The following is a 54,722-nucleotide window of genomic DNA, read 5'->3' on the forward strand; positions in this document are numbered from 1 at the left end:
AAATACCCGTCCTCGTCCATCACGCCCACGTCGCCGGTGTGCAGCCAGCCGTCGGCGTCGATGGTCTCGGCCGTCTTCTCCGGCAGGTTGAGGTAGCCCATGAACACATTGGGGCCGCGCACCAGGATCTCGCCGGTGGACGGGTCGACGCGCACCTCGTTGTAACTGGTGGCCGGCCCGATCGAGCCCGGCTTGATGCGCGCGGCCGGCACGGCGGTGGAGGCGCCGCAGGATTCGGTCATGCCCCACACCTCCAGCATCGGCACGCCCAGCGCCAGGTACCACTTCACCAGCTCCGGCGAGATGGGCGCCGCGCCCGTCACCAGGAAGCGCGAGCGGTGGATGCCGATGAGCTTGCGCGCGTTGTCCAGCGCGAGCGCGCGCGCCAGCCTGAACTTGAGCTTCAGCGCTGCCCCCACGGGCCGGCCGGCCAGCACGCGATCGGCGATCTCCCCGCCCACCCCGATGCTCCACTTGTAGGCCGCCTGCTGCAGCGGGCCGGCCTCCTTCAGCGCGATCATCACGCCCGAATAGAACTTCTCCCAAACGCGCGGCACCGCCGTGAACACGGTGGGCGCGATCTCGCGCACGTTCTCGGGCACCGTCTCCGGGTTCTCGACGAAGTTGAGGATCGAGCCGGTGTACATCGCGAAATACTCGCCGCCCATGCGCTCGGCAATGTGGCACAGCGGCAGGAAGCACATGCGCTCGTCCTTGTCGTCCTGCGCCACCAGCGTGTTGTAGCCGCGCGCCGTGTACACCAGCCCCGCGTGGCTGTGCATCGCGCCCTTGGGCTTGCCGGTGGTGCCCGAGGTGTAGACGAGGATGGCCAGGTCCTCCGGGCGGCAGGCCGCGACCGTGCGCTCCACCGCCTGCGGGTCGGCGGCCAGGCGCTCGCGGCCGAGGGCGCGCAGCGCGTCGAGGCTCATCACGCCCGCGTCGTCGAGCTCGCGCAGGCCCTCCATGTCGAATACGATCACGCGGCGCAGCCCGGGCAGGCCGGCGCGCACCTCGAGCGCCTTGTCGAGCTGCTCGTCGTCCTCCACGAAGAGCACGGTGGTGCGAGAGTCCTCGCACAGGTAGTGCACCTGAGAGGCCGCGTCGGTCGGGTAGATGCCGTTGGAGACGCCGCCGCAGCTGAGCACCGCCAGGTCGGCGAGCACCCATTCGATGACGGTGTTCGACAGGATCGACGCGCACTCCCCCGGCGCGAAGCCGATGGCCTGCAGCCCCGCCGCGATCTCGCGCACCGCGTCGGCCGTCTGGTGCCAGCTCCAGCTGCGCCAGATGCCGAGCTTCTTCTGCCGCATCCAGGTGTTGTCGCCGCGTTGCTTCACCGCGTTCCAGAACATCGCGGGGATGGTGTCGCCGGGCACGACCACGTCGAGCTTGGGCGCGAAGGTGTTCAGGTCCCAGAGTCCTTGCTGCATGGCTGCTACCTCCAGGTCTTCTTCTTTTTCCAGCGCCGCTCGCCGCGCACGCCGTCGTCCTTCATGCCGAGGTAGAACTCCTTGATGTCCTCCTTCTCCCTCAGGCGTTCGCAGGAGTCTTCCATCACGATGCGGCCGTTCTCCAGCACGTAGCCGTGGTCGGCCGCGTTGAGCGCCATGTTGGCGTTCTGCTCCACCAGCAGGATCGTGGGGCCGCGCTCGCGGTTGATGCGCACCACGATCTCGAAGATCTCCTTCGTCAGCTTCGGACTCAGGCCGAGGCTGGGCTCGTCCAGCAGGATGAGATGCGGCGCCGCCATGATCGCGCGCGAGATCGCCAGCATCTGCTGCTGCCCGCCCGACAGCAGGCCCGCGTCCTGCGCAGCCCGCTCGCGCAGGATCGGGAAGTAGCCGTAGACCGTCTCGATGTCGCGCGCCACGCCGTCGCGGTCCTTGCGGGTGTAGGAGCCCATCAGGAGGTTGTCCTTCACAGACAGCAGCGGGAACACCTCGCGCCCTTCGGGCACGTGGCTCAGGCCCTGCTGCACGATGTAGGCCGGGTCCTTAGCGGTGATGTCCGCACCCTGGAATTCGATGCTGCCCTTGCGCGGATCGATGATCCCGGAGATGGTCTTGAGGATCGTCGTCTTGCCCGCACCGTTCGAGCCGAGCACCGTCACGATCTCGCCCTTGCGGACCTTCAGGCTCACGCCCCTGATGGCCTTGATCGGCCCATAGGCGCTCTCGACGTTCATCAGCTGGAGAACGATGTCGCTCATGCCGCCACCCTCCTCAGGCTGCTCACGTCGTCCACCGTGCCGAGGTAGGCCTCGACAACACGAGGATCGGCCTGCACTTCCCCCGGAGAGCCAGTAGCAAGCACCTCGCCCTGGTTCATGGCGAGCACCCGGTCCGACACCTTCGACACGAGCGACATATCGTGCTCGACCATCAGCACCGACACACCCAGCTCATGCTGGATGTCCTGGATCCAGAACGCCATGTCCGCCGTCTCCTCCACATTGAGGCCGGAGGAAGGCTCGTCGAGCAGCAGCAGCTTGGGCTCGGTGCACAGCGCGCGCGCCAGCTCCACCACCTTGCGCACGCCGTAGGGCAGGCCCGCCACCATCGAGTCGCGATGGTGCTGAAGGTCCAGCAGGTCGATCACCTGCTCGGCCTTCTCGCGCGCCGCGATCTCCGCACGCCGCGTGGCCGGCGTGAAGAACACCTCGCTCCAGAAGCCCGTCTGCCGATGCGTGTGGCGACCGATCAGCAGGTTGTGCAGCACCGTCGCATGCTCGAACAGCTCGATGTTCTGGAAGGTGCGCGCAATGCCCAGCGCCGCGATGGCGTGCGGCGCCTGCTGCGTCAGCGCGAGTGGCCCGCCCGGCTCGCCATGCCACTCGATCGCGCCGGTGGTCGGCGTGTAGATGCGGCTGATGAGGTTGAACACCGTCGTCTTGCCCGCGCCGTTCGGCCCGATCAGCGTGAACACCTCGCCGCGGCGCACGTCGAAGCTCACTTTGTTGACCGCGAGCACGCCGCCGAAGCGCACGCTCAGCTCCTTGGCCGAAAGAAGAATGTCGCCGCCACTCATCTCAGCCGATCCGACTTGGTGAAGGACTTCTGCCGCTTGAAAAGGCCCTTGCGGTAGAACGGGAAGAGTTGCAGCCAGGTGCGGATCTTCAGCCAGCGCCCGTACAGCCCCAGCGGCTCGAACAGCACGAAGGCGATCAGCACCAGCCCGTACACCAGCCCCTGCAGGCCTGGCGCCTGTCCGATGGCTTCGGGCAGCCAGTCCTTGCCGATGGAGATCAGCTGGGGCATCGCGATCAGGAAGATCGCGCCCAGGAACGCGCCGTGCACCGAGCCCAGCCCGCCGATCACCACCATCAGCAGCAGGTCGATGGACTGCAGGATGCTGAACTGGTCCGGCGAGATGAAGCTCAGCTTGTGCGCATAGAGCGCGCCGCCCAGCCCGGCGAGCGCGGCCGAGATCGCGAAGGACATCGTCTTGTAGCGCGCCAGGTGGATGCCCATGCTCTGCGCCGAGATCTCCGAATCGCGGATGGCGACGAAGGCACGCCCGGTCGGCGAACGCAGCAGGTTCAGGATGCCCAGCGTCGCCAGCACCGCCACCACCAGGCACAGGAAGTAGAAGCCCTCCCCCGAGCCCAGCGACCAGCCGAAGAGCTGCGGCGACTTCACGTGCAGGCCGGCGTTGCCGCCCGTCATGCTCTCCCAGCGCGCGAACACTTCCTCGACGATGAAGCCGAAGGACAGCGTCGCGATGCCCAGGTAGATGCCCTTCACCCGCAGCGCCGGCAACGCCACGACCACGCCCACCGCCGCCGACAGCGCAGCGGCCGCGACAAGCGCCAGCGGAAACGGCACGCCGACGTTCGTCAGCACGCCCTGCGTGTACGCACCCGCGCCGAGAAAGGCCGCGTGCCCGATGGAGAACTGCCCCGTGAAGCCCGCCAGCAGCATCAGCCCGAGGCCGACGATGCCGTAGATCAGCACGAAGGTCAGCTGCGCGAGCCAGTACTCGTCGATGATCCAAGGCGCGGCGAGCAGGAAGGCCACCAGCAGGCCGTACCAGAACACATGGCCGCCGTGGCGGGCGAGGCGGATGTCCTGGTCGTAGCTGGTCTTGAAGATGAAGCGCATATGGGATTCAAACCTTCTTGCGCAGCTTCTCGCCGAACAATCCGTTCGGCTTGATCATCAACATCAGCAGCACCACGATGTACGGCGCCGTGTCCTTGAAGCCGTCGGGCAGATAGAACCCGGCGAACGACTCGACGATGCCGATCACCAGCCCGCCGACGATCGCGCCCGGCAGGCTGCCGAAGCCCCCCACCACCGCCGCCGGAAAGGCCTTCAGCCCGATGAAGCCCATGTTCGCGTGCACGAAGGTGATGGGTGCCAGCAGCATGCCCGCGATGGCCGCCACCGCCGCCGCGAGCCCCCACACCAGCCCGTTGAGGCGCTTCACCGGAATGCCCATGTAGTAGGCCGCGAGCTGGTTCTGCGACGAGGCCTGCATCGCGATGCCCAGCTTGCTGTAGCGGAACATCGCGAACAGCAGGCCGCACAGGATGGCGGTGGCCACGATGATCACGAACTGCTCCAGGTTCACCACCAGCTCGCCCAGCTTCCAGATCTGGTCCTTGTAGGGCACGGCCAGCGTGTGCGTCTCGGTGCCGATGCCCGGCACCATGGTGACGAGCCCGCGCGCCACGTAGGCGATGCCGATGGTCAGCATCACGATGGAAAACTGCGGCTGCCCGAGGATGGGCCGTATCACCACCAGCTCCAGCAGCACGCCGAAGGCCGCCATCGCCACCACCGCGAGGATGGCCGCGAGCCAGAACGGCATGCCGAACAGCGACATGCCCGCGAACGCGCCGAAGGCACCGAGCATCATCAGGTCGCCCTGCGCGAAGCTCACCGTCTCGGTGGCCTTGTAGATGAGCACGAAGCCCAGCGCGATCAGGCCGTAGATGCAGCCTTGCGCAATGCCCGACAGCAGCAGCTGGAGAATCTGCATGGACTCTGTTCCGCCGCGTTCATTGCCGGGTGAAGCCGCCGCTGCCGCCGGCCGCGTCGTGCAGCACGAGGCGGCGCGAGCCGGCCACGATGTCGCTGGGCTTGAGGCCGTAGACCTGGCGGATCGAATGGCTGAAGTGCGTGGAGTCGGGGTAGCCGGTGTCGAGCGCGATGTCGGTCAGCGTGCTGCTCTGGCGCACGTAGCGCAGCAGGCTGCGCGCGCGCTTCCAGGCCCGGAAGGCGCGGAAGGCCATGCCGGTCTCCTGCTTGAACAGGTGCAGGAAACGCGAGAACGACAGGTGCACCGAAGCCGCCCACTCCTCCGCGGAGGCCGGCGAGGCCGGGTCGGCGTTGATGGCGTCGGCCACCTTGCGGATGCGCGCGTCGAGCGCGCGCTGCGCGAGCGGCTCGCCGAAGAACATGGTGTCGAAGTCGAAGCCCTCGAAGTTCATGCCGCGCGCCGAGGCCGCGAGCAGGTTCGCATGGGCATCGCGCACGCGCTGCACGAAGGCCGGCGCCTCCACCGGGCCGCAGTGCTGCAGGAAAGCCGGCATGCGCGCGGGGTCGACCGATTCCGACTCGATCAGCAGATTGAAGATCAGCGGATGCGCGGTCTCCACCTCGTGCGGCACGTGCGGCGGCACCACGATGAACTCGCCGCTCATCCAGGCCCCGCCGCCGATGCGGATGCGCGTGGGCGGCGCGCCAGCGGGCGACACGTACACGCCGTGCCCGCCCATCGTGCGCTCGGCAGCGGCACCGAGCAAGCCGGCGTAGAACACGCGATGCGGCGTGAGCCACATCAGGCGTTCGCCTTGCCTCTCGGCACCGCGCGCGGGCGGCGGCGTCGTCCTCGTTCGCTGCATGGTGCTTGTCTCCTGCATCGGTGGACTGCCGCTTCGTGGCGGCGTCCTTTGTTGGCTGGATCGTAGCGGCGCGGGCCGCCTGCGCGATATGGGTTTGCGCCGATTTGCGCGGGGACTTTCCCCTATGCCGCCGCGAACGCGCGGCGCAGTTCTGCGGCGCACAGCGCGACCGCTGCATTGGCTTCGTCGAGCACCTTGCCCATCGGCACGAAGCCGTGGATCTGGCGCTCGAAGCACACGTACACGGCGCTGTTGCCGGCGGCCGTGAGCGCCTCGGCATACGCGGCGCCTTCGTCGCGCAGCGGGTCGTAGCCGGCGGTGAGCACCAATGCCGGAGGCAGCGTCGAGAGATCGGGGTGCAGCAGCGGCGAAGCGCGCCAGTCGAGGTCGTGCTTCGGGTCGGTGATGTAGTGGTCGTGGAAGTAGCGGATGGTGTCCGCCGTCAACAGGTAGCCCTGCCCGTTGGCCTGGTGCGATGCGTGGCCGCGCCGCATGTCGGTGGCCGGGTAGATCAGCAGCTGGTAGACGATGGGCAGGTCGCCCGCGTCGCGCGCGGCGATCGACACCACCGCCGCAAGATTGCCGCCCGCGCTGTCGCCGCCCACCGCGAGCCGGCTCGCATCGAGCCCCAGCGCGGCGGCCTCGCGGCGCACCCAGCGGGTGGCGGCCAGCACGTCGTCGACGGCGGCGGGAAAGCGGTGCTCGGGGCCCATGCGGTAGTCGACCGCGACCACCGCGCAGCCGGCGCCGTTGGCCAGCTGGCGGCACAGCACGTCGTGCGTGTCGAGGTCGCCGATGACCCAGCCGCCGCCGTGGTAGTACACCAGCACCGGCAAAGGCCCCACGCCGGAGCCCATCGGACGGTACAGGCGCACCGGGATGGTGCCGTGCGGCCCGTCGGCGGCGAGGTCGCGCACCTCGGCCACTTCGGGCGGCATCGGCTGCGTGGTGGTGCGGCGCTCGCGATAGAAGGCCCGCGCATCGGCGGGCGACAGGGTGTGCGTCGGCGGAATGCCGCGCGCCTCGATGAAGTCCAGCAGGGCGCGCGCCTGGGGGTGCAGCATGGTGTCTCCGGTGGATCGTTGCGAGCGTCCAGTGTGGGAGGCATCGGGCGCCCGCGGTATCCGCACGCACCCGCACCCGACTGGGCCCGGCAGCCCCCGCACCATGCCCGCGCCCTTGCGGCGCGGCTTGCGGAAACTGGCTACGCCTTGCGCGGCTTGACCAGGGAGGCCGCTTCCTTGGCCAGCTTGCGGGCGGTGTCGGTGTCGGCCGCATGCACCAGCGCCACGCCCATGCGGCGCTTGGTGAAGCTCTCGGGCTTGCCGAACAGGCGGATGTCGCTGCCCGGCACCCGCAGTGCATCGGCCACGCCGTCGAAGGCGATGCCGGCGGCGTCCACGCCGCCGTAGATCACCGCGCTGGCGCCCGGGCTCTTGAGCGAGGTGTCCACCGGCAGGCCGAGGATGGCGCGCGCGTGCAGCTCGAACTCGTTCTGCCACTGGGTGGCCATGGTGACCATGCCGGTGTCGTGCGGGCGCGGGCTGACTTCGCTGAACCAGACCTCGTCGCCCTTCACGAAGAGCTCCACACCGAAGAGGCCCTGGCCGCCCAGGTCGGCCGTCACGGCCTGCGCGATCTGCTGCGCCTTCGCGAGCGCGGCGGGCGCCATGGGGTGGGGCTGCCAGCTCTCCACGTAGTCGCCGCTGACCTGCACGTGGCCGATGGGGTCGCAGAACTGCGTCTGCACGCCGCCGGTGGCGTCCTTGGCACGCACGGTGAGCAGGGTGATCTCGTAGTCGAAGTCGATGAAGCCCTCGACGATCACGCGGCCATGACTGACCCGCCCTCCGGCCATGGCGTAGTCCCAGGCCTTCTGCACGTCGGCGGGCCCGTCGATCTTGCTCTGGCCCTTGCCGGAGCTGCTCATCACCGGCTTGACGATGCAGGGGTAGCCGATGCCTGCGTCGATGGCGGCCTGCAGCTCGGCCAGCGAATCGCAGAACTTGTAGGGGCTGGTGGGCACGCCCAGCGTCTCGGCGGCCAGGCGGCGGATGCCCTCGCGGTCCATGGTCAGGCGGGCGGCGCGGGCCGTGGGAATCACGCGCACGGTGCCGGCTTCTTCGAGCTCCTGCAGCATGGGCGTGGCGATGGCCTCGATCTCGGGCACCACCAGCGCGGGCTTCTCGGCCTCGATCAGCGCCTTCAGCTGCGCCGGATCGCTCATGGTGATGGTTCGTGCATGGTGCGCCACCTGCTGGCCGGGAGCGTTCTCGTAGCGGTCGACGGCGATGGTCTCGACGCCGAGGCGCTGCAGGGCGATCAGCACCTCCTTGCCGAGTTCGCCGGAGCCCAGGAGCATCACGCGGGTTGCGGAGGGAGAAAGGGGGGTGCCGAGGGTGGTCATGGTCGGGAGTCGAAAAAGGCTGGAAAAAGCAACCGCAGGACTGTAAGCCACCTGCAGCCGCCGGTGTCGCACGCGGGAACGGCGCGGGCGCGGTGCTGCTTCACAATCGATGTCTTTCGCCGTGGCGCCCGCCGCGCGCGCCCCTTTTCTTTTTGCTTTCTCCAAGGAGTTCTCTCATGGCTATCCAGACTGTAGGCATCATCGGCGCCGGAACGATGGGCAACGGCATCGCGCAGGCCTGCGCGGTGGCCGGCGTGAAGGTGGTGATGGTCGACATCGCCCAGGCGGCGGTCGACAGGGGCCTCGCCACGGTGTCGGGCAGCCTCGACCGCCTGATCAAGAAGGAAAAGCTCACCGCCGAGCAGAAGACCGCCGCGCTGGCGCTCATCAAGGGCTCGACCAACTACGAAGACCTGAAGAGCGCCCAGCTGGTCATCGAGGCCGCCACCGAGAACCACGCGCTCAAGCTCAAGATCCTCAAGCAGGTCGACGAGATGCTGGCGCCCGAAGTCATCATCGCCTCCAACACCTCGTCGATCTCGATCACCCAGCTGGCCGCTGCCACCTCGCGCGCCGACCGCTTCATCGGCATGCACTTCTTCAACCCGGTGCCGATGATGGCGCTGGTGGAGCTCATTCGCGGCTACCTCACGAGCGACGCCACGCACGACACGGTGAAGGAACTGGCCGAGCGCCTGGGCAAGTCGCCGATCACGGTGAAGAACGCCCCGGGCTTCGTGGTCAACCGCATCCTGGTGCCGATGATCAACGAGGCCTTCTTCGTGCTGTCCGAGGGCATCGCCACGGCCGAAGACATCGATGCCGGCATGAAGCTGGGCTGCAACCAGCCCATCGGCCCGCTGGCCCTGGCCGACATGATCGGCCTGGACGTGTGCCTGGCCGTGATGGAGGTGTACCTGGAGCAGTTCGGCGATTCCAAGTACCGCCCCTGCCCGCTGCTGAAGGAAATGGTGGCCGCCGGCCAGCTCGGCCGCAAGACCGGCCGCGGCGTCTACACCTACTGACACTGGCTCGCCCCCAGTCTTCGCGCACTTCGTGTCGCTTCGCCAACCCCCTACCGGGGGCAACACCAGCGGCCCGGCAAAGCCGGTTCCGCGGTGTTCCTTGAAAAGACAAGAAAAGGAGACCGCTCACATGACCGCCACGCCCACCACCCCGCCGGCAGAAGGCTGCATCGACACCCAGGTGCTCGGCCACGTGCTGCTGATCGGCATCAACCGACCTGCCAAGCGCAACGGCTGGACGCCGCCGATGTTCAGGCAGCTGGCCGAGGCCTACACCCGGCTCGACGACGATCCGGAACTGCGCGTGGGCGTGCTGCATGCCTTCGGCGACCACTTCACGGCGGGCCTGGACCTGCCGGCGGTCACCGAATACATGAAGCGCGGCGAGAAGGCGATTCCCGCCGGCCTGGTGGAGCCGCACGACTTCGGCCTGCCCGACTACCGCCGCCGCACCAAGCCGATGGTGGTGGCGGTCAAGGGCATCTGCTTCACGGTCGGCATCGAGCTGATGCTGGGCGCCGACATCGTGGTGGCGGCCGACAACTGCCGCTTCTCTCAGATGGAAGTGCAGCGCGGCATCATGGCCACGGGCGGCGCCACGCTGCGCATGGCCGAGCGCGCGGGCGTGGGCAACGCGATGCTGCACCTGCTCACGGCCGACGAGTTCGACAGCGCCGAGGCCTTGCGCCTGAACTTCGTGCAGAAGGTGGTGCCGGCCGGCCAGGAGCTCGACGCGGCGCTGGCCATCGCGCAGCGCATCGCGGCGCAGGCACCGCTGGCGGTGGTGGCCACGCGGCTGAACGTGATCAAGGCCGTGGAGCAGGGCCCGCTGGCCGCCGTGTCGGAATTCATCGAGACGCAGAAGCGCCTGTCGAACAGCGAGGATGCCGCCGAGGGCGTGCGCTCCTTCATCGAACGCCGCCCGGCACGCTTCAGCGGCCGCTGACTCCTTTCATCGAGAACAACGACATGCCTCTTTCTCCAGCACGCACGGCGCTCGCCGCCGCATTCACCCTGCTCGCCGTGAACACCACTTCCGCACAGACGCCCACGCCTCCCGCGCTGCCCGACCCCGCCGCCACCTCGGTCGACGCCATGGGCTGGATGAAGGGCTTCCCGCCCCCGCCAGACAAGCTCATCACCTTCGACAACCCGGCCGGCGGCGTGTTTCCGCGCACGCGCTGGAGCTTCTCGCACGTGCGCGAGACGGTGCCCACGGCCAACGTATGGCGCGGCAGCGGCGCGGCCAGCCCGCTGCCTTCGGCGCCTGCCCGCTTCGACATCGAGGCCGTCACCTTCAAGCCCCTGGGCGGCGAGCAGACGCTGAACTTCGCCCAGATGATCTCCGGCACCTACACCGACGGCATCCTGGTGATGCACCGCGGCAAGGTGGTCTACGAGAAGTACTTCGGCGCGCTCACGCCCGAGCGCCCGCACATCGCAATGTCCGTCACCAAGTCCTTCGTGGGCACGCTGGCGGCCATCCTCGCGGACGAGGGCAAGCTGGACCCGGCCGCGCCGGTCACCAGGTACATCCCCGAACTCAAGGACAGCGCCTACGGCGACGCCACCGTGCGCCAGGTGATGGACATGACCGTGGGCGTGCACTACTCCGAGAACTATGCCGACCCCAAGGCCGAGATCTGGGACTACGCCCGCGCCGGCGGCATGCTCACGCAGGGCGCGAACTACACGGGCCCGAAGTCGTTCTACGAGTTTCTCGTCACGCTGAAGAAGGAAGGCGAGCATGGTGACGGCTTCGCCTACAAGACGGTCAACGCCGAGGTGCTGGCCTGGATCGTGCGCCGCGCCAGCAACCAGTCGCTGGCCGACCTGCTGAGCGAGAAGATCTGGCGCCGCATCGGCGCCGAGCAGGATGCCTACTTCATGGTCGACCGCATCGGCACCGAGTCGGGCGGCGGCGGCCTCAACACCGTGCTGCGCGACCTGGCCCGCTTCGGCGAGACCATGCGCAACGGCGGCCGCGCGGCCAACGGGCAGCAAGCGATTCCGAGGGCGGTGGTGGAAGACATCCAGCGCGGCGGCGACCCGGCCAGGTTCGTGAAGGCGGGCTACCCGCTGCTCAAGGGCTGGTCGTACCGAGACATGTGGTGGGTGTCGCACAACCCGCACGGCGCCTACATGGCGCGCGGCATCCACGGCCAGAGCATCTACGTGGACCCGAAGGCGGAGATGGTGATCGTGCGCTACGCGGCGCACCCGGTGGCGGCCAACGGCGCGAACGACCCGCTCACGCTGCCGGCGTTCCAGGCGATGGCCGAGGCGCTGATGCGCCCCTGAGCCTCTTCGCCTCTGTCTAGTTCGAAGCCCGCTCGCGGGCAATCACCAGGAGCCCGTCCATGATGAGGCTCTCGACCAGCTCGAAATGCCCGTTCATCACGGGCGCCATCTTCCAGCCCGCGCCGCCGGTCATGTAGCAGGCCGGCTCGGCGCCGCAGTGCGAGCGCACGTGCTGCACCATGCGCTCCACCGCGCCCGCGATGGCGTAGGTGCCGCCGCTGGTCAGCGCGTCGCTGGTGTTGGTGGGGAACTCGCGCACCTCGCCGGTGGGCACGTGCAGGCCCGCCGTGCCCGACTCGAGCGCGCGCAGCATGATGCCGTGGCCCGGCAGGATCAGGCCACCGAGGAACTTGCCGTCGGCGTCGATGGCCTCGACCGTCACGGCCGTGCCGATCAGCACCACCACCATCGGCCGCGGCGGCTGCCCCGGCTTCGCGGCAGCCAGCATGCGGTGGCGCGCGCCGATCATCGCCACGAAGCGGTCGGCGCCCAGGCGCGTGGGGTGGTCGTAGCCGTTGACGATGCCGGCCTCGCCCGCGCTCGACATCACCCAGCGCGGCGTGCAGTCGAAGCGCTCGACGATCTGCTCCTCGGCCCGGCGCCTGACCGCGTCGCCGGCCACCACGCAGCCCAGCATGGAGCCGGGCGAAGGCAGGTCGGCCCACGGGCCGTCGGCCAGCCGTTCGATGTGGTCGAGGAATTCGGCACCCTGCGCCTGCAACGCGGCGCCGGGGCGGGCCGAGTCGTAGAGCGCCCACTTGAGGCGGGTGTTGCCGATGTCGATGGCGAGGAAGGGGGATGACATGCGCGGGATTATTGCGACTTTGTTGTTATTCCGGCTGGCACGTCGTTGACACACGCGGCATGGGCCTACGCAGGCGCGCCGGCTTCCGCCTCTACATTGGCGGGTTCCACCCACCACCGCACAAGGAGAGAACCATGGGATTGCTCAGTTTCATCAAGGAGGCTGGTGAGAAGCTGTTCGGCGGCTCGTCGGCCCAGGCCGCCACGCCCGACGCCAACCAGGCCGCGGCCGCCGCCATCAAGACCTACATCGAGACGCAGAACCTCGGCCTCACGGGACTGGAAGTGACCTACACCGCCGCCACCGGCGTGGTCACCCTCGCGGGCCAGGCGCCGTCGCAGGAAGCCAGCGAGAAGGCATCGCTTGCCGCGGGCAACGTGGCGAACGTGACCAGCGTGGAGAACAACCTCGTCGCCCCCGCCGCGCCGCCCGCCCAGTACCACGACGTGGTGCGCGGCGACACGCTCTCGGCCATCTCGAAGAAGTACTACGGCGACGCCAACAAGTACAACGTGATCTTCGAGGCCAACAAGCCGATGCTGACGCATCCGGACAAGATCTATCCGGGGCAGAAGCTGCGCATCCCGGCGCTCTGAGCAAGACCGGGGTCAGGCGCCGTTGTGCCGCCAGGCCCCTGGCGACACGCCGTACTCGCGCTTGAACGCGCGGTTGAAGGCGGCCTCCGACTCGTAGCCCACGCCTTCGGCGATGCGCGCCAGGTTGCACTGGTCCCTGCGCAGCATGCCGGCGGCCAGGATCATTCGCCAGCGCGCCAGGTAGTGCATGGGCGGCGCGCCCACCACCTCGGTGAAACGGTCCGCCAGCACGCTGCGCGAGGTGTGGGTCTCCTGCGCCAGCTCATCCACCGTCCAGTTGCGCGCGGGCTCGGCGTGCATCAGCGCCAGGCAGCGGCTCACGTGGGGATCGCGCAGGCCCGCCAGCCAGCCGGGGTTGTTGGCGGGCGCGGACTCGATGTAGCCGCGCAGCACTTCGGCGAACAGCACTTCCGCCACCTTGGCGGCGACCATCTCCGAACCGGGCGAGCGCGAAGCCGCATCGCCCAGCACGAAGTTGACCGACTGCTCGATCCACGGGCCCGCTGGCCTGCTGCGCAGCTGCGTGGTGAACAGGCGCGGAATGTTCGCCATGACGGGGTTGGGCGCATCGCCCTCGTACGCGAACCAGCTGCACACCAGCAAGGTGCGATCTCCCTCACCGCCATAGCGCACGCGCTCCAGTTCGGGCGCGCGCGGGCTCACCACATGCGACATGTCCACCGCTGCATGGTGCAGGCCGCTGCCCAGCACATGGGAGTCGCCGTGCAGCGCGGCGATCACTTCGCCCGCATGCGCCCGTATCGGCTCCCCGCCATCGACCTGGGCCCAGCATTCGCCCTGCAGCACCAGGTGGCAGATGGCCAGCCGGTTCGCGCCGGGCCTGAGCAGCTGGGCGATGTCCCTACCCTTGGGTACCTTGAAACACCAGGGTGCATACATGTCCCCGTTGAGGAACAGCGCGCCCTCGAGGCGGATGGTCCGCAGCACGTCCGACAAGACATCCATGGTCACCTCCCGGCAAGCGAGGACGGGGTTTCGGTCAACAAGTCAGGCGGAGCGGGCAATACGGGGCGGCTTCGCACCGGCACCATAGGACCTGGTCGCCTTCGACCGATTCTGACAGCCAGACAGGAGTACCACCATGCCCAAATTCGTCATCGAGCGAGACATCCCCGGCGCCGGCAAGTTCACCCCGTCGGACCTGAAGGCCATTTCGCAGAAGTCCTGCGGCGTGCTCAGCAGCATGGGGACCGACATCCAGTGGATCCACAGCTACGTGACCGACGACCGTGTCTACTGCGTCTACCAGGCCACCGACGAGGCACTGGTGCGCCGGCACGCGGAGCTCGGCGGCTTCCCTGCCAACCGCGTGGACCGGGTCTACAGCGTGATCGACCCGGCCACGGCCGAGTGAGACGAGCGGCTCTCTAGTTCTGCCGCCAGGGCAGCCCGCGCTTGCGCCAGCCGCCGGTCAGCCCGCGGTGGCCGTTCTCGTCCGGGTTGCCCTCGAAGCCTTCGAGGATGTTGTAGGCCTCCACGCCCAGCTCTGTCGCGCGCTTGGCCGCTGCGATGGAGCGCACGCCGCTGCGGCACAGCAGCACCAGCTTCCTGCCGCCTTCGGCAGCGGCACGGATGCCTTCGTCGAAGGCCGGATTCATCGCCATGCCGGGCCACTGCTTCCAGGCCAGCGGCACGGCGCCCGGCACATAGCCGACCCATTCGCGCTCGGCGTCGGTGCGCACGTCGACCAGCACGGCCTCTCCGCTGGCGGTCCATCGGGCGGCCTGCTCGGGCGTCACGTCGCCGGCGTAGCCCTTGTTCTCGACGGGTTCTGTCATCTGTCTCGTGTCCTTGCGATGCGGGTTTTCATGGCCCGGAATTTTTCACCGGTTCGTGAAAACCCTGTTTGTTGAGTGCTCCCGCGCGCCAAAGATGGCGCCTTGGGCCTGTCGAACCATAACTCCAAGACGGACAGCCTGGGTTTTCCCAAGTCAGAACCGTTTGGAGAGAGACAAATGACAGACAGCAAGATGCCCCGCCGCCGCGGGCTGCTCAAGGGCGCGGCCGTGGCCGCCGGCGCCATGTCCGTGCCGATGGTCAGCATGGCCCAGACCACCACCCTGCGCTTCCAGAGCACCTGGCCCGCGAAGGACATCTTCCACGAGTACGCGCAGGACTACGCGAAGAAGGTCAACGACATGGCGGGCAACCGCCTGAAGATCGAGGTGCTGCCCGCCGGCTCGGTGGTGCCCGCCTTCCAGCTGCTCGACGCGGTCGCCAAGGGCACGCTCGACGGCGGCCACGGCGTGGTCGCGTACTGGTACGGCAAGAACTCGGCGCTCGCGCTGTGGGGGTCCGGTCCGGGCTACGGCATGGACGCCAACATGGTGCTGGCCTGGCACACCTACGGCGGCGGCAAGGCGCTGATGGAGGAGATCTACAAGGGCCTGAACCTCGATGTGGTCTCCTACCTGTACGGCCCCATGCCCACGCAGCCGCTGGGCTGGTTCAAGAAGCCGGTGGCCAAGGCCGAGGACATGAAGGGCCTGAAGTTCCGCACCGTGGGCCTGGCGGTGGACGTGTTCACCGACATGGGCGCGGCCGTGAACCCACTGCCCGGCGGCGAGATCGTGCCCGCGCTCGACCGCGGCCTGATCGACGCAGCCGAATTCAACAACGCGTCGAGCGACCGCGTGCTGGGCTTTCCCGACGTGGCCAAGAACTGCATGCTGCAGAGCTTCCACCAGAGCGGCGAGCAGTTCGAGGTGCTGTTCAACGGCGGCAAGCTCAAGGCGCTGCCGGCGGAGCTCAAGTCCATCATCGAGTACGCCACGCAGGCCGCGAGCGCCGAGATGAGCTGGAAGGCCATCGACCGCAACTCCAAGGACTACGAGGAGCTGAAGAAGGCCGGCATCAAGTTCTACAAGACGCCCGACGCGGTGCTGCGCGCGCAGCTCGCCTCGTGGGACAAGACCATCGCGAAGAAGTCGGCGGAGAACCCGATGTTCAAGAAGGTGCTCGACTCGCAGCGCGCCTTCGCCGAGCGTGCGGGCCAGTGGCAGAACGACTACGGGGTCGATTTCAAGATGGCCTACAACCACTACTTCGGACGGCAGGCGAAGAAGACCTGATCCCAGGGGATCGATGCGACGCGAGGGCACCCGGGGCGGTGCCCTCTTTTCATGCCTGCGCCCAAGCTGCCGCGCAAGACACGGATGACGCGGCGAGGAGTTCGTTCCGATGCAATCTTTCCTGCTGGCGGTCGACCGGTTCTCCACATGGATCGGCAAGACCTTCGCCTGGTGCGCCCTGCTGCTCACGCTGCTGATCAGCTGGGAGGTGTTCTCGCGCTATGCCCTCAACAGGCCCCACGCCTGGGTGCTGGACGCGCAGATCATGCTGTACGGCACCATGTTCATGACCGCGGGCGCCTACACACTCTCGAAGAACGGCCACGTGCGCGGCGACGTGCTCTACGGCTTCTTCCGCCCGCGCACGCAGGCGCTGGTGGACCTGGTGCTCTACATCGTCTTCTTCCTGCCCGGCATCATCGCGCTGACCTGGGCCGGATGGGTCTACGCGGGCGAGTCGCTCGCCATCCGCGAACAGACCTTCTCGGCCGAGCCGCTGCCGCTGTACCCGTTCAAGTACGTCATTCCGCTGGCGGGCTTCACGCTGCTGCTGCAGGGGCTGGTGGAGATCATCCGCTGCGTGCGCTGCATCCGCGAGGGCGCCTGGCCCTCGCGCGAGCAGGACGTGGAGGAAGTCGACGTCGAGAAGCTCAAGGAGATGGTGCACGTGAAGGACGAGGACATCGCCGCGCTCGACCGCGTCGTCGCCTCGAAGGAGGCCGCGCGATGATCCGCCGCGAACTCTGGTTCGGCCTCTCGTTCATGGCGCTGATCGTGATCGGCGCGGTGGCGGTGCTGGCCAATGCGCCCACCATCACCAACGGCCACCTCGGCCTGCTGATGCTCTCGCTGGTGGTGGTGGCCATCATGCTGGGCTTTCCCACGGCGTTCACGCTGATGGGCATGGGCATGCTCTTCACCTGGCTGGCCTACGACCGCGACTGGCACCGAACGCTCGACCTGATGGTGCAGTCGGCCTTCAAGACCATGGCGAACGACGTGCTCATCGCGGTGCCGCTGTTCGTGTTCATGGGCTACCTGGTGGAGCGCGCGAACCTCATCGAGTCGCTCTTCAAGAGCCTGCACCTCGCGCTCGCACGGCTGCCAGGTGCGCTGGCGGTGGCGACGCTGGTCACCTGCACCATCTTCGCGACGGCCACCGGCATCGTGGGCGCGGTGGTCACGCTGATGGGCCTGCTTGCATTGCCGGCCATGCTGCGCGCGGGCTACAGCGTGCCTCTGGCCGCCGGCTCGATCACCGCGGGCGGCTGCCTGGGCATCCTGATTCCGCCTTCGGTGCTGCTCATCGTCTACGGCGCGACGGCCGGCGTGTCGGTGGTGCAGCTCTATGCGGGCGCGTTCTTTCCGGGGCTGATGCTGGCCTCGCTCTATGTGCTGTACGTGATCATCGTCGCCTGGCTCAAGCCGCAGTGGGCGCCACCGCTCTCGCAGGCGGAGCGCGTCGTGCCGCTGCCGCCGCTGTCGCAGCGGCTGGCCGACAGCCCCGCCGCGCATGCGGTGGTCGGCCTGCTGAAGGGACGGCGCAATGCCGGCGTGCCCTTCTCGCATGTGCTGAAGCAGCTCGGCATCGTTGCGATGCCGGGCGTGATCTTCCTGCTGCTGGCCGCCTTCAGCTACAAGGCCGTGACGACAGTGGAAGCCCAGGCGCGCTACGAGATCGAGGAAATCGGGGCCGTGCGCAGCGGCACGCCGGAGTCCGGCGGCCTGCAGGAGCCGCCGGTCGAAGGCGGGTTGCAGGAACCACCGCAGGAAGGTGGGCTGCAGGAGCCGCCCAGCGACGATACGCAGCCGTCGGCACCGGCCACTGCCTCCAGCCAGGCGGCGCTGTCCGAGCCGCCGGGAGCCCCGGCCGTTCCCCCCGCGCCCGCCGCAGGAACCGCAGAGCCCTCGGCCGCTGCTGCTACGGAGGCAGCCACGCAGCGACCCGCACCGACCTGGTGGTGGGTCACCTTCGCCGTCTTCGGCGCCATCGTCACGCTGTTCTACCTGTTCCTGAGCTTCGCGCGGCTCGAGATCTTCAAGATGCTGCTGGCGTCGTTCTTCCCGCTGGTGCTGCTGATCCTCTCGGTGCTGGGCTCGATCGTGCTGGGTCTTGCCACGCCCACCGAGGCGGCCGCCATGGGCGCGCTCGGTGGCATGCTGCTGGCGGCGGCCTACAGGCGCCTCAACCTCGCGGTGCTGAAGGACTCGGTATTCCTCACGGCCAAGACATCGGCCATGGTGTGCTGGCTCTTCGTCGGCTCGGCCATCTTCTCTGCCGCGTTCGCGCTGCTCGGCGGGCAGGCGCTGGTGGAGGAATGGGTGCTCGGCATGAACCTCACCAAGGTGGAGTTCCTGATCCTGAGCCAGGTCATCATCTTCCTGCTGGGCTGGCCGCTGGAATGGACCGAGATCATCGTGATCTTCATGCCCATCTTCATCCCGCTGCTCGACAACTTCGGCGTCGACCCGCTGTTCTTCGGGCTGCTGGTGGCGCTGAACCTGCAGACCGCCTTCCTCTCGCCGCCGGTCGCGATGGCAGCCTTCTACCTGAAGGGCGTGAGCCCGCCCCACGTGACGCTGAACCAGATCTTCCTGGGCATGCTGCCCTTCATGGGCATCCAGGTGCTGGCGATCGTGCTGCTTTACATGTGGCCGCAGATCGGGTTGTGGTTGCCGCAGCTGCTGTACAAATAGAAGCGGGTCGTGGTGAGGGCGGCATGTGTTCCCCTCGCTCGGTCGTGCGACGTACGGGCAATGAAGAGCTTGATCGGCCCGTGCGGTTTGCAGTCGCCTGAACTCCCAAGAGGAGCGCTTTTCAGGGATGAATGTGCTCGGTCGGTTCTATGTTGCCCAGCGTGCCGCGCACCCTGAATAAATAAATATTCAAGCGTGCAGAATTTCTCAGGCCGCCGCTCAATTAAATATTCGCTCTCACTATGATGCCCGGATTCAAAAAGGGAGCGATGCATGAGTGGCAGGGAGTTTTGCGCGCCGGACAATTCGAGTTACCCCAAATGGAATAGTTGGGATGTTTTCAAATGGCGTGCCTTGTCAGAGAAAATGGGCGGCGGCCGACCATATTTACAAGCCTACAAAGATGGCTGGGTTGTTTACAATAAATTCCGTATCAAAGATGCGGCGGAGCAGCATCGAATCCCTCCTGTGCTGCTCGCCTGTGTTGCATGGGCCGAGGTGGGCGGCAAACCCGACGGCATAAAAAGACCCGCATTTCAAGGACGCACATTGCAGCGAACGCTAGCGGGAAGACCTGTCAAATTTGGAAAGCCGCCCGAGGAAACATCCGTTGGCGCAGTGAGCATTCAACTGCGAGTTGCTTCGAAGGAACTTGGAATTCCGGTCGAGCTGCTGTCGTACCCGGATCGAATGAACTTGATCACGTGCCTCGAGACCGATGCCTTCAATTTGAGCGTCGTTGCTCAGCATCTGAAAAATCTCGTCCTACACGACTACCCGGGCACCGATACTTCAAATCTCACGGACGAACAATTCATCGTTGCCGGCTCTCGCTACAACCGAGGAATCGAGCGTGCCTTCGGTGATTTTGTCAATTCCATCAAACTTCCTCCTGGCAGCCAAGGCAGGCAGTTTTCTGAATATGGGCGCAGGATGCTGGAGCACCGCGACCACGTTCTAACGCTTCTGAATAAATTTTGACGATGAAGAGAACAGGTTTGATATTTGTATCGGCGTATGCCTTGTTTTGCATCGCCTTCATGCTTCTCATGCCAATGAACAAGTATGAATGGATGCTGGACGAGCCCAACGCAAAATCCGAAGGTCTGACTTTTTGCGGGTTGCCGCTTGACGACGATATCAGCGCCAGGTTTTTTTCTTTCGCCTTTTTGATTCCGCTCCTCGTTTGGGCAGTCATCCAGTCGATCCAAAAGAAAAAAGCACATCACTCTCTCTGGATGGCTGTTGCTTTGCTGGCTGTCTGGGGATGGCGGTTTTTCATTTACTACCCGTTGTGCTGAGCTGGCAGCCGCAGGTCGAAGGCTCCCCGGTCCGGCGTCAGCGCCGCCTCTCCACATACGGCCGCGCCTGCAGGAGCACGATCCTGTCGCCCACCGTCGCCCACTCGATGTCCTGGTCGACGCCGTTGAAGGTGCGCTTGACCGCCGCGCCCACGCTGGCCAGCCGCACGACCAGCTCGTCGGTCAGCACGTTGCGGCCGGCCTCCACCGGCACCTCCTTCACGCCGCCGTCCTTGTCGAGTTGCAGCGCGGTGTCTTCGGCCGAGCGGCTGAGCACCTGGATGGCCTTGGACCAGCTGGAGTACATCACCTGCTCGGCGACGCGCCGACCCTCGACCACGCGGATGCCGATGCCGCGCTTGGCGGAGATGTAGGTGATGTGCGGATGCCCGGCGTCGAAGGGGTCGCGGGTGATCATCACGCCGGCGTTGGCCGAGTCGATGGCGGTCTGGACGAACACGCCCATCAGTACCGATTCGGCGCCGAAGCCCGCCGCCGCGCGGGCCTCCCAGGCCTCGGGGTTGAACACCGAGGCCCAGACTTTCTTCACGGCCACTTCGAGCGCGTCGCCGGTCTTGACGTTGGGTACGGTGGTGTAGAGCCCGGCACCGCTGAAGCCGGGCAGGTCTTCGGAGTTGGACGAGCTGCGCACGAACACGCCGCCGCCTCCGAGCTGCGACTGCCACGCCGCACGCCAGCCGGCTGCGGTGGCGGCATCGACGGGCCATTGCACGATCTCGTCGCGCAACTGCGCCAGCGCCTTCTGGCGCACCTTCGGATCGCTCGCGAAGCCCGGCTGCTGCTGCATGCGCGCGATGCGATCGGCCAGGCCGTTGGCGCGCATGAAGCTGTCGTAGTGCGCGAAGGGAATGCAGAAGCCGTCGGGCACCGAGGTGCCCGGGATGTGCGCGGCCTGCATGGCGCCGAGGTTCGCGGCCTTCACACCGCACTGCGCGCTGTTGCGCGCACGCAGCGCGGCCAGCGGCAGAAGCCGGTTCTCGCGCAAGTCGGGCTTGATGGCGCGCGAACTGCCAGGCACGGCGCCGGCGGCGGCGGTGCGCACCGCGCGCGGCGGCAGCGCGGCGACCTCCTCCGGCGTGAGCCGGCGCACCTGGTAGCCCGAGCTGGCGACCTTCAGCGCCACCCACTGGCCGGCATGCTCCTTCAGGACCGCGGCGGCATCGCGCACGTAGGCGTTGGGAATGCCCCAGCCCTTGGCCAGCAGGTTGACGTGCGAGAGCGCGGTCGAGGGCCGCTCGGTCAGCACGGCCGCCACCGGCGGCAGGCCGATGGGCACCTGCCGCAGCACGGCGATGTCGTCGGGCAGCAGCGCGTTGATTCCCGCGTCGTCGTCCACGATGCGTACGCGGCCGGTAGCGGTGCCGAGGTTCATCGGCAGGAAGGGCTGCTCGCGGATCAGCGCCTCCTGGCTCACGAAGTCGATGCCGGTTTCCTTCGCCACGCGCTCGTGCAGCGTGGAGTTGGTCTTGAACTTCACCGGGCCGAAGAAGCTGGCCCTGACCTGCTGCTCGGCCTGCCGCAGCAGCGGCGCGGTGAGCTTGTCGCCTTCCCAGAATTCGTAGGTGAAGCTGCCGATGTTCTGCTGCCAGCTCAGCGTGCCGAACAGGAAGCGGCGGTCGGGCACGAGGTAGTTGCGGTCGATCTCGCGCTTGCCGGTGCTGGGCGCGAGCCGCGTGTCGCGCAGGAAGCGCACATGCAGCTGGTAGCGCGGCGTGTCGATGTAGTACATGCGCGGCGGCTTGGCCTGCCGGTCGATCACGAACAGCACGTGCGCGAGCTGCATCGGCGTGCCGGCGTCGTAGACGCGGGCGAGCTGGTCGAAATCGCCCTGGCTGCGCAGCGCGGGCAGCGACGAGGGCACCGCGGGGCGGGGAACGAGCTGCGCGGCCGGGCCTTCGGGCTGCGGCTGGCTCTGCTGCTGGTAGTACGACGGCTTGCGGGCTAGCTGGGCGGCAGCGGGCGGGGCCGCCAGCATGGCGATGGCAGCCGCGACGCAAAACGCAGTCGCGCTATTGTTTTGGAAGCACGATGCGCCTACGGGCCGTGCGTTTTTCTGGTTTTTCATACGGTGTCCCTCCTTACAACCGGTTGCCGAGTGCACGCGCGCTTCACCAAGCAACGCAGCGGCGCTGACAGCGGCAGCGGATTCTCGCGCGTTAGTCACAACGCCATCGCATTCGCACATCCGGGGATCAGAGAAATCACATGACTCGCACAAGAACAAGCCTTTCGGCCCTTCAACGCCCGTTGCGCGGCTTGCTGCTCGGGCTGGCGCTGGTGTGCGCCGGCTTCGCGGCCAACGCGCAGTCCATCGGGCGCCTGAACCTGCAGCAGGGAACGGTGAGCGTCTCGTCCGCCGGCGACGATCGCTGGTCCGCCGCCCGGCCCGGGCGCGAACTCGGCGCCGGCGACCGCATCTGGACCGACCGCAACGCGCGCGCCGAGGTCTACATCGGCCCAGCCGCGCTGCGGCTCGATGGCGGGACCTACGTGGAGTTCACCGGCATCGACGAGGACACCATCCGCATCAACGCCGGCCGGGGCAACCTGCAGCTGAGCGTGCGCGACATGGCCTCGGGCCAGCGCATCAGCATCGACACGCCCAATCTCTCGGCGGTGATCGGCGCGCCGGGCGAATACCGCATCGCCGTCGACGAGGCCGACACGACGACCACCTGGGCGGCGGTTGCCTCGGGCCACCTCACGCTGCGTGGCCAGAACGGCATCTCGCAACTGCTGACCGGGCGCCAGCAGACCACGGTGTCGGGCCGGAACCTCACGACCGTGCGCACCACGCGCTCGCAGAACGGCAGTTTCGACACCTGGGTGGCCGAGCGTGGCCGGTACGACGACCCCGTACGTTACGCCCAGCCGGCCGTGGCGGTGCCGCCTGCGGCACTGATCGCGCGACAGCAGCAGATCGAATACGAACAGGCCCGGCAGCAAGCGCAGTGGATGGAGCAGCAACGCGCCGCCCAGGCTGCCCAGCAGCAACAGCTGGAATGGCAGCGCGAGCAGGACTGGCGCCAGCAGCAGGAGTGGCGCCGGCAGGAAGACTGGCGCCAGCGGCGCGAATGGCGCGATCGCGCCGAACAGGACCGCTGGCAGCAACAGCAGCAACAACAGCAGTTGCAGCTGCAACTCCAGCAGCAGCAACGCCAGGCCCTGCGCCAGCAGCAGGAAATGCAGCAGCGCGCCGCGCAGGCGCAGGCCCTGCAGCAGCAACAGCTGCTTCAACAACAGCAGGCGGCACAGATGCAGCTGCAACAGCAACGCGCGGCCCAGCAACAGGCGTTGGCCCAACAGCAGATGCTTCGCCAGCAGCAGGAGCTGCAGCAACGCACCGCGCAGATGCAGCAGCAGGCGCAGGCTCAGCAACAGGCCTTGCAGCAGGCCCAGTTGCGTGCGCTCCAGCAGCAGCGCGGCACGCCGCCGCAACCGGGCCAGCCCGCCGGCGACGATCCGCGCAGGCTCTGGACTTCCCCGGACTCGCGCCAGTAGCCGGCGCTTCTTCAGCCGCGCGGTGCACCTTCCGCAGGCTGGCCGCACTGCGCGCAGAACCTTGCGCCGGCCTGCACGGCGGTGCCGCACTGACTGCAGGCAGCCGGCTGCATCGAACCGCCGCATTGCTGGCAGAAGCGCGCGCCGGACGCGCTGACGGCGCGGCATGACGGACATGCGCTGTCCCTGCCCGATGACGATGCGCCGTTGCCGTATCCGCCGTTGCCATATCCGCCGCGCGAGCCGTGGTGGCCGCCGCCGCCACCGCCATGACGCGACCCGCCGTGTCCACCGAAGAGTCTTTCGAGCATGCCCATGTGTTTCCCCCTGAGAGCTGGCATCCCGCGCAAGCGTCGCCGGTGGCGATGAACTCCCGCGGGGCCCGCGGGCAGTGGAATCCCTGAAGCAGCTCCAGAGTCAAGCAAGCCCCGTCCGAAGCGCCGCCTTCGGCCCGCCGCTACAGTCGGCGGCCAAAGGAGCCAAGCTTTCCCATGCCCACATTCGACTTCGATCTCTTCGTCATCGGCGGCGGCAGCGGCGGCGTTCGTGCCGCGCGCATGGCGGCGCAGACCGGTGCCCGCGTCGCCCTCGCCGAGGCCGCCGAGCTGGGCGGCACCTGCGTCAACGTGGGCTGCATTCCCAAGAAGCTCTACAGCTACGCGGCCGGCTATGCCGAATCCTTCGAGGAAGCCGCGGGCTACGGCTGGACGCTTTCCGAGGCGCCGCAGTTCGACTGGGCGCACCTGAAGGCGCAGCGCGCGAAAGAGATCACGCGGCTCAACGGCATCTACGCCTCGCTGCTGAAGAACGCGGGCGTCACCCTCGTCACCGGATGGGCCCAGCTGGTCGATCCGCATACGGTGGAGGTCGACGGCAAGCGCCACACCGCGCGCCACCTGCTCGTGGCCACCGGCGGCACGCCCTTCGTGCCCGACATCCAGGGCCGCGAGCACATCGTGACCTCCGACGCGATGTTCGACCTCGAGCCGTTCCCCAAGCGCCTGCTGGTGGTGGGCGGCGGCTACATCGCCTGCGAGTTCGCGTCGATCTTCAACGGGCTGGGCTCCAAGGTCACGCAGCTGCACCGACGCGCGCACCTGCTCACCGGCTTCGACGACGACGTGCGGCAGTTCCTGGCGAACGAGATGGGCAAGGCCGGCGTCGACGTGCGGCTGAACTGCGAGGTCGCCTCGATCACGCGCGGCTCCGACGGCCTCACGGTCACGCTCGCGCGCGGCCAGCAGATCGAGGCCGACACCGTGCTCTTCGCCACCGGCCGCGTGCCCAACACGCAGGGGCTGGGCCTCGAGGCGGCGGGCGTGAAGCTCGACGAGCGCGGCGCGATCGCGGTCGATGCGCACCACCGCAGCTCGGTGCCGTCGATCTACGCGGTGGGCGACGTCTCCACCCGCGTGCAGCTCACGCCGGTGGCGCTGGCCGAGGCGATGGTGGTGGTCGACGAACTCTTCGGCAAGGGCAAGCGCCGCCTCGACTACGAGTTCATTCCCACCGCCGTGTTCACGCACCCGAACATCGGCACCTGCGGCTACACCGAGCTCGACGCGCGCGCGAAGTTCGGCGAGGTGACGGTGTTCTCCAGCGAGTTCAAGTCGCTGCGCCACACGCTCTCCGGCCGCAGCGAGCGCACCTTCATGAAGCTGGTGGTCGACAAGGCTACAGACCGCGTCGTGGGCCTGCACATGGTGGGCGCCGATGCCGGCGAAGTGGTGCAGGGCTTCGCGGTGGCGATGCGGGCGGGGGCGACGAAGGCGATCTTCGACAGCACGGTGGGCATCCATCCCACGGCTGCCGAGGAGTTCGTGACGATGCGCGAGCCGATGCCCGGCTAGGCTCGGGCCGCCTGCTGCTTGCCCTCAAGCAGCTTCACCATCACGAACAGCACGCGGTTCGCCGGCGTGGGCACGCCGAGCGCCTCGCCGCGGCGCACGATCAGGCCGTTGAGGTGGTCGATCTCGCTGGGCTTGCCGCGCGCGAGGTCCTGCGCGGTGGAGGAGTACTGCGAGGGCATGGTCTGCGCGATGGCGCGCACGGCGGCGTCGGTGTCGCCGGGCACTTCCACGCCCTCGGCCCTGGCAACCGCGAGGCATTCGGCCACCACGTCGCGGATCATGTCGGTCACGCCGGTGCCCTTCACGAGCACGCCGTAGGGCAGCTGCGTGACGGCGGAAAGCGCGTTGTAGGCGCAGTTGAGGATCAGCTTGGCCCACAGCGATCCGCGCACATTGAACGAAATCTGCGTGGGCACGCCGGCGGCTTCGAGGTGCCGGGCCACTTCCTCGCTGCGGCCCGAAGGGGCGATCACCAGCTCGCCGCGTCCGTGGTGCTTCACGTGGCCAGGCCCGGCCATCTCGGTCGCGACGTAGACGACCGCCGCCGCCACCTCGTTCGACGGCGGCAGCACCGAGCGCACGCGCTCGTCATTGTCCACGCCGTTCTGCAACGTGAGCACCAGCGCGCCAGGGGCGAGATGCGGCTTGATCTGATCGGCTGCCGCTTCGGTGTCGGTCGATTTCACGCAGAACAGCACGAGATCGGCGCCCTGCACGGCCGAGGGCTCGGTGCTCGCGGCCACCTTCACGTGCTCGTCGAAGGCCTTGGTCTCCAGGCGCAGGCCCCTGGCGTTGACGGCCTCCACGTGCGAGGGCCGGCCTATCAGCACCACCTCGTGCCCGGCGCGCGCGAGCCTCGCCCCGTAGTAACAGCCGACCGCGCCGGCACCCATCACCGCGACTTTCATCGGTTCGTTTCCTTGCTTGTCCGTATTGGTCGAGAGCCTAGCGAAGATGGCTGCTTCATGCTTCGGTCTCCACGCCACGCGACTTGAGCCCCTCCTCCAGCAGCCATTCACGGAACGCCGCGAAGGCCGGCAGATCGAGGCGGTCGGGCCGGTAGCAGAGGTAGTGCCCCTGGTTCACGCTCACCGGCGTGCCGCAGGGGCTCAGCAGGGCGCCTTCGGCGAGCTCTTCCTGCACCAGCAGCTTCGGCACCAGGCCGATGCCCAGTCCGTTCAGTGCCGCCTGGATCAGCGCCGAATACTGGGCGAAGCGCGGTCCGGCCACGGTCTGCACCTCGGGCACGCCGTGCTGCACGGCCCACTGGCGCCAGGCGCTGGGCGCGCCTTCATGGTGCAGCAGCGTGTGGCCGACGATGTCGGCGGGCTGCGCGATGCGGTGACGCCCCTCGACCAGCGAGCGCGCAACGATCAGCACGAACTCGCGTCCCGCGATGTATTCGGACACCACGCCGGGCCAGCCGTCGGGGCCGTAGCGGATGGCTGCATCGACGCCGGCCGGGATGCCGTCGCTGGGCTCCAGGTGGCGGCTGAAGCTCAGCATCACGTGCCGGCTCTTCTGGCTGAAGGCGGGCAGGCGCGGAATGAGCCACTTGGTGAGAAAGGTGGGCACGCTCGCCAGCGTGAGCAGGCCGGCGCCCGCGTCGCCCGAGCGAGCCTCGAAGGTGGCGGTCTCGATGGCGCGCAGGCCGCCGGAGATCTTCTGCCAGTACACGCGCCCCTGCGGCGTGAGCTGCACGCCGCGCCCATTCTTCTGCAGCAGCTCGCGGCCGAGGAAGGCCTCGAGCCCTGCGATCTGCTTGCTGACCGCGCTCACGGTGATGCACAAGGCTCCAGCCGCGAGCGTGATGCTCTGGTGGCGCGCCACGGCGTCGAAGGCCAGCAGTTCCTGGATGGTGGGGCAGTCGCGCTTCATGCATGGCCCCGCTTCATGAAAGCCGCGTGAAAAACGCTTTCCGATTGCTCAAGTGTCGTCATCCAACTTTCACCCATAAGTTCGCACACCGTTCCTAGAATCCGATGCAGCGCGGCGGCATGGCCGGCGCGAACAGTAGCGCATCCGGAAAGTATGCCGGGTGTCCATGACACTGGAGACAAACTTGGTTCGCGTCATCTCGCTCGTCTACGGCCTGTACCTGCTGCTGCCCATCGCGCTGCTGCTGGTCGGCAGCGTGGGCGGCAACTGGACCAACACGCTGCTGCCCACGGGCATCACCGGGCAGTGGTATGCCGACCTCTGGCTAGACACCTCCTTCCGCAAGGCCTTCGTTAGCAGCCTGGTGGTGGCGCTCTCGGCCTGCGCCATCAACACTGTGCTGGCGCTGCCGCTGGCCTATGCGCTGTACCACGGCGCGCGGCGCGGCGGCAGCCTGGCGGCGCGCATCGTGAGCGCCACGCCGGTGGCGGTGCCGGCGATCACGCTGGCCTTCGGCTACATGATCGTGTTCAACACCGACCTCGCGCCCTGGCTGGGCTCGATGCCGCTGCTGATCGCGGCGCACGCGATCCTCACGCTGCCCTATCTCACCAACACGCTGCTGACCGACCTGCGCCACCTCGACCTGAGCCGGCTGGAGCAGGCCGCCGCCACGCTCGGCGCCTCGGGCTGGCAGCAGTTCACCGGCATCGTGCTGCCCAGCCTGCGCCAGAGCCTGATCAGCGGACTGGTGATGGTGGCGGCCATTTCAGTGGGCGAGTTCGGGGTGTCGAACCTGCTCACGAGCTTCCAGAACCGCACCTACCCGGTGGTGCTGCTGCAGGCCTTCTACGGCGCGACGGGCTTTGCCTGCGCGGCCACGGTGATCCTGCTGGTGCTGGCGAGCGCGTCGGCGCTTCTTTCCTCTTCCCTCGTGAAGCAACGCGCATAAGCGGCAGAACCGATACGCCATGAGCCTCCTCCTCGACAAGGTCAGCTACAACTATCCCGGCAGCACGCACGGCCTGCACGAGGTGTCGCTCGACGTGCGCACCGGCGAGCTGGTCGCGGTGATCGGGCCCAGCGGCTCGGGCAAGTCGACGCTGCTCAAGCTCGTGTCGGGCCTGGAGACGGGCCACACCGGCCGCATCGCGCTCGACGGCGAGGACATGTCGCGCACGCCGGTGCACCAGCGCCACATCGGCATGGTGTTCCAGAGCTACGCGCTCTTTCCGCACCTGAGCGTGCTCGACAACGTGGCCTACGGCCTCAAGCTGCGCAAGGTGGCAACAGCCGAGCGGCACCGCCGCGCGCAGGAGCTGCTCGACATCGTGGGGCTGGGCGAGTTCTCGCGGCGCGCGGTGGCGCAGCTCTCGGGCGGGCAGCAGCAGCGCGTGGCGCTGGCCCGCGCGCTGGCCATCGACCCGCGCGCCCTGCTGCTCGACGAGCCGCTCTCGGCGCTCGACGCCAGCGTTCGCGGCCACCTGCGCGACCAGATCCGCGCCATCCAGCAGCGCTTCAATGCCACCACGCTGCTGGTCACGCACGACCAGGAGGAAGCGCTGGCCATGGCCGACCGCGTGGCGATGCTGAAAGACGGCCGGCTGCTGCAGATCGCCACGCCGCGCGACATCTACGAGAACCCCGCGAGCCGCGCGGTGGCGGAGTTCGTCGGGCTCTCGACGATCCTGCCCGCGAAGGTGGCTGCGCCCGGCCGGCTGGACATGGGTTTTGCCGAGCTCTTCGCCGACACCGGCCGGCGCGCCTTCGGCACCGAGGTGCACGTGCTGGTGCGCCCCGAGCACATCCGGCCCGACCCTGCCGCCGACGCCGTGAACCGGCTCGCGGGCCGCACCGGCGCGCAGCGCTACCTGGGCGCGCTCACCCGCTACGACTTCGAAGTTCCGGGCGCCGGCAAACCCTTCCTCGCCGAATCGGCGAAGCCCGCCGGCGAGGCCATCGCCATCGCGCCCGAGCACCTCCGCTTACTCGACCACTGACCTCTTCCTCCAAGGAGCCACCATGCAACGCAGACATCTGATCCAGGCCGCCGGCGCACTGCCGCTGGCCTCTCTCGCGGCCCGTACCGCATTCGCCTTCGACGGCCCCGAGCTCTACGCGGGCGAGAAGGCGCTGTACGCCGAGGCGCAGAAGGAAGGCCTGTGCGTCTCCTTCGACACCGGCCCCGAGTGGGCCAACTGGAAGTCGCTGTTCCGCGACTTCAAGAAGCGCTACCCCGAGATCGAGCTCACCTACAACGACATCGGCTCCGCCGCCACCGTGGTCTCGCTCGAGAAGACCAGGCGCCGCCCGCAGGCCGACACCGCCTACTACTTCGCCGCCTCGGCCGTCGACGCCGCGAAGAAGGACGTGGTCGCGCCCTTCAAGCCCGTCAACTTCGACAAGCTCCCGCCCGTGTTCCGCGAGGCCGAAGGCCGCTGGTTCACCATCCACACGCTCAACATCGCCTTCCTGGTCAACAAGAAGCTGGTGAAGAACGTGCCCACGAGCTGGGCCGACCTGCTCAAGCCAGAGTTCAAGAACACGGTGGTGTACCTCGACCCGCGCTCCACCGGCATCGGCCAGGTGCTGACCTTCGCGGCGGCATACGCCAACGGCGGCAGCGTCGACAACGTACAGCCCGGCACCGACTACCTCGGCAAGCTGCATGCCGCCGGCAACGTGCTTCGCGTGGAAGGCACCACGCCCTATGCCAAGTTCCTCAAGGGCGAGATCCCGGTGTGGATCAGCTACGAGAACGACGGCCTGAAGGCCAAGCACGTCGACGGCATGGGCGACGCGGTGGAAGTCGTGATCCCCAAGGAAGCCAGCGTGGCCGCGCCCTACGCCATCAGCCTCGTGAAGAACGGCCCGAACCCGAACGCCGGCAAGCTGTGGCTCAACTTCATCATGAGCGAGGCCGGCCAGTCCCTCTTCGCGCAGGGCTTCGTGCGCCCCGCCGTGCCGGGCACGCCGCTGGCCGCCGACGTGGCCGCCAGGATGCCGGCCGCGCCGCAGATCAAGCCGCTCGACGTGGTGAAGGCCTCGGAGCGCAAGGCGGAAGTCGACAAGCTCTGGGCACAGGCCGCACTGGGCAAGTAAGAAAACCCGAAGGAACGTGATGCGACGCTTTGGCGCCTGGCCCGCGTGGGCCTTCATGGCGCTGTTCTTCGCGGTGCCGCTGGCGGCGCTGCTGCCCGAGGCCTTCGGCGAAGGCGGCAGCGCCTTCGGGCGGCTGTTCGGCAACGCGCTCTTCTTCGGCGCGCTGCGCAACACGCTGGCGCTCGGGCTCGCGGCGGGTGCGATGTCGGCGCTGGTGGGCACCTGCATCGCGATCGAGCTGGCGCGCCAGCCCGAAGCGCGCCGCCGCTGGATGATGACCCTGCTGGGCCTGCCGCTGGCCTTCTCGGGCCTGGTGATCGCCTACGGCTTCATCCTGGCCTTCGGCCGGGCGGGCTTCGTGACGCAGCTGCTCGCGGGGCTGGGCGCCGACCCCGCCGCCATCGGCAGCTGGATCTACAGCGTGTCGGGCCTGGGTTTTGCGTATGCCTACTACCTGATTCCGCGCGTGGCGCTGTCGCTGTACCCGGTGTTCGCGAACCTCGACCTGCGCCCCGCGCAGGCCGCACGCACGCTGGGCGCCTCGCGCTCGCGCGCCTTCTGGGACACGGTGGTGCCCGAGGTGCTGCCCTCCGTGCTGTCGAACGCCTGCATGGTGGCCGCGATCGCGATGGGCACCTACGGCACGGCGCTGGCGCTGGTGGGCACGCAGCTCAACATCCTGCCGCTGATGCTGCTGGCGCAGGTGGGCGACGGCGGTTCCGATTTCGCGGTGGCGGCGGCCCTGTCGCTGGTGCTGATGGTTGTGTGTGTGATCGTGATGGGAGTGGGCGATGTCTTTACGCGAAGGCGCGAGCGCGGCGGTGCTGCCGGCGCCGGTCACTGAGGCGCTGGAACGCCTCGCGCAGAAACAGCGGGGGCCTGCGCGCCACCGCCAGCCGGTGGCCATCATCGGCCCCGGCGACGGCGGCCCGGCCGAGTGCGAGGCCGCCCACGCGGTGGCGCATGCGCTGGCCGGCGCGGGCATGGCGGTGGTCTGCGGCGGGCGCGGCGGCGTGATGGCCGCAGCCTCGCGCGGCGCGGTGGAAGCCGGCGGCATCGCCGTGGGCATCCTGCCCGAGGACGACGACCGCAACGCCAACGAATGGCTCAGCGTGGCCATCCCCACCGGCATGGGCGAGATGCGCAACGGCATCGTCGCGCGCAGCGGCGTGTGCCTGGTCGCCATCGGCGGCAACATGGGCACGCTGTCTGAAATGGCGCTGGGCCTCAAGTGGGGCAAGCCGGTGTTCGTGATGCACGGCGACGTGGCGCTGCCCGGCGCGGTGCAGGCCACTGACGTGAACGACATGCTGGCGAAGGTGCTGGCCTGCCTGTTGAACTGACCCGAGTTGACGAGGCAGCCGCATTGCACAATGCAGGCATGCCCTACATGCCAACCTTCGTCGCTCCCGCCCGCTTCACCGACGCCGCAGCCGCACTCGAACAGGTCAAGCTGATCTACCAGAGCGGCCTCGCGCACCTGCGCGAATCGATGCTGCGCTTCGTCGCCGGCGAAGAACTGCCGGGTCGGGTGCGGGCCTGCTACCCCTTCGTGCGGGTGCACACCCACACCGTCTCGCGCCACACGCCGCCGGCCAACGCCGGCCTGAGCTACGGCTTCGTGGCCGGCCCCGGCCGCTATGAGACCACGCTGACGCGCCCCGACCTGTTCTCGCGCTACTACCTCGACCAGTTCCGCCTGCTGCTGGAAAACCACCAGGTCGAGCTCGAGGTCGGCACCAGCACGCAGCCGATCCCGATCCATTTCTCCTTCGCCGAGAACGACCACATCGAAGGCACCATGAGCGCCGAGCGCCGCGCCCTCATGCGCGACGTGTTCGACCTGCCCGACCTGGGCGTGATGGACGACGGCATCGCCAACGGCACCTTCGAGGCGCGCGATGGCGAGGCGCAGCCGCTGTCGCTGTTCACCGCCGCGCGGGTGGACTACTCGCTGCACCGCCTGCGCCACTACTCGGGCACGGCGCCGGAGTGGTTCCAGAACTTCGTGCTCTTCACCAACTACCAGTTCTACATCGACGAATTCGTGCGCCTGGGCCACGAGGCCATGGCCGACGAGAACAGCGAGTACGTCGCCTTCATCGAGCCCGGCAACGTGGTCACGCGCCGCCGCGGACTGCCCGCCGGCTCGAGCGCCACCTACGGCCACCTGCTCGACGGCAGCCAGGGCACCGCGCCGCCGCGGCTGCCGCAGATGCCGGCCTACCACCTGGTGCGCGAGGACTGCAGCGGCACCACCATGGTCAACATCGGCGTGGGCCCGGCCAACGCCAAGACCATCACCGACCACATCGCGGTGCTGCGCCCGCATGCGTGGATGATGCTGGGCCACTGCGCGGGCCTGCGCAACACGCAGCAGCTCGGCGACTACGTGCTGGCCCACGCCTACGTGCGCGAGGACCACGTGCTCGACGAGGAGCTGCCGCTGTGGGTGCCGATTCCGGCGCTGTCGGAGATCCAGCTCGCACTCGAAAAGGCCGTGGCAGACGTCACGCGCTACGAGGGCCCCGACCTGAAGAAGATCATGCGCACCGGCACGGTGGCCAGCACCGACAACCGCAACTGGGAGCTGCTGCCGGGCAACCAGCCGCAGCGCCGCTTCAGCCAGAGCCGCGCGGTGGCCCTGGACATGGAAAGCGCCACCATCGCGGCCAACGGCTTCCGCTTCCGCGTGCCCTACGGCACCCTGCTGTGCGTGAGCGACAAACCCCTGCACGGCGAGATCAAGCTGCCCGGCATGGCCAACCACTTCTACCGCGAGCGCGTGGAGCAGCACCTGCGCATCGGCATGCGGGCCATCGACATCCTGCGCGCCGAGGGCTCGACCCGGCTGCACAGCCGCAAGCTGCGCAGCTTCGCCGAAGTGGCGTTCCAGTAAGAAGAACGGCTCCAGCAGGCCCGCGGCGGGAGCCGGGCCTCAGGGTTTGTCCTGCCCGCGTCCGCGCGGGATTGGCGCGTTTCGCGGACATCATCCGGTCTATCCCACGACAACCGGAAAGAAGATGACCCAGTCGCGCTCCGTCCCCCCCATCTCCCGTCGCAGTTTCTCTGCATGGATCGCGGCCTCGGCCGCCGCAGCCGGCGCAGGACACGCCGCGCTGTGGCCGCGCGCCGCGCACGCCGCCGACGCGCCGCTGAGCAACCGGCTGCGCATCGTGATCCCCGCCAACGAAGGCGGCGGCTGGGACCAGACGGGCCGTGCGCTGGGCGCCGCAATGCTGGCATCGGGCGCTGTCGGCAACGTGGTGTACGAGAACGTCGGCGGCAAGGGCGGCACGATCGGTCTCGCCAAATACGTCGAGAAATACGACGCCGATCCCGACACGCTGCTGATGAGCGGCATGGTCATGGTCGGCGCGGTGGCGCTGCAGAAGCCCACGGTCACCATGGCCAACATGGCGCCCATCGCCCGCCTCACCAGCGACTACGAGGTGATCGCGGTGAAGGCCGACTCACCCATCAGGACGCCGAAGGACCTGATCGCGCAACTGCGCGCGGACGCGGCCGGCACCGTCATCGCGGGCGGCTCGGCAGGCGGCGTGGACCACATGTACGCCGGCATGCTGGCGCGCGTGGCCGATGCCTCGCAGTCGCTGGTCTACCAGGCGCACCCCGGCGGAGCGGAGGTGGTCGAGGCACTCGATACCGGCAAGGCCGTGGCGGGCATCTCGGGCTACAGCGAGTTCGCCGAGGGCCTGGCCAGCGGCAAGCTGCGCGCCATCGGCGTGTCGTCGAAGCGGCCGTTCCAGGGCATCGCCTCGGTGCGCGAACAGGGCGTGGACGCCGACCTCGCCAACTGGCGCGGCGTGCTCACCGGCCGCAAGGTACCGCCATACCGCAAGGCGGCCCTGCTGACGGTGGTGCGGCGCGCCACCGCCACCGAGCTGTGGCAGAAAACCGTCAAGCAGAATAACTGGGACCCGTTCTGGCTCGAGGGCAAGGAGTTCGAGAACTTCCTCGAGACCGACACCGCGATGGCCGGCCCTCTCATCTATCTGCTGAAGCTCAAGGCCTGAACCGCCGGTTCGCTCGCTAGGGTTTTGTTCGGGTTTACCCCGAGCAAATGACACTAATGGCTGACACGGTTTTCGTCGATCATCCGGTTACTTTTATAGGGAGCCGGAAACAAAATGACGCATTTCGTGCCAACTGCCCCCACGGGGCTGTCTCGCCGTGGCTTCACCGCCTGGATGGCATCGGCCGCCGCCGTGGGCGTTGTGCCCGCGCTGCGGCCTTCAGCAGCGGACGCGGCTGAAGCGCAGCTCGCACCCAAGCTGCGCATCGTCATTCCCGCCAACGAAGGCGGCGGCTGGGACCAGACCGGCCGCGCGCTGGGCGCCGCGATGATCGCCTCGGGGGCGGTGGGGGACATCAGCTACGAGAACATCGGCGGCAAGGGCGGCACCATCGGCCTCGCCAAGTACGTCGAGAAATACGACGCCGACCCCGACACGCTGCTGATGAGCGGCATGGTCATGGTCGGTGCCGTGGCACTGCAGAAGCCCGCCATCACCATGGCGCAGGTCGCGCCGGTGGCCCGGCTCACCAGCGACTACGAAGTGGTGGCCGTGAAGGCCGACTCTCCCATCAAGACGCCGAAGGACCTGATCGCGCAGCTGCGCGCAGATGCCGCGAAGACGGTCATTGCGGGCGGCTCGGCCGGCGGCGTGGACCACATGTACGCGGGCATGCTGGCGCGCGTGGCCGGCAACGCGGGCGCGCTGGTCTACCAACCGCATCCTGGCGGCGCGCAGGTGGTCGAGGCGCTCGAATCGGGCAAGGCAGCCGCCGGCATCTCGGGCTACAGCGAATTCAGCGAGCAGCTCGCCAACGGCAAGCTGCGCGCCATCGGCGTGTCGGCCAAGCGGCCGTTCCTGGGCATTCCGTCGGTGCGCGAACAGGGCGTGGACGCCGACCTCGCCAACTGGCGCGGCGTGCTCACCGGCAAGAAGGTCACGGCGGAACGAAAGGCCGTGCTGCTCGAAGCCGTGCGCCGCGCCACCCAGGCCGACGTCTGGCAGAAGACCATCAAGCGCAACAACTGGGACCCGTACTGGATGGCGGGCAAGGACTTCGAGAGCTTCCTCGATCTCGATACGGCGATGGCCGGGCCCCTCATCTATCTGCTCAAGCTCAAGGCCTGAAACAGGCTCTCCCCCAGGCTTCGCGCACTTCGTGTCGCTGCGCCAACCCCCTTCCGGGGGCGACACCTGCGGCCCGGCAAAGCCGGTTCCGCGGCGTCCCCGCCTTGGGCTGCGCCTTGCGAACCTTTGCGCCGAATCGGCCGCACTCTTTCATGCGAAGAGCTCCGGCATCTCCCGCTGCGCCTTCGGCGTCAGCGTGAGCGCCCGCCCGTCCAGCTCCTGCCGCACCCATCCCCGTTTCAGCGACAGCTGCAGCCACGCCGCGCCCAGCGCGCCGCCCAGGTGCGGGCGGCGCTCGCTCCAGTCGAGGCAGGCACAGGCGAAGCGGCGGCGCGAGCGGCGCACCTCGTCGATCTCCACGCCCAGGCTCTCCAGCGCGATCGCACCATCGGGCGTGAGTTCGTAGGAGCCGCTTTGCAGTCCGCTGAGCCAGCCCTGCGCATGCAGCCGGTCGTGCAGCGCGACGCCGGCCGTGCCCGCCATGTGGTCGTAGCAGGTGCGGGCGCTGCGCAGGCGGCTCGGCGTGCTGGGCCTGAACTCGGGCGCAGGTGGCGTGCGTGGGGTGCCGGCCACCACCATCAGGCTTTCGAGCGCGGAAGCGACGTCGTCGTTGGCGAGGCGGAAGTAGCGGTGCTTGCCCTGCACCAGCACGTCGACCAGCCGCTCTTCCTTCAGGCGCGCCAGGTGTGCACTGGCGGTGGAGGCTGCCACCTCGGCGACGGTGGCGAGCTCGGTGGCGGTGCGTGCGTGGCCGTCCATCAGGCAGCTCAGCATGCGGGCGCGCGCCGGCTCGGCGATCGCGCCGGCCAGGCGGGCGAGCTGGAAGTCGGCGGATGAGGAAAGGGGGTCGTCCATGCGCCCATCCTAAGACGGCGGCGCACGCCACACTTCGTTCGCGGCCGAAGTGTGGCGGCAGCTTCGACCGCACACTGGCGCCATGACTAACACGAGCCCTACGCCCTCCGCCATGCCCGCCGATCCGGTCGCGGCCGCCACGCATGCCGATCCTTACCCCTACTACGCCACCCTTCGCGACGGACCGCCGCTCGCGTGGAACGAGAAGCTGCGCCTGTGGGTCGCGAGCCGCGCGGACGTGGTCGAACAGGTGCTGCAGGCCCACGGTGCCTTGCGCGTGCGGCCGGCCGCCGAGCCCGTGCCGCGCGCCATCGTGGGCAGCCCGGCCGGCGAGGTGTTCGGTCACCTGGTCCGCATGAACGACGGTGCCGCGCATCAGGCCCACAGGCCCGCGCTGCAACGCGCGCTCGCCGGGCTCGACATGAACGCGGTGTACGCGTCCGCCCTGCAGGTCGCGCAGCGCGTGCCTCGGCAGCAGCCGCTTTCCGACACGCTGTTCTCGATGCCGGTGCAGTCCGCCGCGCACCTGCTCGGCTTTGCCGACGATGCGCTGCCGCAGGTGGACCGGTGGATGCGCGACTTCGTGGCCTGCCTGTCGCCGCTTTCCACGCTCGAACAGTTGCAGCGCGCGAGCACTGCCGCCGCGGAGCTGATGGCGCGCTTCGAAGTCCTGGCAACCGGCAATGCGCCGCGGCACGGCACGCTGCTCGCTGCGGTGCTGGCAGAAAGCGCAGGCGGCGATGCGCTCCTGTCGCGCTCGCTGCTCGCGAACCTCGCTGGCCTGCTCTCGCAGACCTGCGACGCCACGGCCGGATTGGTCGGCAACGGCCTGATCGCGCTGATGCGCGAGCCGTCGCTGCGGCCTTCGGCCCGCACGCGCGATGGCCTCCAGGCCGTCGTCGAGGAAACCGCGCGCCACGACCCGTCGGTGCAGAGCACGCGGCGCTTCGCCGCAGAGGCCGTCACCATCGCCGGCACCGACGTGGCTGCGGGCGACACGGTGCTGGTGCTGCTGGCATCGGCCAACCGCGATCCGGCGTTCAACCCCGAGCCCGACCGGTTCATGCCCCTGCGCGAACGGCGCCGCATGCTCGGCTTCGGCCACGGCATGCACGCCTGTCCGGGACAGGCGCTGGCCTGCACGCTGGCCGCCGCCAGCCTCCACACGCTGCTGCTGCAGCATGCAGCCGACCTCGATGCCCAGCGCCTGCGCGGCTGGAGCTACCGGCCGTCGGCCAACGGGCGCATCCCCGTGTTCCACTGACCGGTGCCCGCGAGGTGTGGCGACAGCTGCGCATCGCCCCAGCGCAGCGGCAGCGCGCCCGGCCGGCGCAGCGCGTGCGTGACGCGGAAGCGCACCAGCCGCTCCGCCCCCTCGAACGCATCGACCTCGGGGCCGTTCCACACGATCTCGGCTGTGGCCGCCACGTGCAGCAGGTCGCCGCTGTCGAAGTCGACGAACAGCAGGCCCGCGCGCGGATGCACGGCGAGGTTGCCCAGGGTGTTGAAGAAGCGGTTGCCGTTGAAGTCCGGCAGCACGAGCGTGTCGTCGCCGTCGATGCGCACGAAGCCCGGACGGCCGCCGCGGTGCGACACGTCGACGCCGTGCGAGCTCGCGTCGGCCTCGTCGCCCGCCGCGGCTTCGTGGGGGTAGGCAGTGGCAAGGAACAGCGTGTCGGCGCTGCCGATGAGGCGGTGCGCAGCAAGATCCAGCCTGTCGAGCCATTGCACGGGAGCCGCACCGGTAGCGCGCGGCGCGACGAACTCCGGCTCGCGCGCCTGGATGTAGCGCGGGCAGTTGCCGAAGCTCTGCTGCACCGCGACGCTGAAGCCCGCCGCATCGAGCGCCTCCACCGTGCCGTTCATGCGGTTGCGCCGCCGCGTGTGCGGCTGGATGCCGAGCAGCCCCAGGGTTGCGCCCTGCTTCAGCTGGCCGAGGAGCGGATCGCCCGCCGCCGGCAGCGCATCGACGCGCAGGTGCGTGGCATCGGGCGAATGCACGAAGCCGGTGGGCCCGGCGAGCACGCTGGCCCAGGGCTGCAGGTCGGCATCCAGGCTGCCGGCCACGATGAAGGGCAGCAGCGAGAAGAACTCGCGGTGCTGGTCGGGCATGTAGTCGCGGATCACGCGGGGGCCGGCGACCTCCATCTGTTCGCGCGAACCCGCCAGCGCCTGCAGCGTGCGCTCGCCGGCATGGAATGGAGCGGCGATCATGAGCTGGCCTCCGCGGCGAGTCCTACGGCGGTGCGCACCATCGGCACGAAGCCGGGCAATGCCTCGACGCGCGCCAGCCACTCTCGCACGCTCGGATAGCCGTCGAGCGACACGCTGCCTTCAGGGGCGTGCGCCACGTAGGCGTAGTTCGCGATGTCGGCCAGTGTGGCCCCAGGGCCCGCGAGGAAGGGCTGCTGCTGCAGGTGCGTTTCCATCACCGAGAGCAGCGCGTGCGAGCGCTTGACTGTTTCGGTGGGATCGGTCGCGTGGCCGAACAGCACCATGACCCGCGCGGCCGCCGGGCCATAGGCCAGCGGACCGGCGGCCACCGAGAACCAGCGCTGCACACGCGCCGCGCCGATTGCGTCGCGCGGCATCCAGCGCGAGGGGTCGGCCGAATAGCGCTCATTGAGATAGACCAGGATGGCGTTCGAATCGGCCAGCGTGAGATCGCCGTCCTCGATCACGGGTACCTGGCCAAAGGGATTGCGCGCAAGGAACTCTGGCGTGCGGTTCTCGCGCTTGCGCATGTCGAGCTCGATGCTCTCGAAGGGCAGGCCGAGCATCGTGAGAAACAGGCGCACGCGATGCACATGGCCCGAGATGGGGGAGCCGTAGAGCTTGATGGGCTGGGCGGGACGGACGGCGGTCATGGCAATTCCTTTTCTGCAAAGAGGTGGGACACGGATCGGATTCTTCTCTCTTGCACCGAATGAATGAATAGCCTTTCCTGTATTTGACTGCTGCGTTTTCCGGTTTAATTGCTGCATGGATCGCTTCAAGGCCATGCAGACCTTCGTTCAGATCGCCGACCAGGGCAGCCTGACCCGCGCCGCCGAGGCGTTGGGCACATCGCTGCCCGCGGTGGTGCGCTCTCTTGCCGCACTGGAGGCGCACCTGGGCGTGCGCCTGTTCCACCGCACCACGCGCCGCCTCTCGCTCACCGAGGAGGGGCGCAGCTACCTGCCGAGCGCACGCGAGGTGCTGCTCGCGGCCGATGCCGCCGACCTCGCGCTGAAAGCCGAGGCGCGCGAGCCCGCCGGCCAGCTCACCATCACCGCGCCGGTGCTCTTCGGCCACATGTACGTGGCACCTGCCATCGTGCGCTTCATGAAGCGCTACGAAAAAGTGCGCTGCAGCGTGCGGCTGTACGACCGCACCGTGAACCTGCTGGATGAAGGCATCGACGTCGGCATTCGCATCAGCCCGCTGGAAGATTCCTCGCTCGTCGCGCAGACCATGGGCACCATCCGCCGCGTGCTGGTAGCGAGCCCCGACTACCTTGCGCAGCACGGAACACCGACGCACCCGCGCGAACTGAACGGCGCCCCGTGCGTGCGCGGCCGCGTCGATGCGCCGGCACAGTGGCAGTTCTACGAGGGCGGCAAGGCGATCAGCGTGACGCCCGACAACCGGCTGGAATTCAACCACCTCGCGCCCGCCATCGAATCGTGCGCCGCGGGCATGGGCTTCGGCACCTTCTTCTCGTACCAGGTGATGCCGCACGTCGCGCAGGGAAGGCTGAGGCTGGTGCTCGAAGACTTCGAGCCGCCGCCGCGGCCGGTGAGCGTGATCTATCCGAATGCGCGGCTGCTGCCGGCGCGCACTCGGGCGTTCATCGAGTGGATGAAGGCGGAGTTCTGCGGGCTCAGGCTTTGAACGGCGGAGCGCACCGCAGGTTCATGCAGCTGCTTCCAGCCATCCCGCGTCCATCGACTCCCGGCTGTCGAGCAGGCAGATCTCCGTCTCCTGCTTCAGCAGCGGCCAGCCCTGGCGCTCCAACTGGCCGGTCAGTGCCGCGACCCGAGCCTTGAACCCGTCCAGCGGTTCGCGGCTGCGCAGGGTGGCGAAGCGCACGTCCGTCTCGTCCTTCAGGCTGTTGCGCGAGAGGCGCGCGCCGTGCGTCTCGCACAGGTGCTGCAACGCGGAGGCGTCGTGCACGCGCAGCTTGCCGTGCCATTCGAAGTACTCGTCGGGCCGGCTCAGGCATTCGTGACCCTGGATGGGGGCCTCGACCTTCACGCGCAGCACGGCCATGCCCGCGCGCGCCAGCCACTGCGCAAGCGCCATCGCCTCGGCCTTCGCCTCGGCGAGGTCGCCACGCAGCCAGGTGGTGGCCATGGGCTGCTGCTTCTGCTCGCCGTGGGCGAGGTCGATCAGCAGCGGCTTGAGCCCCACCTGCTCGCAGACCTCAACGAAGAAAGGAATCCGCGCGGCATCCATCGCGCCGCAAGTCAAGTGGAGTTCGAGCCGGCCTTTCAGCGGCCGCGGAATCGTGTTCATGGCGCGCCCCCCCGATCTGGCAGAGGCTTGCCGTCGCACAGCGCGGCCGTGTCGGCGACCATGCCGCGCACCGCTTCTTCCATGCCGAGGTTGAGCACCGACATGAATTCGCCATTGCCGCTGGCCCAGTTCGCGCGCGTGCCCATGCCGTGGTACTGGCGCATCACGGGCTCGGCGCCGGGCATGCGGTAGCTGGCCTGCAGCACGACGTGCGAGACGAGGTTGAGGCCCGACGACCACGAATGCGCCAGGCGCAGCGCGACGTCGGCCGTGACCTGCCTCGCAGCAGCGCCCGTCGAGGGCGGCGCGGCACTCACCACCTGCAGGCCGTAGCGGCTCGCGGACTGCAGCGCACTGCGCGCCCACTCGACCGGATCGCCGCCGGCACGGATGGACTGCACCTTCACCGGCGTGGCGTGCAGCGTGGGCAGCATCAATGTCAGGTTGCCGACGTTGGCCTTGTTCAGGCGCATGTCGTCGATCTTCGGCAGATACAGCGTGCAGCCGCTGGCTACGCGCAGCACAGGGGCGGGCGTGCTGTTGGGCCGCTCGGCCGGCTCGGGTGCCGCTTCGTAGACCATGGGAAGCGGCTCGGTCTCGGTCAGCGCGTGCGAGATGCCCGGCGCGGCGCCGAGCATGCACAGGGCGCTGAAAGCGGCCGGCCTCCAGGCGTGGCGCCGCGGCGTCATGGCGTAGCGCTCCTGACCGAATAGAGCGCGCCGTCCTGGTCGCGGAACAGCACGCGGCCCGGCCGCTCGTCGAAGCTCTGGCCGGCCAGCGTCACCCACGAGCCGTTGACGTTGAAGCGCGCGGTCTTCACCGCGCCCGAGCGCGCGCCGGCGATGTCCAGCGCCACCGCATGCAGCGTCTGCGTCATCGACTCGCGCATCATGCCGCGCAGCACCTGCCCGTCATCGGCAGTGAGGCGGCGGATGACGGTGGCGCGCGCGACGCCGCCCACGGGCGTCTGGAAGATGGCCGCGGCGCGATAGCTGGGCTCGCTCCTGCCGTCCTGCCAGAGCAGGGCCGAGGTGCGCGTGGTGAAGGCGCCCAGGCCGGGCTCCAGCGCGTACTGCAGCAACAGCACCATGTAGGCGGGACCGTTCTTCGTGGCGGCGATGCGGGCCTCGTGCTCGGCCTTGACGGGCATGGCCGGAAGCAGCCGCGCGGAGCGGATCTTCAGCGGGAACGAAGACGGCTCGCCGAGCTGCGCCTCGAGCGCCCGGGCCGCCTCGGCGCGGTAGTCATAGTCGAGCAGCGGGCCGACGATGGCCTGCACCTCGGCGCTCATGTCCTTCTGGCGCGACTGCTGCACGGAGGAATCGATGAGCGCACCGATCAGCCCGCCGCCCGTGGCGGCACTCACGCCGGGCGACTGCGCGGAGAACATGAAGCTCTCCTGCGCGACGACCACGCGCAGGTCGACTTCCTGGACCTTGTTGCGGTCCGCGGCCGCCAGGGGCCGGTGAAAGGGTGCGCAGGCGCCGAGCAGCAGCAAGGCCGCCAGCGCCAGCCAGAAACGCAGCATTCTTGGGTCTCCCCCCGTGTGCAATGCCATTGGCTCATTCATCCGTCGATCGATGGGTGCGGCGATTTTGCCGCTGCCGGGAGCTCGCTCCGCCCCGGGTTATCGAGGGCCCATGGCGCCGGTCGTCTTCAGGCGGCTGTCGAGCATCCAGCCCATAGTGTCCTCGCCCGTCTTCGGGTGGATGAACATCACCTGAACCCATTCCTTGTACGGCGTGTAGACGGTGACGCGGTCCTTGGGTATCAGGAACTTGCCGCTGTCGCAGGCGGCGTCGGGCGCCGTGTGGAGATGCGCTCGGCCGACGCCGACAACGACCGCGCCGTAGCGCGGGACGAAGCCAGGGCTCGCATTCGCGACCTCGTGGAGCTGTTCGCACCGTTTCGGATCGGCCGGCGCTGCCGCCGCCGCCACCTGCACCGCCGTGGCGGCCAGGCACGCCACGATCCATGAAGTTGCTCTGAACATCGGCGGATTGTCCATCGATTGAAGCGATGGGCACGCCCCGCGTCCGGCTGCGTCAGAATGGCCGCGTGCCGCCCACACCCTCTTCCTCCGCCCCGCCTCCCCTCTTCCACGCCAGCCATCTGCACAAGCGCTATGGCGACACCACGGTCGTGAACGACCTGTCGTTCGAGATCGCACCCGGCGAGTGCCTCGGCGTGATCGGCCCGAACGGCGCCGGCAAGACCACCACCATCCGCATGTGCCTGGGCCTCACCGCGCCCGACGGCGGCGAGATCTCGGCGCTGGGGCTGCAGATGCCGCGCGATGCGCTGGCGATCAAGGCGCAGCTGGGTGTGGTGTCGCAGTTCGACACGCTGGACCCCGACTTCAGCTGCGCCGAGAACCTCGTGGTGTACGGCCGCTACTTCGGCTTCAGCAAGGCGCAGGTGCGTGCGCGCGTTCCGCAGTTGCTGGAGTTCGCGGCGCTCTCGCACAAGGCCGACGCGAAGCCGGGCGAGCTCTCGGGCGGCATGCGGCGGCGGCTCTCGCTGGCGCGTGCGCTGGTCAACGACCCGAAGCTGCTGCTGCTGGACGAACCCACCACCGGGCTCGACCCGCAGGCGCGGCACCTGATGTGGGAGCGGCTGCAGGTGCTGCTGCAGCAGGGCAAGTCGATCCTGCTGACCACGCACTTCATGGACGAGGCCGAGCGCCTGTGCTCGCGCCTGCTGGTGCTGGACCACGGCCGCAAGATCGCCGAGGGCCGCCCGCGCGACCTGATCGCCGAGCACCTGGAGCCCGACGTGGTCGAGGTGTACGGCAACGGCGCGCTCTCGCTGGCCGGGTCGGCCGAGCTGAAGGCGATGGCGGCGCGCGTGGAAGTCAGCGGCGAGACGGTGTTCTTCTACACCCAGGACGCGCGGCGGCTGCTCGATGCGCTGACGCGGCACGGCGGGCTGCGCACCTTCCACCGGCCCGCGAATCTCGAAGACCTCTTTCTCAAGCTCACGGGTCGCCAGATTCGTGAAGATGGCTAGACATGAACACGACCACCACCACAACCGCGCCCCCTTCGCCCTCACCGTGGCGCCCGCCCCAGCTCTCGCTGCGCTGGTGGCCCGTGTTCCTGCGCAACCTGCTGGTGTGGCGCAAGCTCGCCATACCGAGCCTGATCGGCAACATCGCCGAACCGCTGATCTGGCTCGTGGCCTTCGGCTACGGCATGGGCGCGCTGGTGGGGCAGGTGTCGGTCGACGGCGTGAAGGTGCCGTACATCCTGTTCCTGGCGAGCGGCTCGATCTGCATGAGCGCGATGAACGCGGCGAGCTTCGAGGCGCTCTATTCGGCCTTCTCGCGCATGCACGTGCAGAAGACCTGGGACGGCATCATGAACGCCCCCGTGGGCCTGGACGACATCGTGCTGGCAGAGATGCTGTGGGCGGCGTTCAAGTCGATCTTCACCGTGACGGCGATCCTGTTCGTGATGCTCGGACTAGGCATCAGCCACAGCCCGAAGCTCATCGTCGCGTGGATGGTGCTGATCGGCGCGGGCATCACCTTCTCCTCGATCGCGCTGATCTTCAATGCGCTGGCGAAGGGGTACGACTTCTTCACCTACTACTTCACGCTGTTCATGACACCGATGATGTTCCTGAGCGGGGTGTTCTTTCCGCTGGAGCAGTTGCCCGCCGCCGTGCAGGCAGTGGCCGCGTGGCTGCCGCTGACGAATGCCGTGGCGCTGGTGCGGCCGCTCTTCATGGACCAGTGGCCCACCGGCTGGTGGGTGCACGCGGTGGTGCTGGCGGCGTATGCGGTGGTGGCGTTCTGGATTGCGCTGGGACTGACGCGAAAGAGGTTCAGGGCGTAGCAGCAGCGGCCTCCACGCGGCCCGGCGGAAACCATGCGATGACGCCCGCCGTCCGCGCCCGCACTTCCGGCGAGGCCAGGCAGGTGGCGACCGCTTCGTAGCCGGGTGCGCCGGAACACGGTGCGACCTGCATCGGCGGGCTGTGGTTGGCGGGACAGAGGATGACGGTTTCGTCAGGGCCCACGGCGGACAGGTCCAGGATCGCGCTGGAGCGGGTGAGCATGAAGATCGGCCGTGCGCCGGGGGCTCTTCGGCGCAGCCAGGCGATCAGGGCCTCCTGTGTGGGCTGGTCCAGGCCTTGCTCGATCATATCCACGATGAGTGTGGCGGAGCCTTCGGCTTCGAGTTCGGAGAGCAGCACCGACAAGGCGTCCGACGGCGTGGCGCCGTCTTCCTCGAGCCAGGCCAAGGCCTCGTCGACTCTCGACCTCAGCCGGTTGTCGGCGTGCAGTCTTGCCTTTGCCGCGGCCACTTCGGTTTCTTCAAGCCTCTGCAATCCCAGAAAGACCGCGTCTGGCAGCGCCTGCGCAAGGCTGTGCGCGAACCGGGTCTTGCCGCTGCCCAGCGGGCCGATGATGTAGTTCAGCGCACGGATGTCGCGCAGTTCGAAAGGCTCGCCGCCCCAGGGCCAGGGGAGCTCGAATGCGGCGCGGACCTCGGGAGCCGGAGCACGCAGCTCCGCGAGTTGATCGACGGTCGGGGTCCGGCCTTGCAACAGGTCGCTTCGCAGGCTGCGGATTTTCTCGACCGCACCTGACAGCCCATGCAACTGCGCCTCCAACGCCGCTTGATGAGCCGCCAATGTCTGCGCCAGCCCTTGTGGGTCGCCTTGCAGCACGCGGCCCACTTGGGCAAGGTTGAAGCCGAGCGCACGAAGGGCGACGATTTCGGCGGCGCGGGCCATCTGCCCGGGGCCGTAGGTGCGCCAGCCCGCGGCGGTCCGTTCGGGCTCCACCAGACCACGCTGCTCGTAGAGCCGCAGGGCCTTGGCTGACACGCCGAGCCGGCTCGCGGCTTCGGACGGACTGAGGAATCGGGAGTTGGATCGCACGATGAGAACCTTTTTCGACGAGTCTGCCTTTGTAAGGGCTGTCCCTGGGGCCGGGTCAACAGGCCGACACGAAAACCGGGTTTCATGTGCCCTGACCTCACCTCGATACTGACACTTTCAAATTACATTGCACACAATCTAATTGCTCGCTACAATTCGGCCCATGCGCTCCACCGCCATCAACGCCGACGAAATGCTGAAGCTGGACAACCAGCTGTGCTTCGCCGTCTATTCCGCTTCGCTGGCCATGACCCGGCTGTACAAGCCGGTGCTCGAGAAGCTGCAGCTCACCTACCCCCAATACCTCGTCATGCTCGCCCTCTGGGAGCAGGACGGCCTCATGGTCTCCGAGCTCGGCGAGCGCCTCTCGCTCGATTCGGGCACGCTCACTCCGCTGCTCAAGCGCCTGGAAGCCAGCGGCTACGTGGCACGGGTGCGCGACGTGGCCGACGAGCGGCGCGTACACATCACGCTGACGGCTTCAGGTCGCAGGCTCAAGAACCGCGCATCCAGCGTGCCGGCCTGCCTGATGGCCGCGGCCGAGTGCTCGGTGCCCGAGCTGGTTTCCCTCACCCAGCAGATCCAGGCGCTGCGCGACCGCATCAGGAAGGCAGCCTGACGGCAGCGCCACATTTTTCTCCCGCTCCGCTCGACCTCCGCAAGGAAAGAGAACGAAGCCTTTTCACCACCCTCCCTTCAACTTCATCACCACCAAAGGAATCACCATGACCACCAAGCTCGACAAAGTGCTCTACACCGCAGAAGCCCACACGGTCGGCGGCCGTGACGGCGCAGGCAAGTCCAGCGACGGCGCGATCGACGTCAAGCTGAGCTCGCCCGGTTCCGGCAAGCCCGGTACCAACCCCGAGCAGCTGTTCGCGGTCGGCTATGCCGCCTGCTTCATCGGCGCGATGAAGGCCGTCGGCCCGAAGATCGGCGTGAAGGTGCCGGAAGACGTCGCCATCGACTCCAGCGTTTCGCTTGGCCCGACGAACGGCGGCGCCGCCTACGGCATCGCCGTGAAGCTGGCGATCACGCTGCCCGGCCTGGATGCCGAGGCCAAGCAGAAGCTGGTCGACACGGCCCACCAGGTGTGCCCGTACTCGAACGCCACGCGCGGCAACATCGACGTCGAACTCAGCATCGCCTGAGCCTCGCGTACAAGCGAACCCGAAGCGGCCCGGCCCCAAGCCGGGCCGCTTTTTTCATGCCCGCCGATGTCTCACGGGTGACGCCAAACACGGCTGCGCGATGGCGCCTTTCATCAAGCTTGGCTAACGTAGGCGAACACCACAACCGCCAGGAGCCACGCTCATGAGCACCACCACCCTCCTCATCCGCAAAGACCAGCTCTCCACCACGCGCCTCCACACCGCCACAGACGAAGCACTCGCCGACGGCCAGGTGCGCGTGCGCATCGACAGCTTCGCGCTCACGTCCAACAACATCACGTATGCCGCCTTCGGCGACGCGATGAGCTACTGGCAGTTCTTCCCGAGCGGCGAGGAAGGCTGGGGCAGCATCCCCGTGTGGGGCTTCGCGAGCGTGGTGCAGTCGCTGCACCCGGGCGTGCCTGTGGGCGAGCGGCTCTACGGCTACTGGCCGATGGCCTCCAGCACGGTGCTGAGCCCCGGGCGGCTCTCGCCCGAGCGCTTCACCGACATGGCGCCGCACCGAGCCGAGCTGCCCGCCGTCTACAACCAGTATTTCCGCTGCGCGAGCGACCCGCTCTACACGGCCGGCACCGAGGACATCCAGGCGCTGCTGCGCCCGCTGTTCATCACCTCGTGGCTGATCGACGACTTCATGGCCGACAACGATTTCTTCGGCGCCGGCACCATGCTGCTGTCCAGTGCATCGAGCAAGACGGCCTACGGCACCGCCTTCCAGATGCACAAGCGCGAGGGCATCGAAGTGATCGGCCTGACCTCGCCCGCCAACGTGGCGTTCTGCGAAAGCCTCGGCTGCTACGACCGCGTGGTGACCTACGACGCGCTCGACAGCATCGCGGCCGACACTCCCTGCGTGTACGTCGACTTCGCGGGCAACGGCGATTTGCGCAGCGCCATCCACGAGCGCTTCACCAACCTGAAGTACAGCAGCTCCATCGGCGGCACGCACGTCGAACAGCTCGCGGCCAAGGGCGCGGGCAAGGACCTGCCGGGCCCGCGCGCCACGCTGTTCTTCGCGCCGGCGCAGATCAAGAAGCGCACCACCGAATGGGGCCCCGAGGAGTTCGGCCGCCGCATGGTCGCGGCCTGGCACGACTTCATGGCCACCGTCACCGATGCGAAGGCGCCCTGGCTGCATGCCGAGCATCACAACGGCGGCGAGGCGGTGCAGGCCGCCTACGAGCAGGTGCTGGCGGGCAAGGGCGATCCGCGCACCGGCCACATCCTGTCCCTTTGCAAGCAGTCCGCCGCAGGCTGACGCCAGGGGCATCGCGCGGCGACGACAATCGCCGCATGACCCAATCTTCCGCGGCGCCCGCGAATACACATCCCTATGAGAGCCTCACGCCCGACGTGGTGCTCGACGCGCTCGCGACGCTCGGCCTGTACGGCGACGGCCGGCTCACCGGCCTGAATTCCTACGAGAACCGTGTCTACCAGGTCCACCTGGAAGACCGCAGCGTGGTGGTGGTCAAGTTCTACCGCCCTGGCCGCTGGAGCGAGGCCGAGATCCTCGAGGAGCACGGCTTCTCGCTCGAACTGGCCGCCGCCGAGGTGCCTGCCGTGCCCCCGCTGGCCTTCGACGGCAGGACGCTGCACCACCACGCCGGCTTCGCCTTCAGCGTGAGCCCCTACCGCGGCGGCCGCGCGCCCGAGCTCGACGACTTCGAAGTGCTCGAATGGGTGGGCCGCTTCCTGGCGCGCATCCACACAGTGGGCAGCGCGAAGCCTTTCGAGGCCCGGCCCGCGCTCGACCTGCAGAGCTTCGGCATCGCCTCGCGCGACTGGCTGCTCGCCAACGACAAGATACCGCTCGACGTGCAGCGCGATTGGGAGAAGGCCTGCAACGAGGCGCTGGACATGATCGGCGCCACCGCGCTCGCGGCCAGCCCGCCTTCGGCCGACTTCCAGCCCCGCAAGCTGCGCCTGCACGGCGACGTGCACCCCGGCAACATTCTCTGGACGCCCACCGACCGTCCCGGCGGCGGCCCGCACTTCGTCGACCTCGACGACGCGCGCACCGGCTTCGCGGTGCAGGACCTGTGGATGCTGCTGTCGGGCGACCGCGCGCAGCGCACCTCGCAGCTGTCGGGCCTGCTCGACGGCTACGAGCAGTTCCGCGAGTTCGACCGCCGCGAACTGGCGCTGATCGAGCCGCTGCGCACGCTGCGCCTCATCCACTACAGCGCCTGGCTGGCGCGGCGCTGGGAAGACCCGATCTTCCCGATCAACTTCCCGTGGTTCGGCTCCAGCGACTACTGGAAGGGGCAGATCCTCATGCTCGAGGAGCAGTGCGAGCAGATGGCGGAAGAGCCGCTGTACGCCTAGTCACGCTGATCACGCCTGATCTTCCCGCGTGGCGGCAAGGCTCTCCACCACGCCCTCCAGCAGCCGCTCGACCAGCACGTTGGCCGGCCCGTTGTGCCAGATGCCGTAGGCCTCCGACTGCGCGACCGCCCTGTCGAGCGGCCTGAACACCGCGCCGCGCAGGGCCGAATGCCGCATCGCCTGCGGCACCAGCGCCACGCCCAGGCCCTGCGACACCCACGAGACCACCGCCAGCCAGTGGCGCACCTCGTGCCTCACCTCGGGCAGGAAGCCCGCGTCGGCGCAGATGCTCAGGATGCGCTCGTGGTAGTCGGGCGAGACCTCGCGCGAGAACAGCACGAAGGGCTGCTCGCGCAGGTCGGCCGGTGCCAGCACCCGCTTGCGCGCCAGCGCATGGCCGGCGGGCAGGCAGGCCACGAAGGGTTCGGACAGCAGCAGCCTATGCTGCAGCTCGGGCGGCACGCGGTGCGTGTGAGCGAAGCCCAGGTCGAGCCGGTCGTTCATCAGCTCGGCGATCTGCATGCCTGAATTGAGCTCGCTCAGCGTGATGCGCACCGCCGGGTGCTTCGCCTGGAAGGCGCGCAGCGCCTGCGGCAGGCCGCGGTACAACATCGCGCCGACGAAGCCGATGCGCAGCCGCCCGGCCGACCCCAGCGCCACGTCGCGCGCCTCGATGGCGGCCTCCTCGGCCTGCAGCAGCAGCCGGCGCGCCGAAATTCGCAGCGCCTCGCCCGCGGGCGTGAGCCGCACCTCCTTGCTGTTGCGCTCGAAGAGGCGCGCGCCCACGTTGTCCTCGAGCTGCCGTATCGCCACCGACAGCGGCGGCTGCGAGATCGACAGCCGCCGCGCCGCCCGCCCGAAGTGCAGTTCCTCGGCGAGCACGCAGAAATAGCGCAGGTGCCGCAGTTCCATGGATAGTCAGATCGAATCGAACAAGACCAAATCGATATTAGACACGGATCGTTCCGGCTTCAACAATGCGCCAAACCAGAGACTCAAGGAGACAAAGCGCATGCCAGAGCACGCCCATCCGATCCCCGATCGCCACGGCCAGAACCTCTTCACCACCGACGCCGAGCTGTACGCGCTGCTCGCGCTCTACCTGCCCGACGACCTGCGCCGCCACATGCAGCCGCACTTCGAGCGCCTGGGCGGCCTCGCGGGCGGCCTGATCGACGAGTTGGCCGGCACCGCCGACCGCAACCCCCCGGTGCTGAAGCAGCGCACCCGCACCGGCCTGGACGAGCAGAAGATCGTCAAGCACCCCGCCTATGTGGAGATGGAGCGCCTCGCGCTCGCCGAATTCGGCCTGGCCGCCATCTCGCACCGTAACGACACGCTGGGCTGGAAGGGCAGGATGCCGCCGCTGGTCAAGTACGTGCTGACCTACCTGTTCGTGCAGGCGGAGTTCGGCCTGTGCTGCCCGGTGTCGATGACCGACTCGCTCACGCGCACGCTGAAGAAGTTCGGCAGCCCGGAGCTGGTCGCCAGATACCTGCCGCGCCTCACCTCGCTCGACTTCGACGAACTCGCGCAGGGCGCGATGTTCATGACCGAACAGGCCGCCGGCTCCGACATCGCCGCCACCGCCACGCTGGCCCGCCGCGAATCGGACGGCAGCTGGCGCCTCACGGGCGACAAGTGGTTCTGCTCCAACCCCGACGCCGACTTCGCGATGGTGCTCGCGCGCGCCGATGACGGCCCGCAGGGCATGAAGGGCGTGTCGCTCTTCCTGCTGCCGCGCCGGCTCGACGACGGCAGCCTCAACAGCTACCGCATCATCCGGCTGAAGGACAAGCTCGGCACGCGCTCCATGGCCAGCGGCGAGATCCGCCTCGAAGGCGCCACCGCCTGGCTGGTGGGCGAGGAAGGCCGCGGCTTCGTGCAGATGGCCGACATGGTCAACAACTCGCGCCTGTCGAATGGCGTGCGCGCCGCCGGCCTGATGCGCCGCGCGGTGGCCGAGGCCGAGTTCATCGCATCCGAGCGCCGCGCCTTCGGCCGCACGCTGGAGCAGATGCCGCTGATGCAGCGCCAGCTCGACAAGCTGCGCCTGCCCGCCGAGCAGGCGCGCACCATGGTGTGCCAGACGGCGCTGGCGCTCGCGCGCTCCGACGCGGGCGAGCCCGATGCGTACGCGCTGCTGCGCATCCTCACGCCGCTCATCAAGTTCCGCGCCTGCCGCGATGCGCGCAAGGTCACGGGCGACGCGATGGAGGTGCGCGGCGGCTGCGGCTACATCGAGGAATGGAGCGACGCGCGGCTCGTGCGCGACGCCCACCTGGGATCGATCTGGGAAGGCACGAGCAACATCGTGGCGCTGGACGTGATCCGCGCGGTGAAGCGCGAAGGCTCGCTGCCGGTGCTGCGCGCGCACTGCGAGAAGCTGCTTGCAGATGCGGCGCTGGCTCCCGCCTTCGCCAAGGCCCTGCGCGACGCGCTCGACCGCGCCGCCGCGCTCACCGAGACCGCCGCACGCGAAGGCGGCGACGTGCTCGCGCGCCAGGCCGCCTCCGCCCTCTACCACTGCACCAGCGCCATCGCCATGGCCTGGGAGGCCGCGCGCGGCGGCTCCGCAGCGCGCATGCGCTGGGCACAACTGGTGCTGCTGCACCGCGTGCTGCCGCGCGATCCGCTCTCGCCCGACGCGATGCCAGCCGACTGGAACGCGACGGCCGTTTCGCCCACGGCCGTGCCCGCCTGAGCTTTCTCTTTCATTCGAAGAATCGGAGACATCCCTTGAAACGCTTCACCCTCCTGCTGGCCGCCTGTGCCGCGCTGACGGCGGCCATGCCCGCTGCGCAAGCTGCCGACGCCTTTCCCTCCAAGCCCCTGATGCTGGTCGTGCCCTTCCCGCCCGGCGGTCCGACCGACGCGATGGCCCGCACGCTCGCCGCCGAGATGAAGGACCGCCTCGGCCAGCCCATGATCGTGGAGAACCGCGCGGGCGCAGGCGGCAACATCGGCGCCGAGTACGTGGCGCGCGCCGAGGCCGACGGCCACACGCTGCTGTTCGGTACCTCGGGCCCGCTGGCCATCAACTCGAGCCTGTACCGCAAGATCAACTACGACCCGGTGAAGAGCTTCGCGCCGGTGATCCAGGTCGGCTACCTGCCGAACATCCTGGTGGTCAACCCCACGCTGCCGGTGAAGAACGTGCAGGAGCTGGTGACCTACGCCAAGGCCAACCCGGGCAAGCTCAGCTATGCCTCGTCGGGCAACGGCGCCTCGTCGCACCTCGCGGGCGTGCTCTTCAATTCGGTGGCGGGCACCGACCTGCAGCACATTCCGTACAAGGGCACGGGCCCCGCGCTCAACGACCTGCTGGGCAACCAGGTCAGCATGACCTTCACCGACATCCTCACCGCGCTGCCCTACGTCAAGGCCGGCAAGCTGCGCGCGCTGGGCGTGGCCACCGTGGCGCGTTCGCAGGCGCTGCCCGATGTGCCGACGATTTCCGAGCAGGGCTACAAGGGCTACGACGTGAGCGTGTTCTTCGGCATCGTCGCGCCGGCCGGCACGCCCGCCGACCGCGTGAACAAGCTCAACCATGCGTTTGCCGAGGTGCTGAATTCGCCCAAGGTGAAGCAGATGTTCGCGGCGCAGGGCCTCGAAGTGCCGGCCGATACATCGCCGCAGAAGCTCGGGCAGTTCATCGCAGGCGAATCGGTGAAGTGGAAGGACGTCGTGAAGAAGTCCGGCGCGCAGCTCGATTGAGAACACCGAAATGAACCAGGCCTCCAAGGGCGCCCTCGCCGGCATCCGCGTACTCGACATTTCCCGCATCCTCGGCGGCCCCTACTGCGGCCAGATCCTCGGCGACCATGGCGCAGACGTGCTCAAGGTCGAGCCGCCCCAGGGCGACGACACGCGCACCTGGGGCCCGCCCTTCAGGGAAGGCGTGGCCTCGTACTACCACGGGCTCAACCGCAACAAGCGCGTGCAGCACCTCGACTTCTCGACCGAGGAAGGCCGCGGGGCGCTGCTCGCGCTGGTGGCCGAGGCCGACGTGCTGATCGAGAACTTCAAGACCGGCACCATGGAACGCTGGGGCATCGGCTACGAGGAGCTGTCGAAGCGCTTCCCGCGCCTCGTGTGGTGCCGCGTCTCGGGCTTCGGCGCCGACGGCCCGCTGGGCGCGCTGCCGGGCTACGACGCCGCCGTGCAGGCCATGACCGGCATCATGAGCATCAACGGCGAGGCCGACGGCGGCCCGCTGCGCGTCGGCCTGCCGGTAGTGGACATGGTGACCGGCCTCAACGCGGTGATCGGCGTGCTGCTCGCGCTGCAGGAACGCAACCGCAGCGGCCGCGGCCAGTTCGTGGAGGCGGCGCTGTACGACAGCGGCCTGTCGCTCTTGCATCCGCACGCCGCCAACTGGTTCATGGACGGCACCGAGCCCCGCCGCACCGGCAACGCGCATCCGAACATCTATCCCTACGACGCGCTCGCCACCGGCACCGATCCGGTGTTCGTCGCCGTGGGCAACGACCGCCAGTTCGCGAGCCTGTGCCGCTGCATCGGCCTGCCCGAACTCGCTGAAGACCCGCTCTTCCGCACGGCCGGCGCACGCTCGGTGAATCGCGCGCAGCTCAAGCAGCGGCTCGAAGCCGCGATGGCCGCCTTCGATGGCCGCGCGCTGGTCGATCAACTCATGGCCGCCGGCGTGCCCGCCGCGCCGGTGCTGCCGGTGGATGCAGCGCTGCAGCATCCGCACACGCTTCATCGCGAGATGGTGGTGGAGATGCCCGGCGGCTACCGCGGCATAGGCGCACCGGTGAAGCTGAGCCGCACACCGGCCAGCTACCGGCATGCGCCGCTCACGCCGGGCCATGCCTTCGTGCCTTCGGAAGACTCAGCGCAGCATTGACGACCGGCCCCGGCCGATGCCGTAGTAGGCGATGCCCGCCGACTCGGCCTGCGCGGCGTCGTAGAGATTGCGCCCGTCGAAGATGGTGGGCGGCGCGTTCAACTCGCCAGCGAGCTGCGCGAAGTCGGGCCGCCGGAACTCCTCCCACTCGGTGACCACGGCCAGCGCATCGGCTCCTTGCAGTGCCTCCTGCGCGGTGGTGCACCAGCGGATGTCGTCGCGCTCGCCGACGATGCCGCGCGCATTCGGCATCGCGGCAGGGTCGTAGGCCCGCACGCGCGCGCCGGCCGCCCACAGGCGCTCCAGCAGCACGAGGCTGGGCGCGTCGCGCATGTCGTCGGTGTCGGCCTTGAAGGCCAGGCCCCACACGGCGATGGTCCGGCCCGCGAGCGTGCCGCCGAAGTGCCGCGACATCAGCTCGAAGAGCCTGCCTTTCTGCTCGTGGTTGGTGGCAGCGACGGCGGAAAGGATGCGCAGCGCATGGCCCGCACGTTCGGCCGCATGCGTGAGCGCCCGCACGT

At 68.5% G+C, this 54,722-nt stretch carries 56 protein-coding genes (2 of these 56 running past the window's edge); 31 read left to right on the plus strand and 25 right to left on the minus strand.

The window, feature by feature from the left end; translation table 11 throughout:
- The 8 genes from ABL843_RS29025 to purT form a co-directional block, all read right to left on the minus strand.
- On the minus strand, positions 1-1,430 hold the 5' portion of the coding sequence (locus tag ABL843_RS29025; protein WP_418118229.1) for an AMP-dependent synthetase/ligase. It extends 430 nt beyond the left edge of the window; the window shows 1,430 of its 1,860 coding nt (coding positions 1-1,430); the start codon lies at positions 1,428-1,430; its stop codon lies beyond the left edge, outside the window.
- 5 nt (positions 1,431-1,435) lie between these two features.
- Positions 1,436-2,209, minus strand: a complete 774-nt coding sequence (locus ABL843_RS29030; protein ID WP_418118230.1) for an ABC transporter ATP-binding protein — start codon at positions 2,207-2,209, stop codon at positions 1,436-1,438.
- Positions 2,206-3,027, minus strand: a complete 822-nt coding sequence (locus ABL843_RS29035) for an ABC transporter ATP-binding protein (RefSeq protein ID WP_126025502.1) — start codon at positions 3,025-3,027, stop codon at positions 2,206-2,208. Before ABL843_RS29035 ends, ABL843_RS29030 begins: the two co-directional genes overlap by 4 nt.
- Complete coding sequence (locus tag ABL843_RS29040; protein WP_418118232.1) at positions 3,024-4,100, minus strand: branched-chain amino acid ABC transporter permease; 1,077 nt, start codon at positions 4,098-4,100, stop codon at positions 3,024-3,026. Before ABL843_RS29040 ends, ABL843_RS29035 begins: the two co-directional genes overlap by 4 nt.
- A gap of 7 nt (positions 4,101-4,107) precedes the next feature.
- Positions 4,108-4,983, minus strand: a complete 876-nt coding sequence (locus tag ABL843_RS29045; protein WP_019657793.1) for a branched-chain amino acid ABC transporter permease — start codon at positions 4,981-4,983, stop codon at positions 4,108-4,110.
- A 19-nt stretch (positions 4,984-5,002) separates the two neighbouring features.
- Positions 5,003-5,848, minus strand: coding sequence for a helix-turn-helix domain-containing protein (locus ABL843_RS29050; protein ID WP_184639764.1), 846 nt, complete (start codon positions 5,846-5,848; stop codon positions 5,003-5,005).
- A 122-nt stretch (positions 5,849-5,970) separates the two neighbouring features.
- Complete coding sequence (locus ABL843_RS29055) at positions 5,971-6,912, minus strand: alpha/beta hydrolase (RefSeq protein ID WP_418118233.1); 942 nt, start codon at positions 6,910-6,912, stop codon at positions 5,971-5,973.
- Positions 6,913-7,052: 140 nt separating this feature from the next.
- The gene (purT, locus tag ABL843_RS29060) at positions 7,053-8,255 is read right to left on the minus strand and encodes a formate-dependent phosphoribosylglycinamide formyltransferase (protein ID WP_418118234.1); all 1,203 of its coding nucleotides are present in this window, start codon (positions 8,253-8,255) and stop codon (positions 7,053-7,055) included.
- A 176-nt stretch (positions 8,256-8,431) separates the two neighbouring features.
- On the opposite strand from purT, the gene ABL843_RS29065 reads away from it, so the two are divergent.
- From ABL843_RS29065 to ABL843_RS29075, 3 genes are all read left to right on the plus strand, one after another.
- The gene (locus ABL843_RS29065) at positions 8,432-9,280 is read left to right on the plus strand and encodes a 3-hydroxybutyryl-CoA dehydrogenase (protein ID WP_418118235.1); all 849 of its coding nucleotides are present in this window, start codon (positions 8,432-8,434) and stop codon (positions 9,278-9,280) included.
- 130 nt (positions 9,281-9,410) lie between these two features.
- Positions 9,411-10,226: a crotonase/enoyl-CoA hydratase family protein gene (locus tag ABL843_RS29070; protein WP_126025497.1), complete on the plus strand. Its 816-nt coding sequence runs from the start codon at positions 9,411-9,413 to the stop codon at positions 10,224-10,226.
- Between the two features lie 23 nt (positions 10,227-10,249).
- On the plus strand, positions 10,250-11,581 hold the full coding sequence (locus ABL843_RS29075) for a serine hydrolase domain-containing protein (protein WP_418118236.1): 1,332 nt from the start codon (positions 10,250-10,252) through the stop codon (positions 11,579-11,581).
- Positions 11,582-11,597: 16 nt separating this feature from the next.
- Here ABL843_RS29075 and ABL843_RS29080 read toward each other — a convergent pair whose 3' ends face one another.
- Positions 11,598-12,386: a type III pantothenate kinase gene (locus ABL843_RS29080; protein WP_126025495.1), complete on the minus strand. Its 789-nt coding sequence runs from the start codon at positions 12,384-12,386 to the stop codon at positions 11,598-11,600.
- Positions 12,387-12,520: 134 nt separating this feature from the next.
- Between ABL843_RS29080 and lysM the strand changes: the two genes are divergently transcribed.
- Entirely contained in the window at positions 12,521-12,982 is a 462-nt protein-coding gene (gene lysM / locus ABL843_RS29085; protein ID WP_418118237.1) for a peptidoglycan-binding protein LysM, read from the plus strand.
- A gap of 12 nt (positions 12,983-12,994) precedes the next feature.
- Here lysM and ABL843_RS29090 read toward each other — a convergent pair whose 3' ends face one another.
- Positions 12,995-13,948 carry an AraC family transcriptional regulator gene (locus ABL843_RS29090; RefSeq protein WP_418118238.1) on the minus strand — a complete coding sequence of 318 codons (954 nt, stop codon included), beginning with the start codon at positions 13,946-13,948 and terminating at the stop codon, positions 12,995-12,997.
- 136 nt (positions 13,949-14,084) lie between these two features.
- Between ABL843_RS29090 and ABL843_RS29095 the strand changes: the two genes are divergently transcribed.
- Positions 14,085-14,357, plus strand: coding sequence for a DUF4242 domain-containing protein (locus ABL843_RS29095; protein ID WP_184639758.1), 273 nt, complete (start codon positions 14,085-14,087; stop codon positions 14,355-14,357).
- Between the two features lie 13 nt (positions 14,358-14,370).
- Here ABL843_RS29095 and ABL843_RS29100 read toward each other — a convergent pair whose 3' ends face one another.
- The gene (locus ABL843_RS29100; protein ID WP_126025491.1) at positions 14,371-14,781 is read right to left on the minus strand and encodes a rhodanese-like domain-containing protein; all 411 of its coding nucleotides are present in this window, start codon (positions 14,779-14,781) and stop codon (positions 14,371-14,373) included.
- A gap of 177 nt (positions 14,782-14,958) precedes the next feature.
- Between ABL843_RS29100 and ABL843_RS29105 the strand changes: the two genes are divergently transcribed.
- From ABL843_RS29105 to ABL843_RS29125, 5 genes are all read left to right on the plus strand, one after another.
- Positions 14,959-16,074 (plus strand): TRAP transporter substrate-binding protein, encoded by a 1,116-nt coding sequence (locus tag ABL843_RS29105; protein WP_418118239.1) that lies wholly within the window; start codon positions 14,959-14,961, stop codon positions 16,072-16,074.
- Between the two features lie 109 nt (positions 16,075-16,183).
- A complete protein-coding gene (locus ABL843_RS29110) occupies positions 16,184-16,804 on the plus strand; it encodes a TRAP transporter small permease subunit (RefSeq protein WP_418118241.1) in 621 nt (206 codons plus the stop codon).
- The gene (locus ABL843_RS29115) at positions 16,801-18,771 is read left to right on the plus strand and encodes a TRAP transporter large permease (protein ID WP_418118242.1); all 1,971 of its coding nucleotides are present in this window, start codon (positions 16,801-16,803) and stop codon (positions 18,769-18,771) included. Before ABL843_RS29110 ends, ABL843_RS29115 begins: the two co-directional genes overlap by 4 nt.
- Before the next feature lie 273 nt (positions 18,772-19,044).
- Positions 19,045-19,752 (plus strand): hypothetical protein, encoded by a 708-nt coding sequence (locus ABL843_RS29120; RefSeq protein WP_418118243.1) that lies wholly within the window; start codon positions 19,045-19,047, stop codon positions 19,750-19,752.
- Positions 19,753-19,754: 2 nt separating this feature from the next.
- Positions 19,755-20,072 (plus strand): DUF2645 family protein, encoded by a 318-nt coding sequence (locus ABL843_RS29125; protein ID WP_418118244.1) that lies wholly within the window; start codon positions 19,755-19,757, stop codon positions 20,070-20,072.
- Between the two features lie 37 nt (positions 20,073-20,109).
- Here the strand turns inward: ABL843_RS29125 and ABL843_RS29130 are convergent, their stop codons facing one another.
- Complete coding sequence (locus ABL843_RS29130; protein WP_418118245.1) at positions 20,110-22,158, minus strand: PEP/pyruvate-binding domain-containing protein; 2,049 nt, start codon at positions 22,156-22,158, stop codon at positions 20,110-20,112.
- A 140-nt stretch (positions 22,159-22,298) separates the two neighbouring features.
- Between ABL843_RS29130 and ABL843_RS29135 the strand changes: the two genes are divergently transcribed.
- Positions 22,299-23,594: a hypothetical protein gene (locus ABL843_RS29135; RefSeq protein WP_418118246.1), complete on the plus strand. Its 1,296-nt coding sequence runs from the start codon at positions 22,299-22,301 to the stop codon at positions 23,592-23,594.
- A gap of 11 nt (positions 23,595-23,605) precedes the next feature.
- Here ABL843_RS29135 and ABL843_RS29140 read toward each other — a convergent pair whose 3' ends face one another.
- Positions 23,606-23,935, minus strand: a complete 330-nt coding sequence (locus tag ABL843_RS29140) for a zinc ribbon domain-containing protein (protein ID WP_418118247.1) — start codon at positions 23,933-23,935, stop codon at positions 23,606-23,608.
- A 150-nt stretch (positions 23,936-24,085) separates the two neighbouring features.
- Between ABL843_RS29140 and gorA the strand changes: the two genes are divergently transcribed.
- Positions 24,086-25,444 (plus strand): glutathione-disulfide reductase, encoded by a 1,359-nt coding sequence (gene gorA / locus ABL843_RS29145; protein WP_418118248.1) that lies wholly within the window; start codon positions 24,086-24,088, stop codon positions 25,442-25,444.
- On the opposite strand, the gene ABL843_RS29150 is transcribed toward gorA, so the two are convergent.
- Both ABL843_RS29150 and ABL843_RS29155 read right to left on the minus strand, forming a co-directional pair.
- A complete protein-coding gene (locus ABL843_RS29150) occupies positions 25,441-26,352 on the minus strand; it encodes a ketopantoate reductase family protein (protein ID WP_418118249.1) in 912 nt (303 codons plus the stop codon). The two genes, gorA and ABL843_RS29150, sit on opposite strands and share 4 nt — an antisense overlap.
- 55 nt (positions 26,353-26,407) lie before the next feature.
- Complete coding sequence (locus ABL843_RS29155) at positions 26,408-27,322, minus strand: LysR substrate-binding domain-containing protein (protein WP_418118250.1); 915 nt, start codon at positions 27,320-27,322, stop codon at positions 26,408-26,410.
- Between the two features lie 166 nt (positions 27,323-27,488).
- On the opposite strand from ABL843_RS29155, the gene ABL843_RS29160 reads away from it, so the two are divergent.
- The 8 genes from ABL843_RS29160 (at position 27,489) to ABL843_RS29195 (ending at position 35,589) form a co-directional block, all read left to right on the plus strand.
- Complete coding sequence (locus ABL843_RS29160) at positions 27,489-28,274, plus strand: ABC transporter permease (protein WP_418118252.1); 786 nt, start codon at positions 27,489-27,491, stop codon at positions 28,272-28,274.
- A gap of 19 nt (positions 28,275-28,293) precedes the next feature.
- Complete coding sequence (locus ABL843_RS29165; protein WP_418118254.1) at positions 28,294-29,322, plus strand: ABC transporter ATP-binding protein; 1,029 nt, start codon at positions 28,294-28,296, stop codon at positions 29,320-29,322.
- Between the two features lie 22 nt (positions 29,323-29,344).
- Positions 29,345-30,424 carry an extracellular solute-binding protein gene (locus ABL843_RS29170; RefSeq protein WP_418118255.1) on the plus strand — a complete coding sequence of 360 codons (1,080 nt, stop codon included), beginning with the start codon at positions 29,345-29,347 and terminating at the stop codon, positions 30,422-30,424.
- A 19-nt stretch (positions 30,425-30,443) separates the two neighbouring features.
- Positions 30,444-31,268: an ABC transporter permease gene (locus tag ABL843_RS29175; RefSeq protein ID WP_418118257.1), complete on the plus strand. Its 825-nt coding sequence runs from the start codon at positions 30,444-30,446 to the stop codon at positions 31,266-31,268.
- The gene (locus tag ABL843_RS29180; protein ID WP_126025475.1) at positions 31,216-31,767 is read left to right on the plus strand and encodes a TIGR00725 family protein; all 552 of its coding nucleotides are present in this window, start codon (positions 31,216-31,218) and stop codon (positions 31,765-31,767) included. Before ABL843_RS29175 ends, ABL843_RS29180 begins: the two co-directional genes overlap by 53 nt.
- 38 nt (positions 31,768-31,805) lie before the next feature.
- Positions 31,806-33,323: an AMP nucleosidase gene (locus tag ABL843_RS29185; protein ID WP_126025474.1), complete on the plus strand. Its 1,518-nt coding sequence runs from the start codon at positions 31,806-31,808 to the stop codon at positions 33,321-33,323.
- A gap of 124 nt (positions 33,324-33,447) precedes the next feature.
- Positions 33,448-34,461: a Bug family tripartite tricarboxylate transporter substrate binding protein gene (locus ABL843_RS29190; protein WP_418118259.1), complete on the plus strand. Its 1,014-nt coding sequence runs from the start codon at positions 33,448-33,450 to the stop codon at positions 34,459-34,461.
- A gap of 174 nt (positions 34,462-34,635) precedes the next feature.
- The gene (locus ABL843_RS29195; RefSeq protein ID WP_418120535.1) at positions 34,636-35,589 is read left to right on the plus strand and encodes a Bug family tripartite tricarboxylate transporter substrate binding protein; all 954 of its coding nucleotides are present in this window, start codon (positions 34,636-34,638) and stop codon (positions 35,587-35,589) included.
- 150 nt (positions 35,590-35,739) lie between these two features.
- On the opposite strand, the gene ABL843_RS29200 is transcribed toward ABL843_RS29195, so the two are convergent.
- On the minus strand, positions 35,740-36,444 hold the full coding sequence (locus ABL843_RS29200) for an ArsR/SmtB family transcription factor (RefSeq protein WP_418118260.1): 705 nt from the start codon (positions 36,442-36,444) through the stop codon (positions 35,740-35,742).
- A gap of 112 nt (positions 36,445-36,556) precedes the next feature.
- On the opposite strand from ABL843_RS29200, the gene ABL843_RS29205 reads away from it, so the two are divergent.
- Complete coding sequence (locus tag ABL843_RS29205) at positions 36,557-37,708, plus strand: cytochrome P450 (protein ID WP_418120536.1); 1,152 nt, start codon at positions 36,557-36,559, stop codon at positions 37,706-37,708.
- Here the strand turns inward: ABL843_RS29205 and ABL843_RS29210 are convergent.
- The gene (locus tag ABL843_RS29210) at positions 37,666-38,658 is read right to left on the minus strand and encodes a pyridoxamine 5'-phosphate oxidase family protein (RefSeq protein WP_418118261.1); all 993 of its coding nucleotides are present in this window, start codon (positions 38,656-38,658) and stop codon (positions 37,666-37,668) included. The genes ABL843_RS29205 and ABL843_RS29210 overlap by 43 nt on opposite strands.
- Positions 38,655-39,311, minus strand: coding sequence for a glutathione S-transferase family protein (locus ABL843_RS29215; RefSeq protein ID WP_418118262.1), 657 nt, complete (start codon positions 39,309-39,311; stop codon positions 38,655-38,657). The genes ABL843_RS29210 and ABL843_RS29215 overlap by 4 nt, the downstream gene beginning before the upstream one ends.
- A gap of 115 nt (positions 39,312-39,426) precedes the next feature.
- On the opposite strand from ABL843_RS29215, the gene ABL843_RS29220 reads away from it, so the two are divergent.
- Positions 39,427-40,317, plus strand: coding sequence for a LysR family transcriptional regulator (locus ABL843_RS29220; protein ID WP_418118263.1), 891 nt, complete (start codon positions 39,427-39,429; stop codon positions 40,315-40,317).
- A 21-nt stretch (positions 40,318-40,338) separates the two neighbouring features.
- On the opposite strand, the gene ABL843_RS29225 is transcribed toward ABL843_RS29220, so the two are convergent.
- The 4 genes from ABL843_RS29225 to ABL843_RS29240 form a co-directional block, all read right to left on the minus strand.
- Positions 40,339-40,941, minus strand: coding sequence for a hypothetical protein (locus tag ABL843_RS29225; protein WP_369660522.1), 603 nt, complete (start codon positions 40,939-40,941; stop codon positions 40,339-40,341).
- On the minus strand, positions 40,938-41,630 hold the full coding sequence (locus ABL843_RS29230) for a hypothetical protein (protein WP_418118265.1): 693 nt from the start codon (positions 41,628-41,630) through the stop codon (positions 40,938-40,940). Before ABL843_RS29230 ends, ABL843_RS29225 begins: the two co-directional genes overlap by 4 nt.
- Positions 41,627-42,469: a hypothetical protein gene (locus tag ABL843_RS29235; RefSeq protein WP_418118266.1), complete on the minus strand. Its 843-nt coding sequence runs from the start codon at positions 42,467-42,469 to the stop codon at positions 41,627-41,629. The genes ABL843_RS29230 and ABL843_RS29235 overlap by 4 nt, the downstream gene beginning before the upstream one ends.
- Before the next feature lie 99 nt (positions 42,470-42,568).
- A complete protein-coding gene (locus ABL843_RS29240; RefSeq protein WP_369660519.1) occupies positions 42,569-42,934 on the minus strand; it encodes a hypothetical protein in 366 nt (121 codons plus the stop codon).
- Between the two features lie 26 nt (positions 42,935-42,960).
- Here ABL843_RS29240 and ABL843_RS29245 point away from each other — a divergent pair, with 26 nt between their 5' ends.
- Both ABL843_RS29245 and ABL843_RS29250 read left to right on the plus strand, forming a co-directional pair.
- Positions 42,961-43,950, plus strand: coding sequence for an ATP-binding cassette domain-containing protein (locus ABL843_RS29245; protein ID WP_240650834.1), 990 nt, complete (start codon positions 42,961-42,963; stop codon positions 43,948-43,950).
- 2 nt (positions 43,951-43,952) lie between these two features.
- On the plus strand, positions 43,953-44,780 hold the full coding sequence (locus ABL843_RS29250) for an ABC transporter permease (protein WP_418118267.1): 828 nt from the start codon (positions 43,953-43,955) through the stop codon (positions 44,778-44,780).
- Here ABL843_RS29250 and ABL843_RS29255 read toward each other — a convergent pair.
- A complete protein-coding gene (locus tag ABL843_RS29255; protein ID WP_418118268.1) occupies positions 44,770-45,831 on the minus strand; it encodes a MerR family transcriptional regulator in 1,062 nt (353 codons plus the stop codon). The genes ABL843_RS29250 and ABL843_RS29255 overlap by 11 nt on opposite strands.
- Positions 45,832-45,994: 163 nt before the next feature.
- On the opposite strand from ABL843_RS29255, the gene ABL843_RS29260 reads away from it, so the two are divergent.
- The 4 genes from ABL843_RS29260 (at position 45,995) to ABL843_RS29275 (ending at position 49,331) form a co-directional block, all read left to right on the plus strand.
- Complete coding sequence (locus ABL843_RS29260; protein WP_418118269.1) at positions 45,995-46,450, plus strand: MarR family winged helix-turn-helix transcriptional regulator; 456 nt, start codon at positions 45,995-45,997, stop codon at positions 46,448-46,450.
- A 106-nt stretch (positions 46,451-46,556) separates the two neighbouring features.
- Complete coding sequence (locus ABL843_RS29265; protein WP_126025461.1) at positions 46,557-46,982, plus strand: organic hydroperoxide resistance protein; 426 nt, start codon at positions 46,557-46,559, stop codon at positions 46,980-46,982.
- A 163-nt stretch (positions 46,983-47,145) separates the two neighbouring features.
- Complete coding sequence (locus tag ABL843_RS29270) at positions 47,146-48,261, plus strand: DUF2855 family protein (protein WP_418118270.1); 1,116 nt, start codon at positions 47,146-47,148, stop codon at positions 48,259-48,261.
- Between the two features lie 35 nt (positions 48,262-48,296).
- Positions 48,297-49,331 carry a serine/threonine protein kinase gene (locus ABL843_RS29275; protein ID WP_418118271.1) on the plus strand — a complete coding sequence of 345 codons (1,035 nt, stop codon included), beginning with the start codon at positions 48,297-48,299 and terminating at the stop codon, positions 49,329-49,331.
- Positions 49,332-49,340: 9 nt separating this feature from the next.
- Here ABL843_RS29275 and ABL843_RS29280 read toward each other — a convergent pair whose 3' ends face one another.
- Complete coding sequence (locus tag ABL843_RS29280; protein ID WP_418118273.1) at positions 49,341-50,243, minus strand: LysR family transcriptional regulator; 903 nt, start codon at positions 50,241-50,243, stop codon at positions 49,341-49,343.
- A 100-nt stretch (positions 50,244-50,343) separates the two neighbouring features.
- Here ABL843_RS29280 and ABL843_RS29285 point away from each other — a divergent pair, with 100 nt between their 5' ends.
- Genes ABL843_RS29285 through ABL843_RS29295 form a run of 3 tightly spaced genes read left to right on the plus strand, consistent with a single transcriptional unit; the run spans position 50,344 to position 54,201 of the window.
- On the plus strand, positions 50,344-52,035 hold the full coding sequence (locus tag ABL843_RS29285; protein WP_418118275.1) for an acyl-CoA dehydrogenase family protein: 1,692 nt from the start codon (positions 50,344-50,346) through the stop codon (positions 52,033-52,035).
- A gap of 35 nt (positions 52,036-52,070) precedes the next feature.
- Complete coding sequence (locus tag ABL843_RS29290; RefSeq protein WP_418118276.1) at positions 52,071-53,048, plus strand: Bug family tripartite tricarboxylate transporter substrate binding protein; 978 nt, start codon at positions 52,071-52,073, stop codon at positions 53,046-53,048.
- Between the two features lie 10 nt (positions 53,049-53,058).
- Complete coding sequence (locus ABL843_RS29295) at positions 53,059-54,201, plus strand: CaiB/BaiF CoA transferase family protein (RefSeq protein WP_418118277.1); 1,143 nt, start codon at positions 53,059-53,061, stop codon at positions 54,199-54,201.
- Here the strand turns inward: ABL843_RS29295 and ABL843_RS29300 are convergent.
- Positions 54,187-54,722, minus strand: partial view of a UDP-glucose dehydrogenase family protein gene (locus tag ABL843_RS29300; protein ID WP_418118279.1) — the end only. 811 nt of this gene lie beyond the right edge of the window; the window shows 536 of its 1,347 coding nt (coding positions 812-1,347); its start codon lies beyond the right edge, outside the window; it ends in the stop codon at positions 54,187-54,189. The two genes, ABL843_RS29295 and ABL843_RS29300, sit on opposite strands and share 15 nt — an antisense overlap.

This window comes from Variovorax sp. 350MFTsu5.1, from assembly GCF_048302515.1.
In the GTDB taxonomy this organism is placed as follows: Bacteria; Pseudomonadota; Gammaproteobacteria; order Burkholderiales; family Burkholderiaceae_C; genus Variovorax; species Variovorax guangxiensis.

Coding starts and splice junctions, on each gene's coding strand:
- ABL843_RS29175 (WP_418118257.1), top strand. CDS start 30,444: ATGCGACGCTTTGGCGCCTGGCCCGCGTGGGCCTTCATGGCGCTGTTC.
- ABL843_RS29220 (WP_418118263.1), top strand. CDS start 39,427: ATGGATCGCTTCAAGGCCATGCAGACCTTCGTTCAGATCGCCGACCAG.
- ABL843_RS29165 (WP_418118254.1), top strand. CDS start 28,294: ATGAGCCTCCTCCTCGACAAGGTCAGCTACAACTATCCCGGCAGCACG.
- lysM (WP_418118237.1), top strand. CDS start 12,521: ATGGGATTGCTCAGTTTCATCAAGGAGGCTGGTGAGAAGCTGTTCGGC.
- ABL843_RS29050 (WP_184639764.1), bottom strand. CDS start 5,848: ATGCAGCGAACGAGGACGACGCCGCCGCCCGCGCGCGGTGCCGAGAGG.
- ABL843_RS29090 (WP_418118238.1), bottom strand. CDS start 13,948: ATGGATGTCTTGTCGGACGTGCTGCGGACCATCCGCCTCGAGGGCGCG.
- ABL843_RS29080 (WP_126025495.1), bottom strand. CDS start 12,386: ATGTCATCCCCCTTCCTCGCCATCGACATCGGCAACACCCGCCTCAAG.
- ABL843_RS29155 (WP_418118250.1), bottom strand. CDS start 27,322: ATGAAGCGCGACTGCCCCACCATCCAGGAACTGCTGGCCTTCGACGCC.
- ABL843_RS29075 (WP_418118236.1), top strand. CDS start 10,250: ATGCCTCTTTCTCCAGCACGCACGGCGCTCGCCGCCGCATTCACCCTG.
- ABL843_RS29150 (WP_418118249.1), bottom strand. CDS start 26,352: ATGAAAGTCGCGGTGATGGGTGCCGGCGCGGTCGGCTGTTACTACGGG.
- ABL843_RS29095 (WP_184639758.1), top strand. CDS start 14,085: ATGCCCAAATTCGTCATCGAGCGAGACATCCCCGGCGCCGGCAAGTTC.
- ABL843_RS29280 (WP_418118273.1), bottom strand. CDS start 50,243: ATGGAACTGCGGCACCTGCGCTATTTCTGCGTGCTCGCCGAGGAACTG.
- ABL843_RS29225 (WP_369660522.1), bottom strand. CDS start 40,941: ATGAACACGATTCCGCGGCCGCTGAAAGGCCGGCTCGAACTCCACTTG.
- ABL843_RS29040 (WP_418118232.1), bottom strand. CDS start 4,100: ATGCGCTTCATCTTCAAGACCAGCTACGACCAGGACATCCGCCTCGCC.
- ABL843_RS29260 (WP_418118269.1), top strand. CDS start 45,995: ATGCGCTCCACCGCCATCAACGCCGACGAAATGCTGAAGCTGGACAAC.
- ABL843_RS29160 (WP_418118252.1), top strand. CDS start 27,489: ATGACACTGGAGACAAACTTGGTTCGCGTCATCTCGCTCGTCTACGGC.
- ABL843_RS29215 (WP_418118262.1), bottom strand. CDS start 39,311: ATGACCGCCGTCCGTCCCGCCCAGCCCATCAAGCTCTACGGCTCCCCC.
- ABL843_RS29250 (WP_418118267.1), top strand. CDS start 43,953: ATGAACACGACCACCACCACAACCGCGCCCCCTTCGCCCTCACCGTGG.
- ABL843_RS29110 (WP_418118241.1), top strand. CDS start 16,184: ATGCAATCTTTCCTGCTGGCGGTCGACCGGTTCTCCACATGGATCGGC.
- ABL843_RS29295 (WP_418118277.1), top strand. CDS start 53,059: ATGAACCAGGCCTCCAAGGGCGCCCTCGCCGGCATCCGCGTACTCGAC.
- ABL843_RS29185 (WP_126025474.1), top strand. CDS start 31,806: ATGCCCTACATGCCAACCTTCGTCGCTCCCGCCCGCTTCACCGACGCC.
- ABL843_RS29190 (WP_418118259.1), top strand. CDS start 33,448: ATGACCCAGTCGCGCTCCGTCCCCCCCATCTCCCGTCGCAGTTTCTCT.
- ABL843_RS29130 (WP_418118245.1), bottom strand. CDS start 22,158: ATGAAAAACCAGAAAAACGCACGGCCCGTAGGCGCATCGTGCTTCCAA.
- ABL843_RS29285 (WP_418118275.1), top strand. CDS start 50,344: ATGCCAGAGCACGCCCATCCGATCCCCGATCGCCACGGCCAGAACCTC.
- ABL843_RS29045 (WP_019657793.1), bottom strand. CDS start 4,983: ATGCAGATTCTCCAGCTGCTGCTGTCGGGCATTGCGCAAGGCTGCATC.
- purT (WP_418118234.1), bottom strand. CDS start 8,255: ATGACCACCCTCGGCACCCCCCTTTCTCCCTCCGCAACCCGCGTGATG.
- ABL843_RS29230 (WP_418118265.1), bottom strand. CDS start 41,630: ATGACGCCGCGGCGCCACGCCTGGAGGCCGGCCGCTTTCAGCGCCCTG.
- ABL843_RS29120 (WP_418118243.1), top strand. CDS start 19,045: ATGAGTGGCAGGGAGTTTTGCGCGCCGGACAATTCGAGTTACCCCAAA.
- ABL843_RS29030 (WP_418118230.1), bottom strand. CDS start 2,209: ATGAGCGACATCGTTCTCCAGCTGATGAACGTCGAGAGCGCCTATGGG.
- ABL843_RS29115 (WP_418118242.1), top strand. CDS start 16,801: ATGATCCGCCGCGAACTCTGGTTCGGCCTCTCGTTCATGGCGCTGATC.
- ABL843_RS29245 (WP_240650834.1), top strand. CDS start 42,961: ATGGGCACGCCCCGCGTCCGGCTGCGTCAGAATGGCCGCGTGCCGCCC.
- ABL843_RS29275 (WP_418118271.1), top strand. CDS start 48,297: ATGACCCAATCTTCCGCGGCGCCCGCGAATACACATCCCTATGAGAGC.
- ABL843_RS29065 (WP_418118235.1), top strand. CDS start 8,432: ATGGCTATCCAGACTGTAGGCATCATCGGCGCCGGAACGATGGGCAAC.
- ABL843_RS29035 (WP_126025502.1), bottom strand. CDS start 3,027: ATGAGTGGCGGCGACATTCTTCTTTCGGCCAAGGAGCTGAGCGTGCGC.
- ABL843_RS29240 (WP_369660519.1), bottom strand. CDS start 42,934: ATGTTCAGAGCAACTTCATGGATCGTGGCGTGCCTGGCCGCCACGGCG.
- ABL843_RS29235 (WP_418118266.1), bottom strand. CDS start 42,469: ATGCTGCGTTTCTGGCTGGCGCTGGCGGCCTTGCTGCTGCTCGGCGCC.
- ABL843_RS29055 (WP_418118233.1), bottom strand. CDS start 6,912: ATGCTGCACCCCCAGGCGCGCGCCCTGCTGGACTTCATCGAGGCGCGC.
- ABL843_RS29135 (WP_418118246.1), top strand. CDS start 22,299: ATGACTCGCACAAGAACAAGCCTTTCGGCCCTTCAACGCCCGTTGCGC.
- ABL843_RS29140 (WP_418118247.1), bottom strand. CDS start 23,935: ATGCCAGCTCTCAGGGGGAAACACATGGGCATGCTCGAAAGACTCTTC.
- ABL843_RS29170 (WP_418118255.1), top strand. CDS start 29,345: ATGCAACGCAGACATCTGATCCAGGCCGCCGGCGCACTGCCGCTGGCC.
- ABL843_RS29125 (WP_418118244.1), top strand. CDS start 19,755: ATGAAGAGAACAGGTTTGATATTTGTATCGGCGTATGCCTTGTTTTGC.
- ABL843_RS29180 (WP_126025475.1), top strand. CDS start 31,216: ATGTCTTTACGCGAAGGCGCGAGCGCGGCGGTGCTGCCGGCGCCGGTC.
- ABL843_RS29200 (WP_418118260.1), bottom strand. CDS start 36,444: ATGGACGACCCCCTTTCCTCATCCGCCGACTTCCAGCTCGCCCGCCTG.
- ABL843_RS29265 (WP_126025461.1), top strand. CDS start 46,557: ATGACCACCAAGCTCGACAAAGTGCTCTACACCGCAGAAGCCCACACG.
- ABL843_RS29210 (WP_418118261.1), bottom strand. CDS start 38,658: ATGATCGCCGCTCCATTCCATGCCGGCGAGCGCACGCTGCAGGCGCTG.
- ABL843_RS29100 (WP_126025491.1), bottom strand. CDS start 14,781: ATGACAGAACCCGTCGAGAACAAGGGCTACGCCGGCGACGTGACGCCC.
- ABL843_RS29270 (WP_418118270.1), top strand. CDS start 47,146: ATGAGCACCACCACCCTCCTCATCCGCAAAGACCAGCTCTCCACCACG.
- gorA (WP_418118248.1), top strand. CDS start 24,086: ATGCCCACATTCGACTTCGATCTCTTCGTCATCGGCGGCGGCAGCGGC.
- ABL843_RS29070 (WP_126025497.1), top strand. CDS start 9,411: ATGACCGCCACGCCCACCACCCCGCCGGCAGAAGGCTGCATCGACACC.
- ABL843_RS29195 (WP_418120535.1), top strand. CDS start 34,636: ATGGCATCGGCCGCCGCCGTGGGCGTTGTGCCCGCGCTGCGGCCTTCA.
- ABL843_RS29205 (WP_418120536.1), top strand. CDS start 36,557: ATGCCCGCCGATCCGGTCGCGGCCGCCACGCATGCCGATCCTTACCCC.
- ABL843_RS29105 (WP_418118239.1), top strand. CDS start 14,959: ATGACAGACAGCAAGATGCCCCGCCGCCGCGGGCTGCTCAAGGGCGCG.